Here is a 50,870-nt window from a genome sequence, read left to right on the forward strand (position 1 = left end):
GACATGTCGTTCTCCTTCACCGAGGAACTCCTAATCTGATCGCTTTTCTGTGCTGGCCGGCCCGCCACGGCACGGCGCTGCAATGCGATTGACATCTTTCTGCGTTGCCGCAAAAATGGCAAGATCGTTTTGCAGTGCAGCGGAGGTTATGATATTTCCGTTGCAGGCCGCAAGGGGGCAATTTAATGTCTCCAAAATTAATCAGGGTGGAATTTTATTATGAGCGCGGACGGCATGACCACCAAATCGGAACAACCCTCTCTTCGCACTAGCAAAAAGACGGAAAAGCCGTGGCTGTTCCGAACCTATTCCGGGCATAGCTCGGCGCGGGCCTCAAACGAGCTGTACCGCACCAATCTGGGGCGCGGCCAGACCGGTCTGAGCGTGGCTTTCGACCTGCCGACCCAGACCGGCTACGACTCGGACCATGTGCTGGCGCGCGGCGAGGTTGGCAAGGTGGGAGTGCCGGTGGCGCATCTCGGCGACATGCGGGTGCTGTTTGACCAGATTCCGCTGGGCCAGATGAATACCTCGATGACCATCAATGCCCCGGCCGCCTGGCTGCTGGCGCTTTATATCGCCGTGGCCGAGGAGCAGGGCACCAGCCGCGCCGATCTGAACGGCACGGTGCAGAACGACATCATCAAGGAATATCTTTCGCGCGGCACCTATATCTTCCCGCCGGCAGCCTCGATGCGGCTGATCACCGATGTGATCGCCTTCACCTATCGCGAGTTGCCAAAGTGGAACCCGACCAATGTGTGCAGCTACCATTTGCAGGAGGCCGGGGCCACGCCGGTGCAGGAACTGGCCTATGCCCTGGCCACCGGCATCGCCGTGCTGGATGCGGTGAAGGCTTCGGGCCAGGTGCCGCCGGAGGATTTTGCCCAGGCTTTTGGCCGCATCAGCTTTTTCGTCAATGCCGGCATCCGCTTTGTCACCGAAATCTGCAAGATGCGCGCCTTTGTTGATCTCTGGGAGGAGATCGGTCGTGAGCGCTATGGTGTCACCGACGAGAAGGCTTTGCTGTTCCGCTATGGCGTGCAGGTCAACAGCCTTGGCCTGACCGAGCCGCAGCCGGAGAATAATGTCTACCGCATCCTGTTGGAAATGCTGGCGGTGGTGCTATCCAAAAAAGCCCGCGCCCGCGCCGTGCAATTGCCGGCCTGGAATGAGGCTTTGGGCCTGCCGCGGCCGTGGGATCAGCAATGGTCGCTGCGTTTGCAGCAGATTGTGGCCTATGAAACCGACCTGCTGGAATACGGCGACCTGTTTGACGGCAATCCGGCGATTGAAGCCAAGGTGAATGAATTGAAGCTTGCAGCAAAGGCTGAGCTGGAACGCATCGATGCCATGGGCGGTGCGATCCAGGCGGTGGAGAGCGGCTATCTCAAGCAGGCGCTGGTGGAGAGCAATACCGGCCGCGTGCGCGGCATTGAAACCGGCGAGATCACCGTGGTGGGGGTCAACAAATTCACCGAAAGCGCGCCATCGCCGCTGGTGGCCAGCGAAGGCAGCGCCATCATGACCGTGGATGCGGCGGCGGAATCCGAGCAGATCGAGCGTTTGCAGCAATGGCGCGCCCAGCGCGATGCCGGCGCGGTGAAGGCGGCGTTGGCTGAGTTGGAAGCCGCTGCGCGCGAAGGCCGCAATATCATGGAGCCGAGCATCGCGGCGGCCAAGGCGGGCGTCACCACCGGCGAATGGGCCGGCTGCCTGCGCGGCGTGTTCGGCGAATACCGGGCGCCGACTGGCGTGGCGGCAGCAGCCAATGCCACTGCTGATGACGGTATGGATGACTTACGCGCCGAGGTGGCCGCTGTGGCGCGCCGCCTGGGCCGCCCGATCAAACTTCTGGTGGGCAAGCCGGGGCTGGATGGCCATTCCAATGGCGCAGAGCAGATTGCCGTAAAGGCGCGTGATTGCGGTATGGAAGTGGTTTACGAAGGCATTCGCCTCACGCCGGAGCAGATTGTTTCAGCGGCCCTGGAAGAAGGCGTGCATCTGGTCGGCCTCTCCATCCTCTCCGGCAGCCATGTGGAACTGGCAACTGATGTGATCGAGCGCATGCGGGCCGAAGGCATCGGCGAAGTGCCGGTGGTGGTGGGCGGCATCATCCCGCCGGAGGATGAGCGCAAACTGCGTGCTGCCGGCATAGCCGGTGTGTTCACACCAAAGGATTTCAACCTGACCCAGATCATGCGGGCCATCGCGCAATTGGTTGATTCCGCTTACTCAAAGGCGGCATGACAGGGCTGGTATAAAAAAACCAATAAACCAAAATTTAAGTGATAGCGGAGGGGTGTAGGCTGCTTGTTCCGTTAAAACAGTCGCCTAGTTTGCACCCCTGATGGCGTCTCATATGCTCAAAATGTGCGTCGCCGCTAGAGCTAGCCTTATGACTGCGAACAGGCCCATGGCACTCTGTGCATCGGATTTTTTCTCGATTGGCAGGCGTTTTTTCTCGATTGGCAAGTGCATCGTGAATTGAGATTAAAATCCAATTGTATCCACGCTTTACTTCGGCTTGCTGAGATCTGGGCAAGGCTCCCTCCGCGCTTACTAAAAGCTGTTTAATCCGAAGTTAAACATCACTTATGGGCGATGATTTTGCGTAAATTATATCTATTTTTTTTGCAACAGAAAGAAATTACTTTAGTTTGCGGCTTAAAAACAAACTGACAAATAATTCGTCGAATAAAAAAAGCCTCCGCCCGGATGTGCCGGGGGGAGGCTTTATCGTTTCAGCCGAAAGCGCCGATTAGGCGGCCTTCTTGGCCTTCTTCGCCGGCTTGGCGGCAGAGGTCTTCTTGGCCTTCTTTTCAGTCGGCTTCTTGGCTTCGGCCTTCTTCGCCTTGGCGGCCGGCTTGGCCGGGGTTGCCGGAGTGGCCTGCGCCTGGGCGTTGCTGGCGATGGCGGGCGCCATGGCGCCGGTCAGGAAGCCAGCGACGATGAAAGCGGCAGCGATCGTCTTGATACGGGTGAACATCGGTGTGATCCCTAGGATTGAGGCTGCATTTCCCGCGTCATGGTTGTTATGGCGGCGGGCTGCATCGGCATCATCTCGTGTATGGCTTGCAGTCGCTGTCAAGCGGCAGTGCCAAAGCCGCGCCAATTGCGGCGATTCGTCATCGTATTAACAAATGATTCGCCGGTATTTTATGGCTTTTTTATCGCGATTCGCCCCGATTCGCTGCGAATCAGCCGGCGCGCTGCCATTCGCGACGATGGCGGGCCACATCGGGCCGCGCCGCCAGCCGTTCGGCCAGGGTGGGGCGTATTGCCGCATAGGCACCCGCGCGCCAGCCGGCCTCCAGCCAGAGCCAATGAAACAGGTCGCGCTGGGCATGGCTGCCGCCAATCCGGTGCAGCCCGGCAAGCCCGGCGCCAAGGTGGCGAAACGCCTCGGCCCATTGCTCGCGGCCATAGGCCACAATGCCACGCCCAAGCGGCAGGGCGGTTTCGCGCCAGCTCGGCTCCTGCGGCCGGCTATGGCTGTATTCGGCCATGCTGGTGAGCAATTCACTGGCGCTGGCATCATAGCCGGCGCGGGCCAGGCCGAGCAGGTAATGCAGGTCCAGGAAGGGGTCGACATGCTCATGCAGGCGGCCTTCCAGATATTGCGCCAGGTCTTGCCACCGCGCCCCGGCATCCAGGCCGACAAATTCCAGCCGTGCCAGCAAGGCCACGGCATTGACCTGATCCTGGCTGTATTCCTTCCACACGCCCCAGACCCGCTGGTCATACAGCGCCAGTGCCTGATCCGGACGGTCGCTGTCGATGGCAAACAATGCCGCATGCCACCAGTTATGCGTCAGCATGAAGCTGTTGCACTCGGCCCAGCAATCGCTCAGTTCGGTCAGGGTGGTCAGGCCTTCTTCAACGCGACCTTGCGCTTCCATCACATGTGCCAGGGCATGATGCGCCCAGGGTTCGGCGCGTTGCAGCGCAATGGCATGACGAGCCGCGGCTTCGGCTTCGTTCAGCCGATGGCTCTCCTCCAAAGCGAAGGCCAGCATGCCATGCAGATACGGGTTCTCGGCATTGGCTGGCGCGGCAGCTTCGGCGATACGCAGCATGCCGGCGGCATCGCCGATATGAAACATATGGCCCTGGCCCAGTTTCATCGCCGCCAGATCGCGCGGATACAGCCGCACGATCTCCTCATGCAATGCGATGGCGCGCGGTATGTCGTTATCAGCCCAGGCTTGCACCGCCTTTAGCCACAGCTGCTCGCGTGGCAGAGCCTTGTCCAGAGATGCGGCGCCGGCAGCCAGGAAAGGCGCCGCCTTGGCGGCGGCATCGCCGGTCTGCATAAAAAGCTGCAAAGCGGCTGCCTTGGCATTGGCCAGAACCTGATCCGGCTGTTGCTGCGCGGCGGCCAGCACCAGGCCGGCAGTTTTGCCATAGCGCAGGAAGCTGGCATCAAAACCATCCAGCCCGACCAATACCGCCGGGTTGTCGCTGCTGATTTCCAGCCCCTGGGCGTCGCGCAAAGTCATGCCGGTTCAGGGCCAGTCATTCAGCCGGTCAAACGGATACAGCGGCTTGCGCAGGCGCTTGTAGTCCAGCTTGCTGTTATCCGAGGTGGTAACGCCAATGCCATCCAGCGTATAGGTGGCGCGAGCCAGCGGCGCAAAGCCGGCGCGATAATGAATGCGCGATTTCAGCAGCAGATAACGCTTCGAGAGCGGATCGATGCCCATCGAGGTGAACACGCCAGTATCCCAGGGTTCGTGATGGTTCGACACCACCACAATCTGCATGCCGGCAGTCTCGAACACCGCCGATGGCCCCATCTTCACCACATAGCCGGTATACATCGGGCCACGCACCACCCATTCGCCATCGGTGATCGTGCGCACCCGGCCGGTCAGTTCCAGCGGCCGGCCCGGCTCATGGATCGCCGGCATGTCGGTCTTGCCGCCAAGCTTCAGCGTGATCGTGGCGCCCACGCCGGCCGCCTGCATCTGGCGCACCGCCTCGGGGTCCCATACCGCGCCCACCGCCACATCCTGGAGGCCCTGGCGCAGCACTTCGGCAATCACCGTCATCACATCCTGGGTGCCGCCCGAGCCGCAATTGTCAGCATGGTCCAAAAGCACAATCGGGCCATCCACGCTGGCGGCTTTCTGCTTCGCCTCGGCCACCGTCTCCTGCAAGTCGCGGTGCTGATAGAGAAAGATATCGCGCTGCTGCCAGGCCAGTTGCGCGATGCGTGCGGCGGCGGCATCGGCCTGGGCAAAATCATCGCCGATGCAGATCACGCTAGTGCCGGCATCAGGAATATCGGCCAGGGCAAAGCCGCCAAACACCGTAGCGGCGGGCAGGCCGGCGGCTTCCTCGGCCAGGCAGGCGGCAATCAGGCCCTTCATCGGCTCGTCGGCAGTGCCTTGCGCCAGGGTTTGCGATAGCAGCGGCAATTGCCGCCAGGCCATGGCCGGCTTCGGCCGCTCGCCCTTGAGCCAGCCCAGCAGGATGGCGCCAACCTGTTCCGCCACCACATCCATATCCACATGCGGATAGGTCTTATAGCCGATCAGCGCATCGCAATTGTCGATCATGCGCTGGGTCAGGTTGCAATGCAGGTCCAGGGTCACGGCAATCGGCAGGTCGGGCGCAATCTGGCGGATACGCTCCAGCAAGGTGCCTTCGCCGTCATCGGTATCCTCGGTCACCATGGCGCCATGCAGGTCCAGCAGGCAGCCGTCGCAACCGGCGCGCACCGCCGCCAGGATCGGCTCGCACAAGGCCGCATAGGCTTCCCGCGTCACCTTGCCGCCCGGCATCGCCTCGGCGGCAATCGGCAGCACCACTTCAGCGCCGATGGCGCGGGCCTGCTTCAGATACACGCCCAGCGGCATGTTGGTCTTGGCGTAGGCTTCAATTGCCGCGTGATCGCGATACAGCCCCCAGGCCTCGAACCGGGCCATGTCGGTAACAATGGGCGAGAAGGTGTTGGTCTCATGCTTCATCATGGCGAGCACAAGCTTTTTCGGCGATTGCGGCATCGGGGGCGGCGACTCCATTTTGTTTGTAGGCATATGGAAGCATAGGTGGCGGGCGGGGAAAAGAAAAAATCCGCCATTGGCGTGGCGCGGCATCAGAACAGATGCAGCAGTCTCCGGCCATGCAAGACCGCCAGGATCAGCACGCCGTCTGCCTCAATCTCATAGAGAATGACATGGCGGGCATGTTCATGGCGCCTCAGGCCCGGCGCGATGATATCTGCGGGCCGGCCGAGGCAAGGGTTTTCGGCTAATAGATCGAAACAGCGTGTCAGGTCAATTTGGTAGCTTTCTGCCTGCACCAGACCGAAAGTTTTTATGCCGTAACGGAAAATATCGAACAGGTCTTGGTCGGCGCGCAGCGAAAGGCGATAGTGAGCCAAGATTTCGGCCTTTCAGGCGCTTCTGCTGTCGGAACTGGCGGCGGCGAAAATTTCTGCCGGGCTGCGCTGGCTGACCCCGCCGATCTTTGCCTCGGCGACGAGCCGGCGGGCTTCCTCCAGGCTCAGTGGCTGCTCGGTTGTGCCTACCGAACGAGTCTTGCCGGTTTGCATCTCCTGATCCCGGCGCACCAAATCCCTCAGGTAATCGCCAGCATCAGCATATTGCCCTTGGCTAATCTGCTGCTCAATCCACGCTTTAAGCGGATCTGGCAGGGAAACAGTCAGGGTGGCCATCGGTCGGCTCCAGTGAAAAGGATGCGATAGATTATCATAAATTCCATACTGCAACAAAAAAACCCCAGCAGCGTTGCCGCTGCCGGGGTTCCCTGGAGGGGGCTGCTGGCCCCTAGAACCAGTTTGTCTAGTGGATCACTCGTTCTTCTGGCCGAACAGGTTGAGCATGGCCAGGAAGATGTTGACGAAGTTCACATAGAGCGACACGGCACCAAAGATCGCCTGCTTGCTCTGGATGTCGGCGGCATCGCCTTCATTGAACTCGCTCTTGATGCGCTGGGTGTCATAGGCGGTCAGGCCGGTGAAAACCAGCACGGTGATCGCCGAGATCGCCATCTGGACAATGCTGGAGCCAAGGAAGATGTTGACGATACCGGCAATGAACAGGCCGATCACGCCCATGAACAGGAACGAACCCATCCCGGTCAGGTCACGCTTGGTGGTGTAGCCCCACAGGCTCACCGCGCCGAACATGCCGGCCGTGATCAGGAAGACACGGGTGACGCTTTCGCCGGTATAGCGCATCGCGACCGCAGACAGCGACACGCCCATGGTGGCGACAAAGCCCCAATAGAGCGCCTGCACGGCCGGGGCCGACAACTTGTTGATGCCAAAGCTCATCACCAGCAACAGGCCGATCGGCACCAGTGAAACGAGGATGCCGAGGCCGGAGCCGAACAGAGTCTGCATCAGGGCGGGGCTCTGGGCCACGGCAATGGCAACGATGCCGGAAAGCGCCAGGCCCGAACCCATCAGATTGTAGACGCGCAGCATGTAGGACCGCAGCGCCTGATCGATGGTCGCCTGGTCCAACGTGCCGGCGCGATAGCCATAGCGCGTCTGGTTGAACGGGGTGGACATGGTGGTTTGCCTCCTGGTTTGCACACAGCGCATTTTGACGTGCCGGCCATCCGGCGGGCGTTTATGCACTGTTTATGTCGACTTGATATTTGGGGATTTCGGCCGCGATTTCAAGCCCCTATCGCGATCATCCCGAGGCCGTGATAGTCCCATGAAAAGCGTTCATTTACCAGGGATTTCGGTGTAAGAGGAGGGTAAGAGCCCGCGATCAACGCGGGCCGGAGCCTCCCATGACCCCTGTTTCCCCCGCGCCTGTCTCGCTGGCGCGATTAACTCTTATTCTTGGTTCGCTGACCGCCTTCACCCCGCTGGCAGTGGATATGTACCTGCCGGCCTTGCCCGGTTTGGCGCGGGAATTTGCCGCCCCGGATGGCCGTATCGAGCTCACCTTGTCGGCCTTTTTTGTCGGCCTGGCGCTCGGCCAGTTGGTCACCGGGCCGCTTTCCGACCGATTCGGCCGGCTCAAGCCGCTGTTTGGCGCCAGCGTGATCTTCGTGCTGGCCTCCATCGCCTGTGCCTTTGCCACTAGTGCCGAGATGCTGATCGCGCTGCGTTTCGTGCAGGCCCTGGGCTGCTGCGGTGGCCTGGTGATCGGCCGTGCCATGGTGCGTGATCTCTATCCGCCACAGGAAATGGCGCGGGTTTTCTCGCTGCTGATGCTGGTGCTGGGCGTGGCACCGATCCTGGCGCCGCTGCTGGGCGGCTACATGCTGATCTGGTTCGGCTGGCCGGCGATTTTTGGCTTCCTGGCGGTGGTTGGCAGCATCGTGCTGCTGGCGGCCTGGCGCCTGCTGCCGGAAAGCCATCCCGGCCCGTATCGGCCGCTATCGCTGCTGGGGTCGTTGAAGGATTATGCCGGCTTCTTCGCTGACCGCCGCTTCATGGGCTACACGCTGGCTTCGGCTTTGCCTTCGGGCGGCATGTTCGCCTATATCGCGGGCTCACCCTTTGTGTTCATCGAACTGCATGGCATGGCGCCGCATCATTATGCCTGGGTGTTTGGCGGCGGTGCCTTCGGGCTGATCGGCGCTTCGCAGCTCAATCGCGTGCTGCTGCGCCGCTTCACTTCGGCCGAGGTGCTGGCTGTGGCGGGCGGTTTCGCAGCCTTGGCCAGCCTTGGCTTGCTGCTGGTGGCCTGGGCCGAATTGCCGCTGCCCTTCCTGATCGCGGCGGTGATTATCTGCCTGGCGCCGATGGGCATGGTGATGCCCAATGCTGGTGCGGCCGCGATGGCAGCGGTGCAGGGGCCGCGCGCCGGCACGGCGGCAGCCTTGATGGGCATCCTGCAATTTGGCTGCGGCGGCGCTTCCAGCGCCCTGGTTGGCACGCTGCATACAGGAACAGCGGTGCCAATGGCCGGCCTGATCGCATTTCTGATGGTGAGCGGCTTTGTGGTGCGCAGCGTTCTGGTGCGTGACTGAAACTGGGCGTCAGGAAGCCGGTGTCACTTTTGGCACCGGCTGGCGCCGCTTGTAGATCACGTAACGATCAAATTCCATGAGCTGGTCATAGTCTTCCAGCCGCTTGGCAAAAAGCGGATTGCGCGAGAAATAGTCGAGATAGTTGAAAGTCTCATCCTGGCAGCGCGGAATGCCGGCCACCTTGTCGACGATGAGCAGCGCCGGCTTTTTCTTATAGAAATCCTCGGCCACCGAACGGAACACAAAGGCCTCACCCCGGCTCATTGCTTCCGGCGGGTTATACAGCGGCGCCAATTCATTGCAATCGGCATAAACCCCCTGCAGCACCCACATGCTCTCAAACCGCATGGTCATGCGCATGTCGGCATAGTTGATGATCGGGAAATGTGGGTAGATGCCGGGCGACAGCACCAGGATACGCTTGTTATAGGCTTCCTGGCGGATGATATGCAGCAGGCGCGGCACTTCCGAATTGGCATATTCAAGCTGCTTGAAGAACGGCCGCGTATGCAGCCCTTCCTGATAAAAAACCAGCAGCATCAGCGCGGCGGCAAACAGGCGCGGCCCCTGCTGGCGCGGCTGGCCGCCCGTGATGGTGCGGCGCGGCCAGACCTGGTGATCCATGACATGGGCAATGATCACGGCGGCCAGCAGCAGGGTGAGAGCCTGGGCCGGCATCGACTGGTAGGGCCAGCCCTTGCCCTGGGCATAGGCCGAGAAGAGCGCGCCGAAACCGGCCAGCGAGACGATGCGGGCCAGATCTGAGCGGATCGCCAGCCAGGCCGGAATGCAGAGTAAAGGCAGGATCACGCTGGGCGGACCAAGATGCGGCCCGGTGATCAGGTCGAGCCAGTCAGTATCGGAAACCGCTGTGTAGAATTCACGCGCAATCGGCAGGGCGATACTGAAATATTCCGGCGTTACCAGCACGGCAAACAGGGCGTGGCCCACACCTACCGCCAGCATGCACCATGGCACCACATCGGCCAGCATGGCGCGCCAGCCGCGCTGGCTCAGAATGTAAAGCTCCACCAGGGCCGGTATGGCGATGAAATAGGGTTTGATGCAGAAGCCAAGGCCGGCCAGCAGACCGGTGATGATGCGCAGCCGGCGGCTCAGCACCTCGCGCTGGGCGCGGCCCGAGGCAACCAGCAGGTAGGGCATCGCCAGCACCAGCATGATATGCTCACGCTGGCCGAAGGTCTGGTTCGGAAACACGATCAGCAGAAACAGCAGCAGCAGCGGCAGCAGCGCATCAGCGGTGGCATGGGCCGGATCCAGGCTGCCGGCCAGTACCCAGCGGCAGGTGGTGTAGGAAGCGGCGATGCCGGCTGCCAGGCAAAGGATCAGCATCGTGGTGCCGGGCAGGCCGGTCAGCTTGGCCAGCGCCTCGGGCAGCAGGTGCAGCACAAACACCAGCGGCGTGTTCATGTCGATGGCATCGACATACAGCTTGCCGCCTTCAAGCCAGACCTTGGAGATATACAGCAACACCGACGTGTCGTGATTAAGCGGCGGGAAGAAGTAGCCAATGATCCAGGCCGAGCAGAGCAGCAGCATGAAGCCATAAAGCAGCCGCGACCAATCGAGCCGCACCAGCCATTTGCGCGTGGCGGTGGTCTCTGGCTGGTCGATGGGTGAAATCTGGGTCATGCCGTGGGGTCGATTGAGCCGATCATGGGGTGCAACTGACGGGTTGGAAAGTATACGCCGCCTTGGTAAATCATTCACTTACGCTGGAATCAATGGGTTTGTTGGTGGATTTCGGTTTGAATGCGGGGGGGTCCGCATATCGGGCCAATTTCCGACACCGGTCTGCCATGGCGCCGCCGCAATCCGGGCCGACTATTGGAACTAGCGGCCGTTTCCTCTAATCCTGCTGCATTGGCCGTTGCCTGCGGGAAAATCATGACTGAAGCCACGCCCCTCTTTGCGCTTTCCATTGTTGTGCCGGTCTATAACGGCGCCGCCAGTGTACCCAGTCTGGTGGAAGCTCTCGCCAGGCTGGAAATTCCCGGCAGGCTGGAAATTGTGCTGGTCAATGATTGCAGCCCGGATAATTCGCTGGACGTGTGCCGCGAGCTATGCCGCGCCAACAACGTGGCGCTCAGCGTGGTCAACTTGTCGCGTAATTACGGCGAGCATAATGCGGTGATGGCCGGGCTCAGCCATGCCCGCGGCGCCTATATCATCACCATGGACGACGATTTGCAGAATCCGCCCGAAGAGGTGGTGCGGCTGTGGCGCCATGCCAGCGATAACGATTATGACGTGGTCTACACCTATTATGCCGAGAAGAAACACGAAGCCTGGCGCAATCTCGGCAGCCGCTTCACCAACTGGTGCGCCGACCACCTGCTCGATAAACCGAAGGGCCTGTATCTTTCCAGCTTCCGCTGCATGAGCGCCTTCCTCGCGCGCCAGGTGGTGGCGCATGACGGGCCGTTTCCCTATGTCGATGGTCTGATCATGCAGATCACGCAGCGTATTGGCCGCTTGCAGGTGAGCCATCTGCCGCGGGCCGAAGGCCGCAGCAACTATACGCTGGCGCGGTTGCTGCGCCTGTTCCTGTCGATGTTCCTGAATTTCTCGGTCATCCCGCTGCGTGTCGGCACCCTGGTTGGTGTCGCCATGGCGGGTTTGGGGATTTTTGGCTTTGTGTTTGTGCTGATCGAGGCATTGCTCTCGGAAGGCGCGCCGCAGGGCTGGGCCTCGCTGATGGCGGCAGTGCTGCTGCTGGCCGGTGTGCAGCTTATCATGCTGGGGCTGGTTGGCGAATATCTCGGCCGCATGTTCCTTACCATCAACAAGCGGCCACAATTTGTGGTGCGCGATGTGCTGCGTAATGAAAAGGCGCGGGCCGGGGAGCAGATTGCCGTCGAGGTGCCGACGCCATGATGCCGTATTATCTGATCCTGGCGCTGGGTGTGCTGATCGGCGTGGCCGGTCAGATGCTGCTCAAATCCGGCGCCGATGCCGGCAGCGACAGTGTTGTCAGCCAGTTGCTGGCGCCGCAATCCATCATTGGTCTTGGCCTCTATTTCCTCGCCGCGCTCTGCTACATGTATGCCTTGCGCAAGCTGCCGGTTTCGGTCGCCTTCCCGATGGTGTCGCTATCCTATGTGGTGGTGGCGCTGGCTGCCTATTGGCTTTATGGCGAGCAGATCGGGCCGGCCAAGCTGGCCGGCATCGCGCTGATCTGCGGCGGTGTTTTCCTGATCAGCCGCCAGGCCTGAGCCTCATAAAGCGGCTCTGACGGCTGCAATCACGGCATCGGCCTGGGCATCGCTCAGTTGCGGAAACATCGGCAGGCTGAGGATGGAGAGCGCGGCGCGTTCGGTGCGCGCCAGCCCGCCCTGGCCCAGCATCACGCGGCCCTGATAGGCCGGCTGCAAATGCACCGGCACCGGATAATGCACCAGATTGCCGATGCCGGCCTCGGTCAGCTTGGCGCGCAGGCCGTCGCGGCGTTCGGGGCCAACATCGATCACGTATTGATGGTAGACTTGCTCAGAACCGACACGGCTCACGGGCAAGGCGAGACCGGCAATGCCGGACAAGCCGGCATCATAACGCCTGGCGATGGCCTGGCGTTGCGCGGTATCCTGTGCCAGCCGGGTCAGCTTGACACGCAGAATCGCCGCCTGGATCGGATCGAGCCGGCTGTTCATGCCCGCAATGGCACTGACATAGCGCTCGCGCCAGCCATATTCGCGCAATTCCTTCAGCCGTTGGGTCAGGCCGGCATCATTGCTGGTGATGATGCCGCCATCGCCGATGGCGCCGAGATTCTTGGTTGGATAGAGGCTGTAGGCAGTCAGTGCACCCCAATGGCCGATGCCGATGCCGCCGAGCCGCGCGCCATGCGCCTGGCTGCCATCCTCGATGATGGCAAGATCGTATTTGGCGGCGATGGCGGCGATGGCCGGCATGTCGGCGGCCTGGCCATAAAGATGCACCGGAATGATCGCCCGCGGCTTGGCGGCAGCATCGGCCGGCCATTGCGCCAGGGTGGCTTCAAGCTGCGCCACGTCCAGGCCGTAATAACCATCCACATCCAGCAATACCGGCGTGGCGCCGGTCAGCTCGATGGCCGCCACAGTGGCCACAGCGGTATGAGACACGGTGAACACCGCATCGCCGGGGCCGATTTCCAGGGCGCGCAAGGCCAGGATCAGCGCGTCAGTGCCGCTGGCACAGGCAATGCCATGGGCGGCACCGGCATAGGCGGCGAATTCGGCCTCGAAGCCGCTCACTTCATCACCCAGGATGTAGCGGCCGCCGTCCAGCACGCGGCGGATTGCGGCGTCGATCTCGGTCTGTTGCGCCAGATAGCCGGCCTTCGGGTCGGTTTGCGGAATCATGCGGAAAGCCTCACAGGTAGAAATGTTTGTTGGCGCGGTAATAGGCCAGGGTGCGGCGCAGGCCCTCGGCCATGTCGAAACGCGGCTGCCAGTTGGCGGCGGCGCGGAAAGCGCTGTCGTCGCAATAATAATCGCCGATATCGATCTTCTTGCGCTCGGCGGGGAATTCCTTGCGGATGAAACTGCCGCTGCCGCCCACCTGCACCAGCAGCTCGGCCAGTTCATCCAGGGTCAGCGAAGGATGGCCGCCGATATTATAAACATGGCCGATGGTGGCATCCGCCATGGCGGTGCGCAAAGCGGCTTCCACCAGATCTTCCACATAGCTGAAATCGCGCCGCTGGGTGCCGCCCCAGACTTCAAAGGCGCTATCTTCGATCACATGCCGCACCCAGATGCCGAGGAAGGTCTGCTTGGCATCGCGGATACGCATGCGCGGGCCATACACATTGGTCAGGCGCAAGGCGGTGACCCGCATGCCGTAAACCCGGGCATAGAGCATGTGATATTGCTCGGCAGCCAGTTTGTGGATGCCATTGATATCGGGCGGGTTGAGCGGGTGTTTCTCATCCACCGGCAGATATTGCGGCGGGCCGTAGAATTGCCGGGTGCTGGAAAATACCAGCCGGGCGCCGGGATTGACCCGTCGCACCAGTTCGATGAAACGTAGATTGGCGATCTGGTTCAGCGCCATGTCTTCCAGCGGCTGCTGCATCGAATCCATATGCGATGTCTGGCCGGCGAAATTGAAGATGGTATGGGCGCCGGTCACCGCATCAGTGATCGCATTTTCGGCGCCGATATCGGATTCCAGCAAGCTGATCGGATTGGCCGGCAGGGCCAGATTGAACATGTTGGCGCCATAGCCGGCCAGCATGCGGTCGATCACCGTCACCTGGGCGCCCAACTCGGCCAGGCGGCGGGCCAGGTTCGATCCGATGAAGCCGGCGCCGCCGGTCACCACCACGGGGCGGTCGCGCCATACGGAAAAATCGTCACTCATTGCCTGCATCATCCGGTTGCTTGGGGGCGGTGTCGAAAATCATTAAAGCGCCGGATTATGCTCAAATCATGGCCGCCCGCGCCAGAGTTTGCCGGTTGCCGCCGATGCCTTGCCAAGTGCCGGCCGGCACGGCAAAGTGCCGGCCATGCCGCAGCCTTGCCGTCCTCTCCGCCTGCCCCAGCGTCTCGCCGGTCTTGTACTGGGCCTGGGGCTGCTGGCTGGCTGTGGTGGCGGGCAGCTCACCGAGCCATATTTCATCGTGGTGCCGAATCAGGTTTTGGACCCCACCACCACGCTGCCGTTATTCTCGGTCTGCTATAATGCCACGCTGCACAAGCCGGAAAGTGTGCGTAAGCTGGTGACCCAGCATTGCGCAAATGCCACGCCGATCGCCAATGGCGGCGATCTGAAATATTGCTCGCTCTCGGCGCCGGTGCGCGTCACCTATACCTGTTCGGCGCTCAGCCGCACGGCATCGGAAGCCCGGCCCAGGTTGCCAATCGACAACCTGCCCGGCACAAGCGTGGCTTTCTGATTTCAGGCGCCGATGCGGGCGCCGCTGGCCTTGTCGAACAAATGAAGCTGCGTGGTGTCGATCAGCAGGCTGGGCGTGCTGGCATCATGATAGCCGGCATTGCTCGGCACACGGGCCACCACTTCCTCAGTTCCCACCTTGCCATGCAGCAAAGTGTCGGCGCCAAGTTCCTCGGCCACATCCACGTTGAGGGCAAGATGGCCGGTTTCGCCGGCCAGAACGGGGCGCATATGCTCCGGCCGGATGCCCAGCGTATAGCTGCCGGCGGCAGCGCCGGCATAGGCGGCAGGCAGCGGCAACAAGGTGCCGTCGGGCAGGCGAGCCTGGCCGCCAGCCACTTCGCAGCTCAGGAAATTCATCGGCGGGCTGCCGATGAAGCCACCTACATAGGTGGTGGCCGGGGTGGAATAAACCTGGGCCGGGGTGCCGATCTGTTCGGCGCGGCCCTGGTTCATCACGATCAGCCGGTCGGCCAGGGTCATCGCCTCCACCTGGTCATGCGTCACATAAACCGAGGTGACGCCGAGTTGCTGGTGCAGCCGCTTGATCTCCAGCCGCATCTGCACACGCAGCTTGGCATCCAGGTTGGAAAGCGGTTCGTCAAACAGGAACACGCTCGGTTCGCGCACGATGGCGCGGCCCATTGCCACACGCTGGCGCTGGCCACCGGAAAGTTCACGCGGGCGGCGTTGCAGATAGGGCTGCAATTGCAGGATATCAGCGGCGCGTGACACGCGCTTGGCGATCTCGTCCTTGCTCATGCCGCGGATGCGCAGGCCGTAGGACATATTCTCGTACACGCTCATATGCGGATAGAGCGCGTAATTCTGAAACACCATGGCAATGTCGCGGTCGCGCGGCTCGATGTTGTTCACCACCCGCTCGCCGATGGCGATGGTGCCATCGGTAATCGCCTCAAGCCCGGCGATCATGCGCAACAGGGTGGATTTGCCGCAGCCCGAGGGGCCGACGATGACGATGAACTCGCCATCCTTGATCTCCATGTCAACGCCATGGATAACCCGGATGGGGCCGTAATTCTTTTTAACGCTGCTGAGCGTCACCTTTGCCATGGCGGCTTACTTCTCCGTTTCCACGAGACCTTTGACAAACCAGCGCTGCATCAGCACCACAACAAAAACCGGCGGCAGCAGGGCCAGCACGGCCATGCCCATGATCACCGGCCATTCCAGATAGGCATCGGGCGCGCGCACCAGGCGGCCGATGGAGAGCACGATGGTCTGGTATTTCGGATCGGATGCAATCAGCAGCGGCCAGAGATATTGATTCCAGCCATAGATGAACTGGATCACAAACATCGCCGCGATGCTGGTGCGGGCCAGCGGCACCAGCACATCCCAGAAGAAGCGCATCGGGCCGGCGCCATCGATACGCGCCGCTTCCACCAGTTCATCCGGCACGGTCATGAAGAACTGCCGGAACAGGAAAGTGGCGGTGGCCGAGGCGATCAGCGGCAGCACCAGGCCGGTATAGGTATCCAGCAGGCCGAGATCGGCAACAATCTTGTAGGTGGGGATGATGCGTACTTCCACCGGCAGCATCAGGGTGATGAAAATCATCCAGAAGAAAAAGTTGCGCAGCGGGAAGCGGAAATAAACGATGGCAAAGGCCGAGAGCAGCGAGATCACGATCTTGCCGACCGCAATCGACACCGCCATGATCAGGCTGTTCACCATCAACAGCAAAGCCGGCGTGCCGCCTGAAACACCAACAAGCTGCGGGCCGTCGAACAGCGCCTGGGCAGTGTTCTTGAAGAATTCGGCGCCCGGCAGCATCGGCATCGGCGATTGCGCTAGATCCGGAATCGTGTGCGACGCGGCAATCACCGCCAGATAGATCGGGAAGGCGACGATACAGGCCGCCAGGATCAGGGTGGAATGGCCGATGAAATCGGCGATGGGGCGGCGCTCAATCATGGTCAGTAATGCACCTTGCGCTCGATATAGCGGAATTGCAGCACGGTGAGGCCGATCACGATCAGCATCAGTACCACCGACTGGGCCGACGAGCCGCCCAGATCCTGCGCCTCGAAACCGTCATACCACACCTTGTAAACCAGAATTTCGGTCGCCTTGGCCGGGCCGCCACGGGTGGTGGCATGCACCACGCCAAAGGTCTCGAAGAAGGCGTAGACCACATTCACCACCATAAGGAAGAACAGGGTGGGGGAAAGCAGCGGGAAGATGATGGTCCAGAAACGCCGGGTCGGACCGGCGCCGTCAATCGAGGCAGCCTCGATCAGCGATTTCGGAATCGCCTGAAGGCCGGCCAGGAAAAACAGGAAATTGTAGCTGATCTGCTTCCAGGTGGCGGCGATCACCACCACGGTCATGGCCTGATTCGGATTGAGCAGATAATTCCAGTCGATGCCGATCTGCTTCAGGCCATAGGCCAGGATGCCCTGGCCGGGCAGGAATACAAAGCTCCACAGCGCGCCGGCCACGGCCGGGGCCACGGCATAGGGCCAGATCAGCAGGGTTTTGTAGGCCATGGCGCCGCGAATGATGCGGTCGGCAATCACCGCCAGCAGCAGCGACAGGCTGAGGCCGATGCTGGTTACCAGCAGGCTGAACACTGCCGTGACCTTGAAAGAATTCAGGTAATATTCGTCTTCCAGCAGGTAGAGAAAATTCTCCATCCCGACGAACTGGCTGGAGGTGCCAAAGGCATCTTCGCGCAACACCGACTGCACCACCGCCTGGCCGGCTGGCCAGAAGAAGAAAACAATAGTGATGGCAATCTGCGGCGCCAGCAGCATGTAGGGCAGCAGCTTGTTCTGAAAGACGACGCGCTTTTCCATGCCGGATGTGTCTCTGACGGGCTAATCGCTAAAGGAGCGCCAAGAAAAGGCCCGCGCCTGACAAAGTCAAGACGCGGGCCGATACTTCATTTACTCAACAGCTCAGGAGCGCTTGTTGTCGCGCTCGAACTGCCGCAGCAGGCGATTGCCACGCTCCACGGCGGTGTCCAGAGCTTCCTTCGGAGTCTTCTTGCCCGACCAGACGGCTTCCAGCTCTTCGTCCATCACGTCGCGGATCTGCACGAAGTTGCCCAGGCGCAGGCCCTTCGAGTTGCTGGTCGGCGCCTTCAGGGTCATCTGCTGCACCGAGATGTCAGTGCCCGGATTGGCTAGGTAGAAACCCTGGGCCTTGGTGGTTTCGTAGGACATCGGGGTGATCGGCAGATAGCCGGTCGCCTTATGCCACCAAGCCTGATTCTCGGTCGAGGACAGGTAATCGAAGAACTGGGCTATGCCCTTGTATTCCTCGGCCTTGTGCTTCGCCAGCACCCAAAGCGAGGCACCGCCGATGATCGAATTCTGCGGCGCGCCCTGCACATCGCTGTAATAGGGCAGCATCGAGATGCCCCACTTGAACTTGGCGCCGCGGGCGAAGGTGGCGTAGCCGGCCGAGCTTTCCATATGGATGGCGCATTCGCCAGACACGAACTTGGCATTCGCCTCGTTCTTGCGGCCGCCATACACGAACAGGCCTTCCTTCTGCCAGGTCGAGAGCTGGGTGATATGGCGCACATGCAGCGGGCTGTTGAACTTCAGCTCGGTGTCAAAGCCATCAAAGCCGTTCGACTTGGTGGCGAAGGGCACGTTATGCAGCGCCGAGAAATTCTCCAGCTGGATCCAGGTCTGCCAGTTGGACTGGAACGGGCAGGCGACGCCGCTGGCCTTCAGCTTGCGCACCACGCCGTCCATTTCCTGCCAGGTCTTCGGCGGCTGGTTCGGATTCAGGCCGGCCTTCTCGAAGGCGTCCTTGTTGTAATACATCACCGGCGTGGAGGAATTGAACGGATAGGACAGCATCTTGCCGTCGCTGGTGGAATAGTAGCCGGTGACCGCGGAGAGATAGCTGCCCGGATCGAACTTGTAGCCGTTCTGCGCCATCAATTCGTAGACCGGCTTGATCGCAGCGCGCGAGGCCATCATGGTGCCGGTGCCAACTTCGAAAACCTGCACGATATGCGGGCCCTTGCCGGCGCGATAGGCGGCCATGGCGGCGGTCAGCGTTTCCGGATAGCTGCCCTTGTTCACGGCAACGATCTTGTACTTGTCCTGGCCTTTGTTGAAGCCATCGGCGACTTCATTGACGCGCTCGTTCAGCGCACCGGTCATCGCATGCCACCATTGCAGCTCAATGCGGTTGTCCTTGGCCTGGGCCAGAACCGCCGACGAGGTGGCGACCATGGCGGTGCCGCCGAGCAGAGCCAGCGCCAGGCGCCCGAAAGTGCCTTTGATTTTCATTATTCCGTCTCCAATGCTAAAATTCCCACCCTGGTCGGGGGAAGCCCGACTTTATAGTTGTCATGCCGCGACGGTTCCGCGTCAGCATGGTTACAGTTATATGACAGGCCCCCCGTTGTGACCAAGGCTTATTCACACAAAATCGATTGGCAACCCGACCGGGTGATTGTGGACGGGCAGCCGTTTCCCTTCATATTGCGCCGCGATGCACGCGCTCGTCGCATGTTGCTGCGCGTCATGCCGCGCGATGGCACAGTGGTTCTGGTGCTGCCGAAACGCGCCGGCCTGGCTGCCGGGCAGGCTTTTATGCAGGAACAGGCCGGCTGGATTCTGGCCCGTCAGGCAGAGCGGCCGCAGGCCGAACCCTGGCAGGATGGCAGCCATTTGCCACTGCTGGGCGAAAAGCTGCTGATTCGGCACCGGCCGGAAGCGCGTGAACGTGGCGCTGTCTGGCTTGAAGATGGCGCCGTGCATGTTGCCGGCCGAGCCGAGCATGTGCAGCGCCGCCTGCGCGATTGGCTCAAGCAGCGCGCCCGGACGGAATTTTCCAGCCAGGCGCGGCAGATGGCCGAGGCCGAAGGGCTGACCTTGCGGAAGGTGACGATCCGCGACACCCAGAGCCGCTGGGGCAGTTGCTCGGCCGGCGGGAACCTGTCTTTCTCCTGGCGCGTGATCATGGCGCCGCCCGCGATCCTGCGCTATCTGGTGGCGCATGAAGTGGCGCACCTGCGCCATATGGATCATTCCGATGCCTTCTGGGGTCTGGTGGCCCGGCTGGTTGGTGGCGAAGTTGAGCTGCGCGCGGCGCGCGGCTGGCTCAAGCGCCATGGCACCGATCTGCATCTACATGGCTGAGTTTGGGCATGGTCGAAGGGGCGGGTAACGGCATATGGCGAAACTGAACCGCGACTCCCTGGCCCTGGTGGTGCTGCTGGGCTGCATCACCGCGCTCGGTCCGCTTTCCACCGATATGTATCTCGCCTCGCTGCCCAGTCTGGCGCAGCTTTACCGCACCGATGCGGCCACGGTGCAACTCACGCTCTCGGCATTTCTGGCCGGCTTCGCCGCCACGCAGCTGGTTTATGGTCCGCTCTCGGATCGTTTCGGGCGCAAGCCGGTCTTGCTGGTCGGGGTGATGATCTTTGTGCTGGCCAGTATCGGCTGCGCCCTGGCGCCAAGCATCGAGGCCTTGATCGGCTGGCGTTTTGTGCAAGCCTTGGGCGCCTGTTCCGGCGTGGTGCTGGGCCGCGCCATGGTGCGTGATCTGTTCGAGCGCGAACGCGCCGCGCGCATGATGTCGATGATTGCCATGGCGCTGGGTCTGACCCCGGCAGTGGCGCCGGTGCTCGGCGGTTATCTGCATGCGCATCTCGGCTGGCAGGCGAATTTTGTCGCCATGGCGCTGATCGGCCTGGCGCTGTGGCTTTCCATTGCGCTGCTGCTGGCGGAAAGCAATCAGCGCCGCGATCCCGCCGCCACCCGTATCGGGCCGATGCTGCATAATTTCGCCACGCTGATCCGGCATCAGCGCTTTCGCGGTTATGTCGCCTGCATCGCCTTTTGCTACGGCGGCCTGTTCAGCTTCATCTCAGGCTCGTCCTTTGTGCTGATGGAAGTGTTCGGTATTTCCGAAACCGCTTTTGGCTACTGCTTCGGCCTGGTGGTGATCGGCTATATCGGCGGCGCCATGATCGGCGCCCGCTTCACCGTGCGGCTGGGTGTCGATCGCATGCTGCAACTGGGTGTGGGCTGCTGCGCCCTGGGCGGTGTGCTGATGGCGGTGCTGGCATTGACGGCAGACCAGTTTGGCCAATCCTGGCACTGGTTTTCGCTGGTCGGGCCGATGCTGATCTACACCGCCGGTGTTGGCCTCACCATGCCGCAGGCCCAGGCCGGCGGCTTGCAGCCTTTTCCGCAGATGGCCGGCTCGGCCGCCTCGCTGATGGGCTTCACGCAGATGACGGTGGCGGCATTGGTCGGCATCGGCGTTGGCCATGCGCTGAACCAGACGGCCCTGCCGCTGGCCTTCGCCATCGCGGCGATGGGGCTGCTTACCGCTGCATCCTACTGGCTGATTGTGCGCCGCGCCGCCTGATGCGGCTTATTTGATTGCCAGATTGGGCCTGAGCCATTCGGTCAGGGCGCGCAACATTTCCTCGCCCACCGGGCCGGCAATATCGGTTTCCGGCTCCTGGCTGCTGACTTTGAAATTGTGGCTGAGCTGCGGGAAGATGCGCAATGTATGCTTGGCGCCGCCGCGATCCGCCAGGGCATTGTCCAGGGTAGGCGCGTCGCGTTCCGGCGAAACCTGGTTATCGGCCTGGCCCTGCAACACCAGCACTGGGCCGCGATAGTCGCGCGCCAGGGCTGCCGGATCGAGCCGGAATAGTGATTGCAGAAAGCCGCCGGCATAATGCGGATAAAGCGGCACCAGGCCGCGCGGCACATCGCCCGGCACCTGGCCGTTGGCGACAATGGTTTCCATGATGCGCTTGTTGGCATTGAGCAGGGCGCGGCTCTGGTTGGCCGGTGCCTGCTGCTCGGCCAGCAGCCGTTCAAGCTGGCTGGTGATCACCGCATCCAGTTTGCGGCCGGGCGTTGCCGCCAGCACCAGGGCGGCAGGCACCACATTGCCGGTCTGGTGCAATTGCTCGGCTGCGGCCAGCGCGATCAGGCCGCCCTCGGAATGACCCAGAATGCCGGTGCGCTGGGCATCCACGCCGGGATGGTCGGTCAGGAAGCGGAACACCGCCGTGGCATCGCCAACAAAATTCTCCCAGCGGAAGAAATCGGCATAGGCGGCGGCATCGGTGGGCAGGCTGGCATTATTGGCATGCATGCCGCGCTTGTCGTAGCGCAGGGTGGCGATACCTTGCGCAGCAAGATGTTCGGCAATCTGGCGCAGCAGGTCGGTGCGTAATTGCGGCGGCTGGTTGCCGTCGCGGTCGGTCGGGCCGCTGCCCTGGATCAGCAGCAGCGCCGGCCAGCCTTTTTCCGGCGGCTGCTGGCCGCTGGGCAATACCAGGGTCACCGCCAGCGGCGTGTTGCCGGCGCCCTGGGCGATGCCTTGATTCACACTGGCGGTTTCCGCTCTGGCAGGGTTCGGCCCCAGCATGGCGATGGCAAGGGCGGCTGAGCCCAGCAGCAGGGCAGAGAGGCGGCGGCGGGATAGGGGCATCATCTTCATGGTGTCACACACTATTATCTTACCGGCTGCGGGCCAACCTGCCAGTTAAGCTGCGGTTCGCTGGCTTGCGGCAGGGGAGTTTGCGTCGGTGGTGTCGGCAGGGGCTGGTTTGCGGGCTGTGGCGCATTGCCGCCGCCGAACTGGCTGACGATCCGGTCCCACAGCGAGGGCAGGTTGAGGGCTGGGGCAGCCGGGCGTTCCGGTAATGGGCGCGGCTGGCTGCCCTTCACGGCTTCCTGCATGAAGGCACGCCAGATCTGTGCCGGCATGCCGCCGCCGGAAACCTTGTTCATCGGCGCGTTGTTGTCGTTCCCCACCCACACGCCGGCGATGATATCGGGCGTGTAGCCGATGAACCAGGCATCGCGATAATCCGAGGTGGTGCCGGTCTTGCCCGCTGCCGGGCGGCCGATGCGGGCGGCGCGGCCGGTGCCGTGGTCGATCACGCCTTGCAGCAATTGATTGAGTTCCGCCAGCGGCTCGGGATCGATCATATGCGCCATCACACTCTGGCCGTCGCGCCGGAACAGGATGTTGCCCTGCCCGTCGCGCACTTCCAGCACGCCATAGGCCAGCACGGTATAGCCGCCATTTGCAAAGGCGGCATAGGCATTGGTCAGTTCCAGCAGCCCGGTCTCGAATGCGCCCAGCGCAAGCGAAGGATGCGGCTTCAGCTCGCTGACAATCCCCAGCCGCCGCGCTGTGTCGATCACGCGCTGGCGCCCAACTCGTTCCGATATCTGCACCGCCACGGTGTTGGTGGAGCGCGCCGCCGCCTCGGCAAAACTGGTGTTGCCGGCGTATTTGCCGTCATAATTACGCGGCGTCCACTTATCCACGGTGATCGGGCCATCCACAAAACCGTCCTCGGGATGGATACCGTTTTCCAGCGCGGTCAGGAACAGGATCGGCTTGAAGGCGCTGCCCGGCTGGCGCCGCGCCTGGGTGGCACGGTTGAAGCTGCTATCCAGATAATCCCGGCCGCCCACCATGGCGCGCACTGCGCCATCGGGCGATAGCGCCACCAAGGCAGCCTGTTCCACATCCAGTTTTTCACCGTCGCGAGCCAGCGCGGCTTCGGCGGCGCGTTCGGCGGCCTGCTGCATGCGTGCATCCAGGCTGGTCCACACAACAAGGTCGGCATAATTGCGCCCGACCAGCTGATAAACCTCGTCCACCACCCAATCGGCGAAATAGCGCGCATTCGGCATCGGCAGCCGCGAGCGCGCCAGCTGCGCCGGCTTGGCCAGGGCCGCCTTGGCGGCAGCGGCATCCAGCTTGCCGGCGGCCACCATGTTATCCAGCACCTGGGCGGCGCGGCTTTGGGCCGATTTGATATTGCCGGTGGGCGCCAGCCGTGACGGGGCCTTCAACAGCCCCACCAGCATGGCGCTTTCGGTCAGGCTAAGCTGGGTTGCCGGCTTGTCGAAATAGCGCTGCGCGGCCGCTTCCACGCCATGCGCGCCGGCGCCGAAATAGACCCGGTTGAGATACATTTCCAGGATCTGGTTCTTGGTGAAATTACGCTCCAGCCAGAAAGCCAGCAGCAATTCCTGCGCCTTGCGCTTCATGGTGCGGCTCTGGTCCAGGAACACATTCTTGGCCAACTGCTGGGTCAGGGTTGATCCGCCCTGCACCACGCGGCCGGCGCGCAGATTGATCCAGGTGGCGCGCGCCAGGCCAATCGGATCGATGCCAAAATGGCTGTGGAAGCGGCGATCCTCGGTGGCGATCAGCGCATCCGGCAGATGCTTGGGCAATTCCGCCAGGTTGCGGTGTTCACCATAGAGGTCGCCGAAGGTGGCCAGCATGCTGCCATCGGCGGCGCGCAGCGACATCGAGTTGCGGCGCTCAACCACATAAAGCTCGTTGAAATCCGGCAGGTCATAGGCGAAATAGGCCAGCAAACCGCCCAGCATGATCAGCCCCCAGATGCCGAGCAGCACCAGCCCGGCCAGCAGGCTGCGCAACAGGCCGCCCCGGTTTGGCGCTTTGGCGCCGGATTTCTTTTTTCTGGTTTTCTGGCCGGTGGGTTTTTCAGACTTGGTCGGCATGTCCAGGCTTATACGGGTATTCGGGCGGGCTGCACAGGTTGCCGCCCTGAATGGCCCTGGAATGTGTCGGCTTTAGGGCGAATCGGGCGGCAAGTTACTTGACCCTGGGCGGATATTCCGTATGTTATATAATAACATTCAGGCAATCCTCCATGTCCGATCATCATCACGGCCACGATCATTCGCGCCATCACCAGACCCATGCTCATCATCATGCGCAGGCTGTCGGCCTGCCGGTGATGGTCCTGGTGGCGGGGCTGGGCAGCCGCTTGCTGGCTTTGCTGCCGCTGCTGGCCGGGCTGTGGGCGTTGATCGCCTGGGCCATTCTGAGCGAGGCATGAGGCGGCGATGACCCGGGATATTGCCTGCCGCGATGTCACCGTCGCCTATGATCGCCACCCGGCGGTGCATCATCTGACCGGCGCCTTCAAGGCTGGCTCGCTTACCGCCGTGGTGGGGCCGAATGGCGCCGGCAAAAGCAGCCTGCTCAAGGCCATTGCTGGCATGCTGCCGCTGGCCGAGGGCAGCATTGAGCGCGGCGGCCTGCGCCAGAATGCCATTGCCTATCTGCCGCAGCAGGCCAGCCTGGATCGTGGCTTCCCGATTTCGGTGCTGGAACTGGTTTTGCTGGGCCATTGGCAGCGCGCCGGTGCCTTTGGCCGCATCGGCAAGCGGGATATCGCCAATGCGCGGGAAGCGCTGGCGGCGGTGGGTCTGGAAGGTTTTGAACAGCGCAGCCTTGGCACACTTTCCGGTGGCCAGGCGCAGCGAGCGCTATTTGCCCGCGTGCTGGTGCAGGATGCCCAGCTTATCCTGCTCGACGAACCGTTTAATGCCCTGGATGCGCGCACCGTGAACGATCTGGTGCTGCTGTTGCAGCGCTGGCATGGTGAAGCGCGCACCGTGGTGGCGGTGCTGCATGATGTGGAACTGGTGCGCAGCCGTTTCCCCGAGGTGCTGTTTCTGGCGCGCGAGCCGGTGGCCTGGGGCCGCACCGAGGATGTGCTGACGGCCGAAAACCAGTTGCGCGCCCGCCGCATGGCCGAATCCTGGCCCGAACATGCCGCGATCTGCCATACCGGCAAGGCAGCCTGAGCAGATCATGCTGTTTGAGTTTTTTATCGCGCCGTTTGCCGAATTCGCTTTCATGAAGCGGGCTTTGGTGGCCTGTCTCGCCTTGGCACTCGGCTCGGCGCCCATCGGCGTGATCCTGATGCTGCGGCGCATGAGCCTGTTTGGCGAAGCGATGAGCCATGCCATCCTGCCCGGCGCGGCGGTTGGCTTCATGATTGCCGGCTTCTCGCTGCCGGCGATTTCCATCGGCGGCGTGATTGCCGGCCTGGTGGTGGTGCTGGCGGCCGGTGCCGCCACCCGCGCCACCGATGGGCGCGAGGATGCCTCGGTGGCTGCCTTTTACCTGATCGCGCTGGCGCTGGGCGTGACGCTGATTTCCACGCGCGGTTCCAGCGTGGATGTGATGCATATCCTGTTCGGCACCGTGCTGGCGGTGGATGAGGCCGCTTTGCTGCTGCTCGGCGCGGTCAGCAGTGTCAGCCTGCTGTTGCTGGCAGCTTTGTATCGGCCGCTTTTGCTGGATGGTTTTGATCCGGAATTTCTGCGCAGCCTGCGCGGCCCGGGCGGCGGCGCGGTGTATCACCTGATCTTCCTTGGTCTGGTGGTGGTCAATCTGGTGGCGGCTTTCCAGGCCATGGGCAGCCTGATGGCGGTGGGGCTGATGATGCTGCCGGCCGTGGCGGTGCGCTTCTGGGCGCGCTCATTGCCGGGCATGATGATCGGCGCCGCCGCGATTGCCGCCGTGGCGGGCTATGCCGGGCTGCTGCTGTCATTCCACGCCAACCTGCCCTCGGGGCCGGCCATCGTGCTGGCCTGTGGCGCGATCTATCTGGTGTCGCTGCTGTTTGGCCGTGTTCAGGGCCTGGCCCTGCGGCTGCTCCGCGCGCCACATCTGGAGGCCTGACCATGCGTATTCTGCTGCTTGCCCTGCTGCTTGCTTTTGCCGCCCTGCCGGCCCAGGCGCAGGAAAAGCTTAAAGTGATTGCCAGTTTCTCGATCCTGGCCGATATCGTGCAGCAGGTTGGCGGCGAGCGGGTAACTGTAGCCACCCTGGTGCCGGCCGGTGGCGATGGCCATGTCTACCAGCCCAGCCCGGCCGATGCGCGGGCCGTGGCCGGTGCCGATATCCTGGTATCGAACGGCCTGAATTTTGAAACCTGGCTTGATCGTCTGGTGGCGGCTTCCGGCTTCAAGGGGCCGCGCATTGTTGCCAGCCAGGGCATCAAGCCGCGCCGGCTGGATGGTAATGATCACGGCCACAGTCATGGTCATAGCCATGGCAAAGCCGGGGCGCAGGATGATCCGCATGTCTGGCATGATCTGCAACGTATGCAGGCCTATGTGAACACCATTGCTGCCGGTCTGGCGGCGGCCGATCCGGCCCATGCCGAGGGCTATCGCCAGCGCGGTGCCGCCTATGCCGCCGAACTGAAAAGCCTGGATGCCTGGGCGGCGCTGCAATTTGACAGCCTGCCGCGCGCCCATCGCAAGGCGATCACCCAGCATGATGCCTTCGGCTACCTGGCGGATCGTTACCTGATCGACTTCATGGCGCCACAGGGCATGAACACCGAATCCGAAGCCTCGGCCGAAGCCGTGGCCAAGTTGCTCCGCCAGATCAAGCGCCAGCGGGTGCAGGCATTGTTTTTCGAGAATGTGGTCAACCCGCGCCTGATCGAGCAGATCGCCAAGGAAGCCAAGGTGACGGTGGGTGGCCGGCTTTATTCCGACGCCCTCGGCGCCCCCGGTTCGGAAGCCGATAGTTTCATCAAGCTCTACCGGCTGAATGTGGAGCGACTGGTGGCTGCCATGCGGCGCGAAAGCTGAAATTTCCCGCACTGGTTCGGATTGCGGCTCTGCGCTAACCTCAGATAGAGGCTGGTGTGGGGGCTGAGGTTGAGCGACGGGCCAAAACCGGAAAATGAAGCGGCGCCAAGCGTGGCCTTGCGCCCGGCTTTGGGCATCGGAAAGCTGATATTTGGCGGCTTTCTGGCGTTGGTTGGGGTGATTCTGATCTCCAACGGCATCGGGCTTGCCACCATGCGCGAAATTGAGCGCAAGGCGCTGGCTTTTGCCGATCAGGCGGCCCTGGCGGGGCTGGCCGCAGATGTAGAGCGCAACACTGCCGAATTGCGCCTGGCGATCTTTGCCTATGCCACCGGCCGACGCAGTGAGCAGCGGATTGAGGTGGCGGAACGTACCGCACAATTGACCCGCGCTGTGGCCGAGGCGGAAGGCCGCTTCGGCGCCACCAGGGCCGCCGGCTGGCTCAAGGATATGCGGCGCGAACTTGGCGGCTTTGTTGACCAGTTCAATTTTCTGGTCCAGGTGCAGGAGCGCCGCGAACAGGCACGCCGCGAGTGGATAACGAAGCTGGAGCATGTGCTGGTGGCTCTGGACGATCTGGGTGGGCAGGCGCTGGCGGAAGGCGACCTGGCGGCGGCACGCAAGGCCGGTGAAATCCGCCAGGGTATGATCCAGGCCCAGGCCCGCGCTTTGGAAATCCTGCTCACTGGCACCCGCGCCCCTTTGCTTGAAACCCACCAGCAGCTCAACCTGCTGCGCCAGGATCTGCCCGACCTGGAAGAAACCCTGCGCAATGAAGCCGCACGGCGCATCGTGCAGGAATTGCTGGCCGAGCATGGCGATGTGGAAAGCCGCTTCGGCGAATTGATTGAACTGGATGACGAGTTGCTGCGCCTTGGCGGTTATCTGGCCGAGCGTGGCCGAGGCATCGGCAGTCTGGCCGGCGACCTGCGCCAGCAGGCGGCTAGCGCCGAACAGCGGCTGGCCGGCGGCCTGCTGGCCGATCTGCATAGTGGCGCGGTGTTTTCACTGATCGTCGGCGCCTTCTGCCTGTTGCTGGGTATTGCCTGCGCCCTGCTGGTGGTGCGCCGCACAGTGCGGCCGCTGGCGGCGATGACGGCGGCGATGCGCGCCCTGGCGGCCGGTCGGCTGGATACAGCGATCCCGCATCTGGCCGAGGGCAATGAGATTGGCCAGATGGCGCGCGCCACCGATGTGTTCAAGGCGGCCTTGCTGGATGTATCGGCAGCGCGGCAACACAGCGAAGCCGCCCTGGCCGAATTGCGCCAGGCACAGCAGGCGCTGGCCGATAAGTCGCAGGTGATTGATACCGCGCTGGAAGCGATGGGCCAGGGCTTGGTGATCTTCGATCCGCAGCGCCGTGTGGTGGTGGCCAATGCCCGCTTCAGCCAGCTTATGGGGCTGCCGCCGGGGCGGCCGGAAATTGGCGAAAGCGCGGAAAGCCTGCTGGATTATCAGGCCGCGCGGCGTTTCAGCGATCCCGAAGCGGTGCGGCAATATCTGCGCCAGGCGGTTGGCCTGCTGGTGGATGGCAAGCCGCATGAGGGCGAAATCCTGCGTGCCGATGGCACCATTCTGCGCACCGAGGCGTTTCCGCGCCCCGATGGCGGCTCGGTCTGCATCGTCAGCGACATCACCGAGGCACGGCAGAATGCCGCCCTGCTGGAGGAAAGCCGTCGCCTCTTGCAGAGTGTGCTCGATGAAGTGCCGATAGCCATCCATGTCAAGGACCGCCAGCATAACTACACCCTGGTGAACCGCCATTTCACCGAGGTGGTAGGGCGTCCGGCCGGCGAATTGCTCGGTCAAAAGGCTGCGGATGTGGTGGGGCCGCATGGCCCGAGCAATGTGGCGGCGCTGGATGCGCGGGTCTTTGCCACCGGGCGGCCAACCGGCTTTGTCGAAACCAGCTTTCCGGATGCTTCAGGACGTGAGCGCGCCTGGATCATCAACAAGGTGCCGATGCGCAACGTCGCCGGCGCGGTGAATCAGATTCTGACCGTGGTATTCGATATCACCGACCAGAAACGGGCGCAGCGCGAGATCGAGCAGGCCCGCCGCACTTTGCAAACCGTGCTGGATGAATTGCCGGTGGCGGTCAGCCTGAAGGATGAGCAACTGCGCTTTGTGCTGGTGAACCGCCAGTTTGCCGGTTTCGCCGGCCAGAGTCCGGAACGCATGATTGGCAAGCGGATGGAGGAAATCGCTGCCCATGTGCCGCAGGGCGAGGCGATTGCTGATCGTACGCTGGAGCAGGACCGGCAGTTGCTGGTGCATGGCGTGGCCACCGGCTTTGTGGATATGGAGCGCCATTGGGAAGCCACTGGCGAAACCCAGTATCTGCTCTACAACAAGCTGCCATTGCGCGGCGAGGATGGCCGCATCTCGCAGATTCTGACCGTGACTTTGGATGTGACGCGGCAGAAGCTGGCCGAGCGCGCCACCGAAGAAAGTCGCCGCCTGCTGCGGGCGGTGCTGGATGGCCTGCCGGTGATCGTCAGTGTGAAAGACCGCGACCTGCGCTACCGGCTGGTGAATCGCTATTTCAGCGAGATCAATGGGGTCAGCGCCGAGCGTGCGCTGGGCCAAAGCGCCGAACATCTGTTCCAAGCATTGCCGAGCAAGCTGGCCACGGCACAGGACCAGGCGGTGATCCAAAGCGGCACCGAGACCGGTTTCTTTGAGCAGAGTTTCCCCGATGCCGAGGGCCGCATGCGCGACTGGCAGACCAACAAGCTGCCGCTGCCCGGGGCGGATGGCGCTGTCGAGGGTGTGTTGTCGCTGTCCTACGATGTCACCGAGCGCAAGCAGGCCGAGCGGCTGATCGAACTGAGCCGCCGCACCTTGCAAACAGTCATGGATGCGTTGCCGGTGGCAATCCATCTCAAGGGGCTGGATCTGCGCTATCTGCTGGTGAACCGCTATTTCGCCGATGAACTGGTGGGCTTGCCGAAGGAACAGATGCTGGGCCGGCAGGCGCATGAAGTGTTTGGCGAACGCGGCCCTGGCTTCAGCCATGATTACGAGCAGCAGGTGCTGGCTTCCGGGCGCGAAACCGGCTTTGTCGAAGTGCGCCATGCCGATGCCCAGGGCCGCATGCGGGTATGGCTCTACAACAAGCTGCCGATCCGCGACCGTGACGACACGATCCGGCAAATTCTTACTGTGGCGCTGGATATTTCCGAACTGACCGCAGCCAAGGAAGCGGCGGAACAGGCGGCGCGGGCCAAGGCGGAATTCCTGGCGGTGATGAGCCATGAAATCCGCACGCCGATGAATGGCGTGCTGGGCATGACCCGGCTGCTGTTGCGCAGCGGCTTGAGTGACGAGCAGCGCAGCCAGGTTGAAACCGTGCTGTCTTCCGGCCGCGCCCTGCTTGCCATCCTCGATAACATCCTGGATTTCTCCAAGCTGGAAGCTGGCCGGGTTGATGTTGAGCGGATCGACTTCTCGCTGGAGGAGCTTTGCAGTTCCGTGTTGTCGATGCTGGCGCCGCGTGCGGGTGAAAAGCCGGCGCTGCGGCTGTTGGCTGAAATCGATCCTTCGCTGGCGCCCTGGCATCGTGGTGATCCCACCCGGCTGCGCCAGATTCTGCTCAATCTGGTAGGCAATGCACTGAAATTCACCGAGGCCGGCTCGGTGGTGCTGGCTTTGCGCCGGCTTGCGGGCGACGGCATGCAGGAGCGCGTGCGTCTGGAAGTGCGCGATACCGGCATCGGCATCGCGCCGGAGCAGCGCGAACGGCTGTTTGCCGCATTCAGCCAGGCGGATTCCTCGATCACCCGGCGTTATGGCGGCACCGGGCTTGGTCTCAGCATTTCCAAGAAGCTGGTGGAATTGCTCGGCGGCCAGATCGATGTGGCCAGCGCTCCCGGCTCGGGTTCCACTTTCTGGTTCGATCTTGATTTGCCGCTAGGTAATGCGCCGCTGCCCGAGGCTGCCGATGCGGCCAGCATGTTGCCGCCGCAGCGCCTGCTGCTGGTGGAGGATAATCTGGTTAACCAGCGCATAGCCGCCACACTGCTGCGCCAGGATGGCCATCAGGTGATGGTGGCGAATGATGGCTTTGAAGCGATAACGATGGCGCGCAGCCAACCGTTTGACGCCATCCTGATGGATATGCAGATGCCGGGAATGGACGGTTTGGAAGCAACCCGGCGGTTGCGCGCGCTGGGCCGGGAACGTGGCGGCCGGCTGGCGTTATTGCCGATCATCGCCATGACCGCCAATACCCAGCCCGAGGATATTGAAGCCTGCCGCGCCGCCGGCATGAACGACCATCTTGGCAAGCCATTCGAGCCGCAGGCGCTGTATCGCCTGCTGGCGCGGCATCTTGGCCTGGAGGCTGGCGCGGCGGCGGCGCCTGCTGCCGAGCTTATTGAGCCGACGCGGCTGCAACGGCTGGAAAGCCGCATGGGGCTAACCGAGACAGCGGCTTTGCTGCGCGATTTCCTGGCCGATTTCACGGCTCAGTTCGAGGCGGCGCGGCAAGCCGGGCAGGCCGCCACCCTGGCAGCCTTTGCCCATACCCTGAAAGGCTCGGCTGCTACACTGGGGCTGAATGGATTGGCCGAGGCTGCCGCGCTGCTGGATCAGGCCTGCCGGGGCAATGCTGCGCTGGAAGCGCCTTTGGCCGGCGTGGAACAGGCCATGGCAGCAGTGGCCGCCGAATTGGCGGCGCGCTATGGCGCGGCTGTTTGAAGCAGACGCGGAACCGGCTGCCGTCGCGCTTGCAAGGCGCGGGTCCCCGGAGGAGTGGGACGCAACGGCAGCCGGACTGCTAATATAAGGACTACTGCAAATTACAGCGCGTCGTCGTCAGTCTCGCCGGTGCGGATGCGCAGGGCCTTTTCCAGGTCGAGCACAAAAATCTTGCCGTCGCCGATCTGGCCGGTCTTGGCGGCCGACTGGATCGCCTCCACCACGCGGTCGGCCAGGGCCGACTTGACCGCTACTTCGATCTTTACCTTGGGCAGGAAGCTGACGGCATATTCGGCGCCGCGGTAAATCTCGGTATGGCCCTTCTGCCGACCGAAGCCTTTGACCTCGGTGACGGTGAGGCCTTCGACACCGAGGCTGGTAAGCGCCTCGCGCACCTCGTCGAGCTTGAATGGCTTGATGACAGCCGTGACCAGTTTCATGTCTCGCACTCCTCAACGTTTTTCGCCGGCCCGCCCCGGCTGCCGGGAAGGGCAGAAAACGGGCTCGGGCGTTTTTCGCCCCACATTCCCTTCAAGAACCGTGCCGCGACGGGCCGGAAGTTGCAAGCCCGAGTCGTAGCGCCTTATTGGGTTGCTTTGTGGGGCAAGTGTGAGGCAGAAGCCGGCAGCCCGCTACCGGGCTGCCGACAAACTGGCCTGTGTGATTAAAAAGTAGACGTTTTTATTGTCGATCAGCCGCCGGCCATCAGGCGGTTGGCAGCCGAGGTGACCGCCTTGAGCGAAGCGGCAACAATATTGCGGTCGCAGCCAACCCCGAACAGGGTGGAGCCATCCGGCCGCTTCAATTCCACAAAGGCGGCGGCCTCGGTGGAACTGCCCTTGCCGATAGCATGCTCCCGGTAGTCAATCAGGTTCAGCACCAGGCCGGCATGGCGGCCGAGCGCATCGATATAGGCATCAATCGGCCCGGTGCCGGTGCCTTCCAGTGTCACCGTCTCGCCATTCACCAGCACTTCGGCGGTGAGGCTGCGGCGGTCAGACGCATGGGCATCAGGCAGGGTGCGGTGGTTCTTGAAACGATAGGCTGCCTCGGGCTGGCTGAGATATTCCGCCTCGAAGCTGTTCCAGATCAGTTCCGGCGAGATTTCCTTGCCGGTGGCATCGGCGATTTTCTGGATCACCTGGCTGAATTCGATTTGCAGCCGGCGCGGCAATTCGATGCCGTAATCCTGCTCCATCACATAGGCCACGCCGCCCTTGCCGGACTGGCTGTTGATGCGGATCACCGGTTCATAGGCGCGGCCAACATCGGCCGGGTCGATGGGCAGATAAGGCACTTCCCAGATACTGTCATTGCGCTGGCTTTGCGCCGCCATGCCCTTTTTGATCGCATCCTGATGCGAGCCGGAAAAGGCGGTGAAGGCCAGTTCGCCCACATAAGGGTGGCGCGGATGCACCGGCAGCTGGTTGCAGTATTCCGCCGTACGCGCCACCGTGGTGATGTCGCTGAAATCCAGCGTCGGGTCGACCCCTTGGGTGAACAGGTTCATCGCCAGGGTGACCACATCCACATTGCCGGTGCGTTCGCCATTGCCGAACAAGGTGCCTTCCACGCGGTCGGCGCCGGCCATCACACCCAGTTCGGCGGCGGCCACGCCGGTGCCGCGATCATTATGCGGATGCAGGCTGAGGATGATGCTGTCGCGGTTTTTCACCTTGCGCAGAAAATACTCGATCTGGTCGGCGTAGATATTCGGCGTGCTCATCTCCACCGTGGCCGGCAGGTTGAGGATCATCCGCTTCTGCGGCGTGGGCTGGAACACGTCCATCACCGCCTCGCAGATTTCCACGGCATAATCGATCTCGGTGCCAGTGAAGCTTTCCGGCGAATACTGGAAAATCCAGTCGGTTTCCGGGGCTGCATCGGCCAGCCGCTTCACCACCTTGGCGCCTTCCACGGCAATCTGGGTGATGCCGGCCTGATCCAGGCCAAACACCACGCGGCGCTGCAAGGTGGAGGTGGAATTGTAGAGATGCACGATGGCGCGGTGCACACCCTTCAGGCTCTCGAAGGTGCGAGTGATCAATTCCTCACGCGCCTGGGTCAGCACCTGGATGGTGACATCCTCCGGGATCAGCTTCTGCTCGATCAATTCACGCACGAAATCAAAATCGGTCTGCGAGGCAGCCGGGAAGCCAACCTCGATCTCCTTGAAGCCGAGCTGCACCAGGGTGTCGAACATGCGGCGCTTGCGCTCGGGGCCCATCGGCTCGATCAGTGCCTGGTTGCCGTCGCGCAGGTCAACACTGCACCAGGTCGGCGCCTTGGTGATAGTGCGGTTGGGCCAGGTGCGGTCGGGCAGGTTGATCGGCTGGAACGGGCGATATTTGTGGAACGGCATGGTTTTGGCGGTGCTCATCGGGCACTCCTGCGGCAATAGGGTCGGATAGCTGGAAGGATTGAGGGCCGTGCTACGGCCGCCGAGAGGCCCGGAAAGGCTCAGCGGCCGCCAATAAGTCGTAGCGCGCCCGGCAATTGGCTGCGGACGGCAAAATGGCGGCGAGTGGCGATATGAAACATGGAAGACGACCGGCGATGAAAGGAGAATGGGGGACTTGAACGCGAAGCTGCTGCTGCCCGACCCTGCTTACAGGATCGGGTTGATAAGGAGGAGCTGCGTTAGTCGCCGGTCGCGGGTCATGATGCAGGCAGTCTGCCGCTTTGCTAGGCGGTCGTCAAGCGGCTTGGAGCATACCTGAACGCTATGTCAGGTCGGGCATTGCCACTCCTCAGGGCAACAGCTAATGTCCGCCCGATCCACTCATACACAGTGAGGAACAGGGAGACATGGGCAAAGTTTACCCCAATGCGCATGCGGCGCTGGAAGGCCTGCTGCGCGACGACATGATGGTGATGTGCGGCGGCTTCGGCCTCTGCGGCATCCCCGAGAAGCTTTTGCTGGCGCTGCGCGATAGCGGCGTGAAAGGCATCACCGGTGTTTCCAACAATGCCGGCGTGGATGGCTTCGGCCTCGGCCTGCTGCTCGAAACCCGCCAGGTGAAAAAGATGATCTCGTCCTATGTCGGCGAGAACAAGATTTTCGCCAAGCAGTATCTGGCCGGCGAACTTGAACTTGAATTCAACCCGCAGGGTACGCTGGCCGAGCGCATCCGCGCCGGCGGCGCCGGCATTCCGGCCTTCTTCACCAAGACCGGCGTTGGCACGCTGATCGCCGAGGGCAAGGAAGAGCGCGTGTTCAATGGCGAGCGTTACATCATGGAGACCGGCCTGGTGGCCGATCTTTCGCTGGTGAAGGCGTGGAAGGCGGATACCGAGGGCAACCTGATCTACCGAAAGACCTCGCGCAACTTCAACCCGATGATGGCCACGGCCGGCCGCGTCACGGTGGCCGAGGTTGAAGAGATCGTTGAGCCGGGCTCGCTCGACCCCGACCATATCCACACCCCCGGCATCTATGTGCAGCGGCTGATCTGCGGCGCGCCCTATGAGAAGCGCATCGAGAACCGCACCACCCGCAAGCGCCCGGCCTGAGGAGAGCAGAACCATGGCATGGACCCGCGATGAAATGGCCGCCCGCGCAGCGCAAGAGCTGAAGGACGGCTACTACGTTAATCTCGGCATCGGCATCCCGACGCTGGTTTCCAACTACATCCCCGAAGGCATGCATGTGGTGCTGCAATCGGAGAATGGCATGCTGGGCATGGGGCCTTTCCCTTATGAGGGTGAGGAAGACCCCGACCTGGTGAATGCAGGCAAGCAGACCATCACCGAACTGCCCTATTCGAGCTATTTCTCCTCGGCTGACAGCTTCGCCATGATCCGCGGCGGCCATATCGATCTCTCGATTCTGGGCGCCATGCAGGTGGCCGAGAATGGCGATCTGGCCAACTGGATGATCCCGGGCAAGATGGTGAAGGGCATGGGCGGCGCCATGGATCTGGTGGCCGGCGTCAAGCGCGTGGTGGTGGTGATGGAGCATGCCGCCAAGGATGGCGAGAAGAAGCTGCTGCATCGCTGCAACCTGCCGCTCACCGGCGCAGGTGTGGTGGATCTGGTGGTGACCGATCTGGCGGTGTTCGAGGTGGATCGCAAGGGCAGCGGCATGACCCTGATCGAGCGCGCCCCGGGCGTCTCGTTGGAGGAAATCGCCGCCAAGACCGAAGCCAGCTACAAGATCGCTGACAGCGCCAAGTAATAGAGCCTTTTTGGAAATGCCCCGGCGGGAAACTGCCGGGGCGTTTTTTTATGCCGGATCGGTTTCCCGTGGTGCCGTTTCGGGGAAGGCATGTGGCGGCACGCAGAGCCAGTTTTCCGCTGCCGCCAGGCCACGTTCGCCGGCTTCCTGCGCCAGCCAGGCGGCAACGGCTGCCGCAACCACTGGCGCTGCCGCCTTGGCCACAAAAGGCGCCCCCAGGGCGCCCAGCGCCAGTTTTGAGCCGCCGGCCGCCAGGGTGGCGGCCATGCCGCTGCCGGCGCCGGTCATTGCCTCGCGGCTGGCGGATTTCACCGCCTGGGCCAGGCCCTGCTCACCGCGAGCATATTTATGGGCATTGAGCAAAGCGGCGATGCCGGCCGAAGTGGCGGCGCCGTTGAAAAAGCCATTTTGTGCCGCCTGGCCGAGTGAGGCGCCGGCCTGCACGGCGGCGTCTTTCAGATGGCCGCTCTGCTGCATGGCCAGCGTAGCCATCGCCACCGCTACATCGCCGGTGAAACGCACCAGTTTCAGCCGGTTGCCCTGTTCGACATAGGCTTGCAGCCTCGCTGCCGAATTTGACAGATGCTGCGCCGATTGCCGCAGCTGCTGCTGCAACGCATTGGTGTTGAAAGGAAAATATCGCAAGGCCATGCAAAATAGATGGGGATTGCGGGCGTGGCTTCAAGATTGGCCGCAAACAAGCCGCTCCCGAGCCACATTTGGGCCACGATCAGGGCGCGCTATGGCCTCGGGCGGCAGTGCTGGGGGGTAGCACACCAGCCCGGTGCGAAACAAACTAAACGAGGATAACAACCATGAGCGCCCTTCAGACCCTTCCCCATGTTACCGAGCGAACCAACACCAAGCCGCGTCGGCGCATTCTGCTCGCCATGTTGGCCCTTGGCGTGGCCGTGCCGCTGGCCGCCTGCGCCGGCGGTGCACAGGAATCTGTTTCCGGCACTATCACCACCCGCGAACGCGTGGTGATGCCGCCGGATGCCGTGTTGGTGGTGCGCCTGCTGGATGCCACGCGCGGCGATATGGCGGCTTACACCATGGTCGAGCAGCGCCTGGTAGCCAATCCGCTGCCCGCGCGTTTCGAACTGCGCTACCGCTATGGCGACATCAATCCGAGCGGCACCTATTATGTGCAGGCGCAGATTGAGCAGGGCGGCCGCGTGCTCTACATCAACGACCAGAATTATTCGGTGCTGACGCGCAACTCGCCCTACCGCAATGTGCTGGTCAACCTGATCCCGGCCGCCGGCACCATGATGGTGCCGAGCAGCAGCATGGCGCCCGCCACCAGCACCACCACCACCACGGTGATCCAGACCACGCCATCGGCCCCGGTGCCGCCGACCACCATCATCCTGCCGGGTGGCTCGGTGGTTACGCCGCGCTAAGCCAGCATTGTTGAAAGCTTTGTGAACAGGGCGATGCCGTTAAAAAAACGGCATCGCCCTTATCATATCCGGGGTTATATTGAAGGCCTGCCGAATGGAGTTGCCATCATGCCGCATTATCGCCGCCCGCTCATCGCCGCCAGCTTTGCCATCTGCCTCGCCGCCCTGCCGGTGCAGGCGCATCATGGCTGGGGTTCCTATGATGCCGCCACGGTCCTGACGCTCGATGGCGTGGCCGAAATGGTGAACCCGGATAACCCGCATGGCGAATTGCAGCTCAAAACGGCCGACAAAAGCTGGACTGTAACTCTCTCGCCGCCCTCGCGCATGGCGGCGCGCGGCAAGCCGATCAGCGAGATCAAGGTGGGTGATCGTCTGGTGGCGGTGGGTTATCCCAGCCGTAGCCGGCGCAATGAGATGCGCGCCGAGCGCATCACGCATAACGGCTTCACCGTCGAATTGCGCTGAGCCGCGCGGTTATGGGGGCGCATGAAGCAATCCGCCATCCCTGGCTGGTGGCGCTGGAACAATCCGGCCTCGGCGCCAGCATGCGCGAATCGATGCTGCTCTATCCGTTGGTGGAAGTGCTGCATATTCTCGGCTTCATCACGCTGTTTGCCGGTATTGCGGTGTTTGATCTGCGCGTGCTCGGCTTTGGCCGTAACCTGATGCCGGCGCATCTGGCGCGATTCTGCATTCCGCTGGCCGGGGCCGGGCTTGGCCTTGCCATCGCCATGGGGCTGCTGCTGTTCAGCACCGAGGCGACCCACTTGGCCGCCAACCCAGCCTTTCAGTTCAAGCTCGGGCTGATCGGCCTTGGCCTGCTGAATGTGGTGATTTTCCACAGCGTCAAATGGGGCAATGCCGCAAGTTGGGGCGCCGTGCCACCCTGGCCGGCGCGCTTCTCCGCCGCCCTGTCGCTGCTGGCCTGGACCGGGGCGGTGGTCTTCGGCCGCCTTATTGCCTATCTCTGACCGCTGCCTATCTTAGCGGAGCCAAGCATTTTCCCCAGCTACAGGAATTATCATGACTGATCTGTTTTCGCCGCTGCGCCTCGGCCGCTATGACTTGAAAAATCGCATCGCCATGGCGCCGCTGACCCGCAATCGCGCCGGGGCCGGCAATGTGCCGACCGATCTGATGGCCGAATATTATGGCCAGCGCGCCGAAGCCGGGCTGATCATCGCCGAGGCCACCCAGATTGTGCCGGAAGGCCAGGGCTACCAGGATACGCCCGGCATCCACTCGCCGGAACAGGTCGCCGGCTGGCGCAAGGTGACCGATACGGTGCATGCCAAGGGCGGCCGCATCTTTTTGCAGCTCTGGCATGTTGGCCGGGTGAGCCATAATTCCTTGCAGCCGGGTGGCCAGGCGCCGGTGGCGCCCTCGGCGATCCGCGCCAAGACCAAGACCTTCGTCAATGGCGGCTTTGTCGACGTATCGGAGCCGCGTGCGCTGGATGCAGCGGAAATCCCGGCGATTATTGCTGCCTATGGCAAGGCGGCGGAGAATGCCATCGCGGCCGGGTTTGACGGCGTGGAGGCGCATGGCGCCAATGGCTATCTGCTCGACCAGTTCCTGCGCGATGGCAGCAATCACCGCAGCGACGAATATGGCGGCTCGATCCAGAACCGCGCCAAGGTGATGCTCGGCGCGATGCGTGCCATTGTCGATGCAGTGGGGCCGGATCGCAGCGCCATCCGTATTTCGCCGGTGACGCCGGCCAATGATGCTTCCGACAGCAACCCGCAGCCGGTTTTTGACTATGTGGTGGAAGAGCTGAACAAGCTGGCGCCGGCCTATATCCATGTGATTGAAGGCTCTACCGGTGCTGACCGCAATTTCGGCGCCGGCTTCGACTACCAGGCCCTGCGCAAGCGCTATAACGGCGTCTGGATCGCCAATAACGGCTATGATCTGGCCATGGCCCAGGCGGCATTGCAGGAGGGCAGCGCCGATATGATTGCCTTCGGCCGGCCGTTCATTTCCAATCCGGATCTGGTGCAGCGCCTGCGCCAGAATGCGCCGCTCAATGCGCTGGAGCGCGCCACGCTTTATGGCGGCGGCGCCAAGGGCTACACCGATTATCCGACCCTGGCCCAGGCGGCGGAATAAACCGAGCCGGCAGATATAAGGCCCGGGATGGCAACATTCCGGGCCTTTTTGTCAGGCGCCCAACTTTTCAGGCGCCCAATTTTTCAGGCGCTCAGTGGTTCCATATGCTGGGCAATATGGAATGCCTGGAGTCGGGCATAATCCGCCGGTGCCACGGCACCATAGGCGAAATGCGGCATCAGCGGCGCGTTGCGGCTGACCGCTGCCTCGAAGGCATCAATACCGGCAAACAGCCGGGCAAAAGCGGCGGCCATGTCGCCGCTGGTTGGTATCTCCGGCGCGCCCGGGATCGGATCGGCCAGATCGTGGCTGAGCTGGCCGCGCCACAGGAAAACCTGCGCCGCCATTGGCCCGATGCTGGCGCGGAACCAGGCCGGCTTCATTTCAGGGAAGCCGCTCAGGCCATATTCCAGGCTCTGGGCGCAATGATGCAGCATCTGATGCAGGGTGACAGGCCCGGCCTGCGGATTGCTGTTTGGCGGATTGCCGCCCTGCTGCCAGCGTGTCAAAGCCGCCCGCGCTTCGGCCAGTGAGGCAAAACGGATTGTGCCGGCAGCCCTGGCCGTGTTGCTGGCCAGCAGCCAGGGCAGGGTCACGAAACCGGCAGTAAAGCCGCGTCGATTGATCATCGCCTTGCTCCTCAAGGGCAGGGTGCCTCGCGGAAGGAATATACCCGGTCATCGGCGGTGGTGATATCCGGCTTGCCCGAAGGGGCTTCGCTGCTCGGCATGCCGATCCATTCCGGCGCGATATGCATCTGGTAGATGAAGCAGGATGGCCGGCCATCGCGTTCGCGGGCGACATATTCCGCCTGCGCCACCAGGATGCGGCCGGGGCGGTAGACCCGGGTTTCGCCCTCGGCCACTTCCACGCTCCAGGTTTCATCACTGCCATCTTCAAAACGCACAATGGCATCGCCTGGAATCGGCTGGATCGTGGTTTGCCCGCCCAGCACATGGCCGCTGGCCAGCACGGTGCCTTCGGGCAGCATGATGCTGGGCGCCGCATGCAGTGGCGGCGGCGGTGGTGGCGGGCTTTGCGCCGGCAATTGGCTCGGCAGCAGGCCAAACAGAAACAGACCCGCCAGCAGCAGGGCCGGGCGGAAGCGGGGGAGGCTTTGCATGGCCGAGTCTATAGCACAGCCCGCCGGCCCAGACGATGCCCGCCGGGCATCTTGACCCCCACCCCGTGGAGACGGAAACTCCCCGGCGCAGAAAAAGCCAAACCAGGAGGAAGCCATGGCCCTGACACTGATTGATGTGCCGCTCTCGCCCTTTGCGCAGAAGGTGAAACTTGCGCTGCGCGAGAAGAATATCCCGTTTGAAATCCGCAACACCAACCTCACCGAGGCCGATGGGGCGCGGCTGAAGGCCAATCCGCGCGGCGAAATCCCGGCCCTGCTGGATGGCGATGCGGCGGTGTGGGATTCCACCATCATCCTAGAATATATCGAGGAAAAGTGGCCCGAACCGGCCTTGTGGCCCAAGGATCCGCTGGCCCGCGCCCGCGCCCGCCAGATTGAGGAAATCTGCGACGGGCCGTTTGAGGCGGTGATCTTCTGCACCTCCGAAGTGACCGCCTTCCGCCGTGCCGAGGGCGAATTGCAGGCCGCCATCCTGGGCGCCGCGAAGCAGACCATCCAGCAGCTTTTTGCCTATCTGGAAGAGCAGCTTGGCGATGCGCCGTATTTCAATGGTGCCAGTTTCGGCCGTGCCGATTGCGCGGTTTTCCCGCATGTGATGAATGCCAAGGCGCAGCGCACGCCGCCGGCCGAGGGCAGCAAGCTGGCCGCCTGGCTCGCCCGGGCGCTGGAACGGCCGAGCGTGCAGCAGACCCTGGCCGAAGCCAAGGCGGGCCTGGGCGAATTCAAGGCCATGGCGGAAGCCTATGGCAGCGCGCGCGCCAAGCGGCAATATCGCGATTTCCGCCTGGAATGGATGCTACAGGCCGGCGGCCTGCCGGTGATCCAGGATGGCCTGGCCAAGGGCAATATCCGCTTCGGCGGCCTGGTCTGAGGGCTGCTTATTCCGCTCTGGCCGAAGCCGCTTTGGCTTTGGTCAGGGCGGCCTGGGCGCGTTGCTGGTGCTCCGGCGTGATATGGCTTTGCACGGCTTTCACCGCCGCCAGCAAAACCGCCAGATCGTCGCCATAACCCAGCGCGCCAAACAGATCGGGGATGGCATCCAGCGGCAGGATGAAATAGCCGATGGCACCCAGCAGAATGGTTTTAGGCCATAGCGGGGTGTTGCGGTCGGTGGCGCAGAAATACGCCGCCAGCAGGGTGTCGGCCCAGGGAATATAGGTCAGGGCAGCCTTGAATTTGGCCCAGAAGCGGGTGGGCTGGGGGTCTGTCATGGCCTCGATATGGGGATTTACCCGGCTATCGCCAAGGGCGCCGGGTTTCGGCTATAAGCCCGGCATTGTTATGTAACGGTAGTGAACAATCAGGAGGAAGATCATGGATCTCAAGGGTGTAGGCGCGATTGTCACCGGTGGCGCTTCGGGTCTGGGCGCGGCCACCGCGCGCGAGCTGGCCAAGGCCGGCGCCAAGGTGGCGCTGTTTGACATGAATCTGGAAGCTGCCGAGGCCGTTGCCAAGGAAATCGGCGGCGTGGCGATCAAATGCGACGTGGCCGATGCGGCCGGCGGCGAGGCGGCGGTGAACGAGGCGGCCGAGAAGGTCGGCCCGCTGCGTGTGCTGGTGAATTGCGCCGGTGTCGGCACGCCGATGAAGGCGGTGGGCAAGGATGGCCCGGTGGCGCTGGAGAAGTTCACCCGCGTGGTGCAGATCAACCTGATCGGCAGCTTCAACATGATCCGTCTGGTGGCGCATAAGATGCAGCAGCAGGCCGAGATGGAAGGCAAGGAGCGCGGCTGCATTATCAACACCGCGTCGGTTGCCGCTTTTGACGGCCAGATCGGCCAGCCGGCCTATGGCGCCTCCAAGGCCGGCGTGCATGGCATGACCCTGCCGCTGGCGCGTGAATTCGCCAGCTTCGGCATCCGCGTCTGCACCATCGCGCCGGGCCTGTTCGGCACCCCGATGATGTTTGCCTTGCCGCCGGAAGCGCAGGAAAGCCTGGGCCGCTCGGTGCCGTTCCCCTCGCGCCTTGGCAAGCCCGAGGAATATGCCAGCCTGGCCCGCCATATCTGCGAGAACCAGATGCTGAACGGCGAGACCATCCGCCTCGACGGCGCCATCCGCATGGCGCCGAAGTAAGCCGCTATCGGCATTTTACCCGGTAAATTCGGGAGCGCGGGCCTTGCCGGCCCGCGCTTTTCCCGCTACCCCTAGGCCCGGTTTTTCCCTAGGCAATTTCCGGAGGTTTTCCCCATGGCGCGCAAAAAGATCGCCCTTGTCGGCGGCGGCAATATTGGTGGCACGCTGGCCCTGCTGGCCGGCCTGAAGGAACTCGGCGACATCACCATCTTCGACGTGGTCGAAGGTCTGCCGCAGGGCAAGGCGCTCGACATGGCCCAGGCCGGCGCGGTGGAAGGCTTCGATGCCAAGCTGCGCGGTACCCAGGATTATGCCGATATCGCCGGCTCGGATGTCATCATCGTCACCGCCGGCGTGGCCCGCAAGCCGGGCATGAGCCGCGACGACCTGCTTGGCATCAACATCAAGGTGATGCAGGCGGTTGGCGCCGGCATCAAGGCGCATGCGCCGGATGCCTTTGTGATCTGCATCACCAACCCGCTGGATGCCATGGTGTGGGTGCTGCGCGAAGTTTGCGGCCTGCCGCATAACAAGGTGATCGGCATGGCCGGCGTGCTCGACAGCGCCCGCTTCCGCCATTTCCTGGCCGAGGAATTCAATGTCTCGGTCAACGATGTCACCGCCTTTGTGCTGGGTGGCCATGGCGATACCATGGTGCCGCTGATCCGTTATTCCACCGTGGCCGGCATCCCGGTGCCCGATCTGATCAAGATGGGCTGGTCCAGCCAGGAGAAGATCGACAAGATCATCCAGCGCACCCGCGATGGCGGCGCCGAGATCGTCGCCCTGCTCAAGACCGGCTCGGCCTTCTACGCGCCGGCTTCCTCGGCCATCGAGATGGCGGAAAGCTACCTCAAGGACAAGCGCCGCGTGCTGCCCTGCGCCGCCTGGCTGGATAACGGCAAGTATGGCCAGTCCGGCATGTATGTTGGTGTGCCGGTGGTGATCGGCGCCAATGGCGTGGAGAAGATCGTCGAGATCGAACTGAATGCCGACGAGCAGAAGATGTTCGAGCATTCCGCCAATGCCGTGAAGGGCCTGGTGGAAGCCTGCAAGGCGATTGATCCGAGCCTCGGCAAGTAAGCGTCATTCCGATGACCATCGCGGCGCGCCCGGCATGGTTGGGCGCGCCGTTTGTTTTGGCGCTGCTGTTTGCTGCGCTGTACATGCTGCTGCCGCTGCTTGCGGTGCCGCATTGGCTGGTGGTGTTAAGCAAGGGCCTGGTCTGCCCGCTGCTGGCGTTGCAGGCCTGGCGCTGGCGGGCGCAGATCGGCGAGGCGGCGGCCCGTCTGCTTGTTGCGGCCTTGCTGTTTTCCGCGGCCGGCGATGTGTTTCTGGCGCTGGACCGGGTGAGGCTGTTTGTGCCCGGCCTGGCCAGTTTCCTGCTGGCGCATCTGGCCTATCTTGCGCTGTTCTACCGTAACCGCGCGCGGCCCTTCCGGCTGCGGCTTTGGCAGACCTGCGCCATTGCGGCGTTGCTCGGCTATGCCGCGCTGATGCTGGCCTGGCTCACCCCGGCGCTCGGGCCGTTGCTGCTGCCGGTCTGTTTTTACATTGCCGCCATCATGGCGATGGGGGTGGCCGCGCTGGCCTTGCCCCAGATCAGGCTGGGCGGGTATTTCTGGGTCGGCCTGGGTGCCATCAGCTTCATCTTTTCCGATTCGCTGATTGCCATCGATAAATTCCTGCTGCCGCTGGCCTGGGCCGGGCCGGCGATCTGGCTCAGTTATGTGGCCGCGCAAGTGGCGATCCTGCTGGGCTGGCGCTGCAATGCCGATTGCGGATAAACTTGGCGTAACACCCTCGCTGCAAGGAGCCTGCGATGCGTCTGCTGATTGCCATTTTCCTGCCTTGGCTGATGTTTTTCACCATTGGCCGGCCGATTGCCGGGATCGTCTGCCTGATCCTGCAAATCACCCTGATCGGCTGGATTCCGGCTGCGCTCTGGGCTGTATACGCGCTTAGCCAATACAATACGGATCGCAAGATCGAGGAAGCGAGCCGGCGCAATTGAACGATCTGCCCAGCCTGCCGCCGGAGCCATCCGACGATGCGAATAATCGGAAACGCTGGCGTGTGCAGGGTCTGCCGGCCTCGCCGGCCGTGCGGTTTCTGATTGCGCTGGTTCTGGCGCCGCCTATCGGCTTGTTTGTTGCTCATGCGCCGATGCTGCTGCTGGTAGTGGCCGGGCCGCTCGGCTGGTCGCTGATGGCGGCCGGTTTTGCCCTGGCGCTCGGCGCGGCGGCGGTGATGTATGGCGCCATGTTTCTGCTTGGTCTGCCGCTGCTGGTGCTGCTGGCCTGGCGCCGGGTGCATCGGATTGGGCCTTATGGCCTCGCCGGGGCGCTGTCCGGCCTGCTCACCGGCCTGTGGCTGGCCGATTGGGTGGGGGCGCCCGGCAGCGATCCGGGCGGCATCGGCGCGGCTTTGCTTGGCATCGGCCTCGGCTTTTACGGCGCCTGGCTCGGCCTCTGCATGGGCTTGGTCGCCGGCTTCATCCTACTCGCCTATGAATTGCAGCAGCGCGCCCAAGCCGCGCATGGCGTAGTAATCATCGAGCGGGAGTAATGGCCCGGCATAGCTGCGCAAGTAATTTTTTTCTCAATTTCAGGTGCTTGAAACCCTGGCGGCAGCCCTCCTAGACTTAGGGCGTAGCTGCTTAGCGGGGGGTGTTTTTATGCGGCGGGTTCTTTTGGCGTTTTTGGCTGTTCTGGTTCTGGCTGCCTGCACCACTCGGGCACACCAGATCACCACAACCCTGAATCGCGATGCCGGCAAGCAGCCGACGATTGTCCTGATGCCGCTGGATGTGGAGTTGTCGATCCTGTCTGCTGCCGGCATGCCCGAGGTGCGGGCCGATTGGACCTCTGCCGCCAACTCGTTGCTGCTGGATGCGATCCGCGCCCAGAAGGATAGCCTCAACATCCGCATGGCGGTGTTTGAGGATGGTAAAGCCGATGCCGAGAAGCAGGACCTTGCGCATCAGCTTATCAAGCTGCATGGCGCGGTCGGCAATTCGATCCTGATCCATCAATACAATCCGCAATTCAGCCTACCGAGCAAGGGCAGTCAGTTCGATTGGAGCTTGGGGCCTTCCGCCAAGGTGCTGAAGGAAACCTATGATGCCGATTATGCGTTGTTTGTCTGGATGCGTGACAGCTATGCCGGCCCGGGCCGCGTCGCCTTGATGGTGGTGGGCGCTGCTTTTGGCATCGGCATTCCCGGCGGTGCGCAGGTCGGGTTTGCCTCGCTGGTTGATTTGTCGAGCGGCAATGTTGCTTGGTTTAACCTGCTGGCGCGTGGTTATGGCGATTTGCGCAGCCCGGAGGGGGCGACAAATGTTGCGACCACGCTAATGGCGCAGATGCCGAAATGACTCTGCTGCATCGGCGCAATCTGCTGACCGGCCTGTGCGGCTGCGCCATGCTGGGTTTGTCCGGCTGTGTCACCACGATGGCGCAAGACGGCCCGATGCAGGTTGGTTACAAGCCGGCAGAGAATACCGACGAAGGCGGCCTTTGGCACATTGTGAACAAGGCTGAAGCCGATACCAGACGTTCACGCCACCTGATGCGTGACAAGGAATGGAATGAGTATCTGGTTGGCATCGTCAACCGGCTAGCCGGCGAACATGCCAAGGATATTCGGGTTTACCTGCTGCGTACCGCCCATTTCAATGCCACCATGGCGCCCAATGGCATGATGCAGGTGTGGAGCGGCCTGCTGGTGCGGGTAGACGACGAAGCGCAGCTTGCCGCCGTGATCGGCCATGAAATTGGTCATTATATTCAGCGCCACTCGCTGGCACGGCTTCGCGCGGTGCGATCACGAGCTGATCTGGGTGTGTTCCTTAGCATGGGTTTCGGGCTGGCAGGCAGTGTTGCCGGCATGATGCTGATGGCGGATGCTTATGCCTTCACCCGCGATCAGGAACGTGAGGCCGATGCCATTGGCGTGGAATTGATGCAACGGGCCGGTTATACGCCGCTCGCTGCTTCCGAGGTCTGGCAGAATATCATTGCTGAAAATAGCGCGGACCCGAACAGAAAAGATGGCAACATATTGTTTGCCAGCCATCCGGGCAGCGAGGAGCGCAAGGACACATTGCGCAAGATGGCGGCAGACGCGCCCGCCGGTGAGCGGCATGCGGCGCGATATGCCGACGCCATGCGTTCGATCCGTGGCATGCTGCTGGAAGATGAAATCCGGCTGCGCCAGCCCGAACGCTCGCTGGTGGTGCTGGAGCGTTTGCTGAAAGCGGCGCCAGAGGATGGCGAATTGCATTTCTTCGTTGGTGAAGTGTATCGCTTGCGTGATGCTGATAAGGACCGTGACCTAGCAATGGCGGCGTATGACAAGGCTGCCGCAGGCGAAAGGCCGCCGCCAGCCTTGTACCGGTCTATCGGCATGGTGGAGCAAAAACGCGGTAATGCTGGCGCCGCCAAGGTCGCTTTCAACCGGTATCTCGAATTGCAGCCGCAGGCTGAAGACCGCCTTCTGATTCAGAGACTCATGGAGCCGTTATCATGACGCTGACCGCGTTTTCACGTCCGCTTGCAGTAATGGTCCTTTTGCTGGGGCTGGCCGGTTGCGCCGCCTATTCCCTGGTATCGCCGGCCAAGGTGGCGGTGGCTGGCATGCAGGTGGATGTCGAACAGCCCTGGAACAAGGTCAATCAGCTTACGGTGACCAGTTCGGGCGCGATTGAGGTTTGGACGGCCGATGGCCCTGCCCTCAACACAATTATGTTCATCGGCGGCGCCCGGGATGGCGAGGTCGCGGTCAAGTCGAACAATCCCAATGCCAGCGGGACTGCGATTTTCCGCGCCTCCATGTCGCCGGGCGAGATTGTCGAATTATGGGAAACCGTAATTGTGCAGCAGACCGGCACCACAATCGCGAAAGGCAGCAATATCAAGCCGGTCAAGCATGGTGGTGTTGATGGCTTTACCTTCGATTTTGCCTATACCGGCAAAAACGAGGTGGAGCAGCAGGGCCTGGGCTATGCCGCTATCAAGGACAAACGGCTCTACATGATTTTCTTCAGTGGCACCAAGTTGCACCATTTTGGCAGCCGCCGCGCCAGCGTGGAAAAAATGATCGAGACGGTGCGTATCGCTGGCTGAGCTGGGGCAGGCAGGTTGCTGCTTGCTTTCCACCCCGGATCGCATACATCCTGCTCGGCATAGTCTTACCCCGGAGCCATGCCATGACCCTTTCCCCCGCCGCTCTTGGCTGGCGCACGCCGCTGGTTGTTATCCTGGCCGGCTGCACTATCGCGCTGCTGAATTTTGGTGTCCGCTCCGGCTTCGGCCTGTTCATGGAGCCGATCAGCAGCGCCAATGGCTGGGGGCGTGAGGTCTTTGCGCTGGCGATTGCCGTGCAGACCGTGTTGTGGGGCTTCGGCCAGCCTTTTGCCGGCGCCTTTGCTGATCGTTATGGCTCGGGCCGCGTCTTGACCATAGGCGCCTTGTTCTACGCCCTGGGCGTGGCGCTGAGCTCGGTTTCCAGCACGCCGGGTGTGCTTAATCTCACCATGGGCGTTCTGGTTGGCATTGGCCTGGCCGGCACCTCCTTCACCGTGGCCCTGGCCGCCATTGCCCGCATGGTCAGCCCCGAGCGGCGCTCCTGGGCTTTGGGCCTGGGCACGGCAGCGGGTTCGCTGGGCCAATTCCTGATGGTGCCGCTGGGCGAGGCCTTCATTGCCGCTTATGGCTGGGCCTTTGCGCTGATCCTGCTCAGCCTGTTTGCCCTGGCGATCATCCCGCTTTCCACCGCCCTGGCCGGCAAGGCACCGGAAGGCACCGGCCCGAAACAATCCATGGGCGAAGCCCTGCGCGAGGCCGGCAGCGCGCGCAGCTACTGGCTGCTGATCGCCGGCTTCTTCGTTTGCGGTTTCCATGTTTCCTTCATCCAGACCCATCTGCCGGCTTATGTGGTGGATCGTGGCCTTGATCCGCGCACCGGTGCCTGGGCGCTGGCCCTGGTTGGCCTGGCCAATGTGATCGGCTCCTACACTGCCGGTGTGCTGGGCGGCAAGCGCAGCAAGAAATACCTGCTCAGCTTCATCTATTTCGCCCGCGCCATCGTCATCACAGTGTTTGTGCTGATGCCGATGACCCAGATCAGCGTGTTGATCTTCGCCTTCTGCATGGGGCTGTTGTGGCTCTCCACCGTGCCGCTTACCTCCGGCCTGGTGGCGCAGATTTTTGGTCCGCGCTACATGGCTACCCTGTTCGGCATTGTGTTTTTCAGCCACCAGGTTGGCGGCTTCCTGGGCGTCTGGCTTGGCGGCCTGCTGTTTGATCTCACCGGCTCGTATAATATCGTGTGGTGGATCAGCGCCGGGCTTGGCATCTTTTCGGCCATTGTGCATTTCCCGATTGACGAGCGCCCGCTGGTGCGTGTGGCGCCGGCTTCGGCCTAGGCGGCAAGCCGGCCATGCGGTGGCATCTGCTTGCGGGCGGTTTTTTGCTGCTGGTGTTGCTGGCTTGGGGCTTCGGCCTGCGCGGCACACTGAGCCATGCCGAACTGCCCGATGAGGCCAGTGGCCGGCTGGTGGCGGTGTTTCCGCTACGCTATTCCGGCCAGGCCAGCTTCATCGCCGCCAGCAGCAGCGGCGGCGCTATCGCCCGCGAAGTCTGGCTGCCGAACATGCTGATTGTGCAGGATGCCGCGCCCGGCCTGGCGGCGCGGCTGCGGGCGGCCGGCGCCGTGGCGGTATATCCGGCGGCGCCGTTTGAGAGCTTTTCGCTCGCAGGCTGTACCGGTATGCCGCCAAAATCATTCCGACTGAACCGTTTAGGCTGAGTAGCCCCGCCTTGCATGCCGAGGCGTCGGGCGCTACGGTTGCAGGCAAGGGAAGGGAACCGGGGCAGCCGTGGCAGACGCGCCACTTACCATCATCGTAGCAGACGATCATCCGCTGGTGCGTGAAGCACTGGCTGGTGCACTGCGTCAGGCGCTCAGCGGCGCCCAGGTGATCGGTGCCGCCAACCTGCACGAAGCCCGGGCCGAACTGGAGCGGCGCGATACTGTTGATCTGCTGATCCTTGATCTGGACATGCCCGGCATGGATGGCTTTGCCGGCCTGGCCGGGGTGCGTGCCAGCCATCCGGCGATTCCGGTGGCGATTGTGTCTTCCACCCGCGATCCGGCGGTGATGCGGCGGGCGATGGAGTTCGGCGCAGCCGCCTTTGTGCCGAAATCGGCGGCATTGGACACTATTTCATCGGCTCTGCAAGCGGTGCTGGATGGCGAGGTATGGCTGCCGGCGGAAGCCGAGGAAGTCGGCGCACCAGGGGATGATTTTGCCCGCCGCGTGGCCGAGTTGACGCCGCAGCAATTACGCGTGCTGGGCCTGCTGTCGCAAGGCAAGCTCAACAAGCAGATTGCGCATGAATTGTCGGTTGGCGAGGCCACAATCAAGGCGCATGTCACGGCAATTCTGAAAAAACTCGGTGTGCGCAGCCGTACTCAGGCGGTGATCCTGTCGCGGCGCTTCTCTGCCAGCGGCGAATAAGCCGTTTAGTCCCCGGTCGCATCGAGCTTGGTGGTCGGGTCGAGCGGCGGGCGCCAGCGCTGGCTGATCAGGGCGCGCAGCGCGGCCGGGCGCACCGGCTTGTGCAGCAGGTCGATATTGGCGGCCTGGCAGCGTCGGCGCAGGTCTTGCGCCCGGTCGGCAGTGATCAGCACCGCCGGGATCGGCCGGCCCCAATCCTGGCGCAGCCGGGCAATCACTTCCAGCCCGTCCTGGCCATCGGGGCGGTCTTCCATGCCATCGCCAAGATGCAGGTCAGCCAGGATCATGTCTGGTCCGCGGCCACGTTGTGCAGCGGCCAGCCGGGCATTATCCAGGCTGTCCACCGCCGCCACATCGCAGCCCCAGCCTTGCATCAGGGTTTGCATCGCCTCGCGCACGCCGGCTTCATTGTCAACGCAGAGCAGGAAACAGCCCTCCAGGC

At 62.6% G+C, this 50,870-nt stretch carries 52 protein-coding genes; 30 read left to right on the forward strand and 22 right to left on the reverse strand.

Annotation, left to right across the window (positions count from 1 at the left end; genetic code table 11):
- Nucleotides 1-234: 234 nt before the first annotated feature.
- Nucleotides 235-2,250, forward strand: a complete 2,016-nt coding sequence (locus tag KBB36_RS12075) for a protein meaA (protein ID WP_290981011.1) — start codon at nucleotides 235-237, stop codon at nucleotides 2,248-2,250.
- 511 nt (nucleotides 2,251-2,761) lie between these two features.
- Here KBB36_RS12075 and KBB36_RS12080 read toward each other — a convergent pair.
- The 6 genes from KBB36_RS12080 to KBB36_RS12105 all read right to left on the reverse strand — a co-directional run bounded on the left by KBB36_RS12080 (nucleotide 2,762) and on the right by KBB36_RS12105 (nucleotide 7,546).
- Nucleotides 2,762-2,989, reverse strand: coding sequence for a hypothetical protein (locus tag KBB36_RS12080; protein WP_290980825.1), 228 nt, complete (start codon nucleotides 2,987-2,989; stop codon nucleotides 2,762-2,764).
- A gap of 211 nt (nucleotides 2,990-3,200) precedes the next feature.
- Nucleotides 3,201-4,502 carry a tetratricopeptide repeat protein gene (locus KBB36_RS12085; RefSeq protein ID WP_290980828.1) on the reverse strand — a complete coding sequence of 434 codons (1,302 nt, stop codon included), beginning with the start codon at nucleotides 4,500-4,502 and terminating at the stop codon, nucleotides 3,201-3,203.
- Nucleotides 4,503-4,508: 6 nt separating this feature from the next.
- The gene (locus KBB36_RS12090) at nucleotides 4,509-6,029 is read right to left on the reverse strand and encodes a M81 family metallopeptidase (protein ID WP_290980831.1); all 1,521 of its coding nucleotides are present in this window, start codon (nucleotides 6,027-6,029) and stop codon (nucleotides 4,509-4,511) included.
- 74 nt (nucleotides 6,030-6,103) lie between these two features.
- The gene (locus tag KBB36_RS12095) at nucleotides 6,104-6,391 is read right to left on the reverse strand and encodes a type II toxin-antitoxin system RelE/ParE family toxin (protein ID WP_290980834.1); all 288 of its coding nucleotides are present in this window, start codon (nucleotides 6,389-6,391) and stop codon (nucleotides 6,104-6,106) included.
- Between the two features lie 12 nt (nucleotides 6,392-6,403).
- The gene (locus KBB36_RS12100; protein WP_290980837.1) at nucleotides 6,404-6,685 is read right to left on the reverse strand and encodes a type II toxin-antitoxin system ParD family antitoxin; all 282 of its coding nucleotides are present in this window, start codon (nucleotides 6,683-6,685) and stop codon (nucleotides 6,404-6,406) included.
- Nucleotides 6,686-6,820: 135 nt separating this feature from the next.
- Nucleotides 6,821-7,546, reverse strand: coding sequence for a Bax inhibitor-1/YccA family protein (locus KBB36_RS12105; protein ID WP_290980840.1), 726 nt, complete (start codon nucleotides 7,544-7,546; stop codon nucleotides 6,821-6,823).
- A gap of 230 nt (nucleotides 7,547-7,776) precedes the next feature.
- Between KBB36_RS12105 and KBB36_RS12110 the strand changes: the two genes are divergently transcribed.
- Nucleotides 7,777-8,967 (forward strand): multidrug effflux MFS transporter, encoded by a 1,191-nt coding sequence (locus KBB36_RS12110; protein ID WP_290980843.1) that lies wholly within the window; start codon nucleotides 7,777-7,779, stop codon nucleotides 8,965-8,967.
- Nucleotides 8,968-8,976: 9 nt separating this feature from the next.
- Here the strand turns inward: KBB36_RS12110 and KBB36_RS12115 are convergent, their stop codons facing one another.
- Nucleotides 8,977-10,620: a hypothetical protein gene (locus KBB36_RS12115; RefSeq protein ID WP_290980846.1), complete on the reverse strand. Its 1,644-nt coding sequence runs from the start codon at nucleotides 10,618-10,620 to the stop codon at nucleotides 8,977-8,979.
- A 255-nt stretch (nucleotides 10,621-10,875) separates the two neighbouring features.
- Here KBB36_RS12115 and KBB36_RS12120 point away from each other — a divergent pair, with 255 nt between their 5' ends.
- The gene (locus tag KBB36_RS12120; RefSeq protein WP_290980849.1) at nucleotides 10,876-11,865 is read left to right on the forward strand and encodes a glycosyltransferase family 2 protein; all 990 of its coding nucleotides are present in this window, start codon (nucleotides 10,876-10,878) and stop codon (nucleotides 11,863-11,865) included.
- Nucleotides 11,862-12,203 carry an EamA family transporter gene (locus tag KBB36_RS12125; RefSeq protein ID WP_290980852.1) on the forward strand — a complete coding sequence of 114 codons (342 nt, stop codon included), beginning with the start codon at nucleotides 11,862-11,864 and terminating at the stop codon, nucleotides 12,201-12,203. The genes KBB36_RS12120 and KBB36_RS12125 overlap by 4 nt, the downstream gene beginning before the upstream one ends.
- Nucleotides 12,204-12,206: 3 nt before the next feature.
- Here KBB36_RS12125 and KBB36_RS12130 read toward each other — a convergent pair whose 3' ends face one another.
- Entirely contained in the window at nucleotides 12,207-13,331 is a 1,125-nt protein-coding gene (locus tag KBB36_RS12130; protein WP_290980855.1) for a DegT/DnrJ/EryC1/StrS aminotransferase family protein, read from the reverse strand.
- Between the two features lie 10 nt (nucleotides 13,332-13,341).
- Complete coding sequence (locus KBB36_RS12135; RefSeq protein WP_290980858.1) at nucleotides 13,342-14,334, reverse strand: NAD(P)-dependent oxidoreductase; 993 nt, start codon at nucleotides 14,332-14,334, stop codon at nucleotides 13,342-13,344.
- Between the two features lie 145 nt (nucleotides 14,335-14,479).
- Here KBB36_RS12135 and KBB36_RS12140 point away from each other — a divergent pair, with 145 nt between their 5' ends.
- On the forward strand, nucleotides 14,480-14,869 hold the full coding sequence (locus KBB36_RS12140; RefSeq protein ID WP_290980861.1) for a hypothetical protein: 390 nt from the start codon (nucleotides 14,480-14,482) through the stop codon (nucleotides 14,867-14,869).
- A 2-nt stretch (nucleotides 14,870-14,871) separates the two neighbouring features.
- On the opposite strand, the gene KBB36_RS12145 is transcribed toward KBB36_RS12140, so the two are convergent.
- The 4 genes from KBB36_RS12145 to ugpB form a co-directional block, all read right to left on the reverse strand.
- Nucleotides 14,872-15,942, reverse strand: a complete 1,071-nt coding sequence (locus KBB36_RS12145) for a sn-glycerol-3-phosphate import ATP-binding protein UgpC (protein WP_290980864.1) — start codon at nucleotides 15,940-15,942, stop codon at nucleotides 14,872-14,874.
- Between the two features lie 6 nt (nucleotides 15,943-15,948).
- Nucleotides 15,949-16,806, reverse strand: coding sequence for a sn-glycerol-3-phosphate ABC transporter permease UgpE (gene ugpE / locus KBB36_RS12150; RefSeq protein ID WP_290980867.1), 858 nt, complete (start codon nucleotides 16,804-16,806; stop codon nucleotides 15,949-15,951).
- 2 nt (nucleotides 16,807-16,808) lie between these two features.
- Entirely contained in the window at nucleotides 16,809-17,690 is an 882-nt protein-coding gene (gene ugpA / locus KBB36_RS12155) for a sn-glycerol-3-phosphate ABC transporter permease UgpA (protein ID WP_290980870.1), read from the reverse strand.
- Between the two features lie 102 nt (nucleotides 17,691-17,792).
- The gene (gene ugpB, locus KBB36_RS12160; protein ID WP_290980872.1) at nucleotides 17,793-19,145 is read right to left on the reverse strand and encodes a sn-glycerol-3-phosphate ABC transporter substrate-binding protein UgpB; all 1,353 of its coding nucleotides are present in this window, start codon (nucleotides 19,143-19,145) and stop codon (nucleotides 17,793-17,795) included.
- Between the two features lie 222 nt (nucleotides 19,146-19,367).
- Here ugpB and KBB36_RS12165 point away from each other — a divergent pair, with 222 nt between their 5' ends.
- Both KBB36_RS12165 and KBB36_RS12170 read left to right on the forward strand, forming a co-directional pair.
- Nucleotides 19,368-20,000 (forward strand): SprT family zinc-dependent metalloprotease, encoded by a 633-nt coding sequence (locus tag KBB36_RS12165; protein WP_290980875.1) that lies wholly within the window; start codon nucleotides 19,368-19,370, stop codon nucleotides 19,998-20,000.
- A gap of 34 nt (nucleotides 20,001-20,034) precedes the next feature.
- Entirely contained in the window at nucleotides 20,035-21,240 is a 1,206-nt protein-coding gene (locus KBB36_RS12170) for a multidrug effflux MFS transporter (protein ID WP_290980877.1), read from the forward strand.
- A 6-nt stretch (nucleotides 21,241-21,246) separates the two neighbouring features.
- On the opposite strand, the gene KBB36_RS12175 is transcribed toward KBB36_RS12170, so the two are convergent.
- Both KBB36_RS12175 and KBB36_RS12180 read right to left on the reverse strand, forming a co-directional pair.
- Nucleotides 21,247-22,332: an alpha/beta fold hydrolase gene (locus KBB36_RS12175; protein WP_290980880.1), complete on the reverse strand. Its 1,086-nt coding sequence runs from the start codon at nucleotides 22,330-22,332 to the stop codon at nucleotides 21,247-21,249.
- 14 nt (nucleotides 22,333-22,346) lie between these two features.
- On the reverse strand, nucleotides 22,347-24,386 hold the full coding sequence (locus tag KBB36_RS12180) for a transglycosylase domain-containing protein (protein WP_290980883.1): 2,040 nt from the start codon (nucleotides 24,384-24,386) through the stop codon (nucleotides 22,347-22,349).
- A gap of 152 nt (nucleotides 24,387-24,538) precedes the next feature.
- On the opposite strand from KBB36_RS12180, the gene KBB36_RS12185 reads away from it, so the two are divergent.
- The 5 genes from KBB36_RS12185 (at nucleotide 24,539) to KBB36_RS12205 (ending at nucleotide 31,988) form a co-directional block, all read left to right on the forward strand.
- A complete protein-coding gene (locus tag KBB36_RS12185) occupies nucleotides 24,539-24,727 on the forward strand; it encodes a hypothetical protein (RefSeq protein WP_290980886.1) in 189 nt (62 codons plus the stop codon).
- A gap of 7 nt (nucleotides 24,728-24,734) precedes the next feature.
- Nucleotides 24,735-25,481: a zinc ABC transporter ATP-binding protein AztA gene (aztA, locus tag KBB36_RS12190; protein ID WP_290980921.1), complete on the forward strand. Its 747-nt coding sequence runs from the start codon at nucleotides 24,735-24,737 to the stop codon at nucleotides 25,479-25,481.
- A gap of 7 nt (nucleotides 25,482-25,488) precedes the next feature.
- On the forward strand, nucleotides 25,489-26,364 hold the full coding sequence (locus KBB36_RS12195; RefSeq protein ID WP_290980924.1) for a metal ABC transporter permease: 876 nt from the start codon (nucleotides 25,489-25,491) through the stop codon (nucleotides 26,362-26,364).
- 2 nt (nucleotides 26,365-26,366) lie between these two features.
- Entirely contained in the window at nucleotides 26,367-27,287 is a 921-nt protein-coding gene (locus KBB36_RS12200) for a zinc ABC transporter substrate-binding protein (protein WP_290980927.1), read from the forward strand.
- A gap of 69 nt (nucleotides 27,288-27,356) precedes the next feature.
- Nucleotides 27,357-31,988 carry a PAS domain-containing protein gene (locus KBB36_RS12205; RefSeq protein WP_290980930.1) on the forward strand — a complete coding sequence of 1,544 codons (4,632 nt, stop codon included), beginning with the start codon at nucleotides 27,357-27,359 and terminating at the stop codon, nucleotides 31,986-31,988.
- Between the two features lie 101 nt (nucleotides 31,989-32,089).
- On the opposite strand, the gene KBB36_RS12210 is transcribed toward KBB36_RS12205, so the two are convergent.
- On the reverse strand, nucleotides 32,090-32,428 hold the full coding sequence (locus KBB36_RS12210; protein ID WP_290980933.1) for a P-II family nitrogen regulator: 339 nt from the start codon (nucleotides 32,426-32,428) through the stop codon (nucleotides 32,090-32,092).
- 251 nt (nucleotides 32,429-32,679) lie between these two features.
- A complete protein-coding gene (gene leuA, locus KBB36_RS12215) occupies nucleotides 32,680-34,368 on the reverse strand; it encodes a 2-isopropylmalate synthase (protein ID WP_290980936.1) in 1,689 nt (562 codons plus the stop codon).
- Nucleotides 34,369-34,796: 428 nt separating this feature from the next.
- Between leuA and KBB36_RS12220 the strand changes: the two genes are divergently transcribed.
- On the forward strand, nucleotides 34,797-35,501 hold the full coding sequence (locus KBB36_RS12220) for a CoA transferase subunit A (protein ID WP_290980939.1): 705 nt from the start codon (nucleotides 34,797-34,799) through the stop codon (nucleotides 35,499-35,501).
- 13 nt (nucleotides 35,502-35,514) lie between these two features.
- Nucleotides 35,515-36,165, forward strand: coding sequence for a CoA transferase subunit B (locus KBB36_RS12225; RefSeq protein WP_290980942.1), 651 nt, complete (start codon nucleotides 35,515-35,517; stop codon nucleotides 36,163-36,165).
- A gap of 48 nt (nucleotides 36,166-36,213) precedes the next feature.
- Here KBB36_RS12225 and KBB36_RS12230 read toward each other — a convergent pair whose 3' ends face one another.
- The gene (locus tag KBB36_RS12230; RefSeq protein ID WP_290980945.1) at nucleotides 36,214-36,816 is read right to left on the reverse strand and encodes a hypothetical protein; all 603 of its coding nucleotides are present in this window, start codon (nucleotides 36,814-36,816) and stop codon (nucleotides 36,214-36,216) included.
- A 164-nt stretch (nucleotides 36,817-36,980) separates the two neighbouring features.
- Here KBB36_RS12230 and KBB36_RS12235 point away from each other — a divergent pair, with 164 nt between their 5' ends.
- The 4 genes from KBB36_RS12235 to KBB36_RS12250 all read left to right on the forward strand — a co-directional run bounded on the left by KBB36_RS12235 (nucleotide 36,981) and on the right by KBB36_RS12250 (nucleotide 39,686).
- Nucleotides 36,981-37,571: a YbaY family lipoprotein gene (locus tag KBB36_RS12235; RefSeq protein WP_290980948.1), complete on the forward strand. Its 591-nt coding sequence runs from the start codon at nucleotides 36,981-36,983 to the stop codon at nucleotides 37,569-37,571.
- Between the two features lie 108 nt (nucleotides 37,572-37,679).
- Nucleotides 37,680-38,039 carry a DUF6152 family protein gene (locus KBB36_RS12240; protein ID WP_290980951.1) on the forward strand — a complete coding sequence of 120 codons (360 nt, stop codon included), beginning with the start codon at nucleotides 37,680-37,682 and terminating at the stop codon, nucleotides 38,037-38,039.
- A gap of 11 nt (nucleotides 38,040-38,050) precedes the next feature.
- Nucleotides 38,051-38,545: a hypothetical protein gene (locus KBB36_RS12245; RefSeq protein ID WP_290980954.1), complete on the forward strand. Its 495-nt coding sequence runs from the start codon at nucleotides 38,051-38,053 to the stop codon at nucleotides 38,543-38,545.
- A gap of 52 nt (nucleotides 38,546-38,597) precedes the next feature.
- Nucleotides 38,598-39,686 (forward strand): alkene reductase, encoded by a 1,089-nt coding sequence (locus tag KBB36_RS12250; RefSeq protein ID WP_290980957.1) that lies wholly within the window; start codon nucleotides 38,598-38,600, stop codon nucleotides 39,684-39,686.
- 83 nt (nucleotides 39,687-39,769) lie between these two features.
- Here the strand turns inward: KBB36_RS12250 and KBB36_RS12255 are convergent, their stop codons facing one another.
- Nucleotides 39,770-40,315 (reverse strand): DUF1569 domain-containing protein, encoded by a 546-nt coding sequence (locus KBB36_RS12255; RefSeq protein ID WP_290980960.1) that lies wholly within the window; start codon nucleotides 40,313-40,315, stop codon nucleotides 39,770-39,772.
- 11 nt (nucleotides 40,316-40,326) lie between these two features.
- Nucleotides 40,327-40,809, reverse strand: coding sequence for a hypothetical protein (locus tag KBB36_RS12260; protein WP_290980964.1), 483 nt, complete (start codon nucleotides 40,807-40,809; stop codon nucleotides 40,327-40,329).
- 115 nt (nucleotides 40,810-40,924) lie between these two features.
- On the opposite strand from KBB36_RS12260, the gene KBB36_RS12265 reads away from it, so the two are divergent.
- Nucleotides 40,925-41,701: a glutathione S-transferase family protein gene (locus tag KBB36_RS12265; RefSeq protein ID WP_290980967.1), complete on the forward strand. Its 777-nt coding sequence runs from the start codon at nucleotides 40,925-40,927 to the stop codon at nucleotides 41,699-41,701.
- 7 nt (nucleotides 41,702-41,708) lie between these two features.
- Here KBB36_RS12265 and KBB36_RS12270 read toward each other — a convergent pair whose 3' ends face one another.
- Nucleotides 41,709-42,041 (reverse strand): YkvA family protein, encoded by a 333-nt coding sequence (locus KBB36_RS12270; RefSeq protein WP_290980971.1) that lies wholly within the window; start codon nucleotides 42,039-42,041, stop codon nucleotides 41,709-41,711.
- 103 nt (nucleotides 42,042-42,144) lie between these two features.
- Here KBB36_RS12270 and KBB36_RS12275 point away from each other — a divergent pair, with 103 nt between their 5' ends.
- The 11 genes from KBB36_RS12275 to KBB36_RS12325 all read left to right on the forward strand — a co-directional run bounded on the left by KBB36_RS12275 (nucleotide 42,145) and on the right by KBB36_RS12325 (nucleotide 50,428).
- The gene (locus KBB36_RS12275) at nucleotides 42,145-42,906 is read left to right on the forward strand and encodes an SDR family NAD(P)-dependent oxidoreductase (protein WP_290980975.1); all 762 of its coding nucleotides are present in this window, start codon (nucleotides 42,145-42,147) and stop codon (nucleotides 42,904-42,906) included.
- A gap of 114 nt (nucleotides 42,907-43,020) precedes the next feature.
- A complete protein-coding gene (mdh, locus tag KBB36_RS12280) occupies nucleotides 43,021-43,989 on the forward strand; it encodes a malate dehydrogenase (protein ID WP_290980978.1) in 969 nt (322 codons plus the stop codon).
- An 11-nt stretch (nucleotides 43,990-44,000) separates the two neighbouring features.
- The gene (locus KBB36_RS12285) at nucleotides 44,001-44,693 is read left to right on the forward strand and encodes a lysoplasmalogenase (RefSeq protein WP_290980981.1); all 693 of its coding nucleotides are present in this window, start codon (nucleotides 44,001-44,003) and stop codon (nucleotides 44,691-44,693) included.
- Nucleotides 44,694-44,728: 35 nt separating this feature from the next.
- Nucleotides 44,729-44,920, forward strand: coding sequence for a YqaE/Pmp3 family membrane protein (locus KBB36_RS12290; protein WP_290980984.1), 192 nt, complete (start codon nucleotides 44,729-44,731; stop codon nucleotides 44,918-44,920).
- Nucleotides 44,917-45,474 (forward strand): hypothetical protein, encoded by a 558-nt coding sequence (locus tag KBB36_RS12295; protein WP_290980987.1) that lies wholly within the window; start codon nucleotides 44,917-44,919, stop codon nucleotides 45,472-45,474. Before KBB36_RS12290 ends, KBB36_RS12295 begins: the two co-directional genes overlap by 4 nt.
- Before the next feature lie 109 nt (nucleotides 45,475-45,583).
- Entirely contained in the window at nucleotides 45,584-46,282 is a 699-nt protein-coding gene (locus tag KBB36_RS12300; protein ID WP_290980990.1) for a lipoprotein, read from the forward strand.
- Nucleotides 46,279-47,436 (forward strand): M48 family metallopeptidase, encoded by a 1,158-nt coding sequence (locus KBB36_RS12305; RefSeq protein WP_290980993.1) that lies wholly within the window; start codon nucleotides 46,279-46,281, stop codon nucleotides 47,434-47,436. The genes KBB36_RS12300 and KBB36_RS12305 overlap by 4 nt, the downstream gene beginning before the upstream one ends.
- Nucleotides 47,433-48,032, forward strand: a complete 600-nt coding sequence (locus tag KBB36_RS12310) for a hypothetical protein (protein ID WP_290980996.1) — start codon at nucleotides 47,433-47,435, stop codon at nucleotides 48,030-48,032. Before KBB36_RS12305 ends, KBB36_RS12310 begins: the two co-directional genes overlap by 4 nt.
- Before the next feature lie 83 nt (nucleotides 48,033-48,115).
- Nucleotides 48,116-49,333: an MFS transporter gene (locus tag KBB36_RS12315; protein ID WP_290980999.1), complete on the forward strand. Its 1,218-nt coding sequence runs from the start codon at nucleotides 48,116-48,118 to the stop codon at nucleotides 49,331-49,333.
- Nucleotides 49,334-49,347: 14 nt separating this feature from the next.
- On the forward strand, nucleotides 49,348-49,716 hold the full coding sequence (locus KBB36_RS12320; protein ID WP_290981002.1) for a hypothetical protein: 369 nt from the start codon (nucleotides 49,348-49,350) through the stop codon (nucleotides 49,714-49,716).
- Nucleotides 49,717-49,786: 70 nt separating this feature from the next.
- Entirely contained in the window at nucleotides 49,787-50,428 is a 642-nt protein-coding gene (locus tag KBB36_RS12325; RefSeq protein ID WP_290981005.1) for a response regulator transcription factor, read from the forward strand.
- A gap of 5 nt (nucleotides 50,429-50,433) precedes the next feature.
- Here KBB36_RS12325 and KBB36_RS12330 read toward each other — a convergent pair.
- The coding region (locus tag KBB36_RS12330) for a response regulator (RefSeq protein WP_290981008.1) at nucleotides 50,434-50,870 on the reverse strand (437 nt) is incomplete at its 5' end.

The organism is Ferrovibrio sp. (assembly GCF_017994015.1).
Lineage (GTDB): Bacteria > Pseudomonadota > Alphaproteobacteria > Ferrovibrionales > Ferrovibrionaceae > Ferrovibrio.

Bases quoted from the DNA above. Each gene is read 5' to 3' on its own strand.
- KBB36_RS12135 (WP_290980858.1), bottom strand. From the start codon at position 14,334: ATGAGTGACGATTTTTCCGTATGGCGCGACCGCCCCGTGGTGGTGACC.
- KBB36_RS12145 (WP_290980864.1), bottom strand. From the start codon at position 15,942: ATGGCAAAGGTGACGCTCAGCAGCGTTAAAAAGAATTACGGCCCCATC.
- KBB36_RS12300 (WP_290980990.1), top strand. From the start codon at position 45,584: ATGCGGCGGGTTCTTTTGGCGTTTTTGGCTGTTCTGGTTCTGGCTGCC.
- KBB36_RS12230 (WP_290980945.1), bottom strand. From the start codon at position 36,816: ATGGCCTTGCGATATTTTCCTTTCAACACCAATGCGTTGCAGCAGCAG.
- KBB36_RS12235 (WP_290980948.1), top strand. From the start codon at position 36,981: ATGAGCGCCCTTCAGACCCTTCCCCATGTTACCGAGCGAACCAACACC.
- KBB36_RS12100 (WP_290980837.1), bottom strand. From the start codon at position 6,685: ATGGCCACCCTGACTGTTTCCCTGCCAGATCCGCTTAAAGCGTGGATT.
- mdh (WP_290980978.1), top strand. From the start codon at position 43,021: ATGGCGCGCAAAAAGATCGCCCTTGTCGGCGGCGGCAATATTGGTGGC.
- KBB36_RS12085 (WP_290980828.1), bottom strand. From the start codon at position 4,502: ATGACTTTGCGCGACGCCCAGGGGCTGGAAATCAGCAGCGACAACCCG.
- KBB36_RS12210 (WP_290980933.1), bottom strand. From the start codon at position 32,428: ATGAAACTGGTCACGGCTGTCATCAAGCCATTCAAGCTCGACGAGGTG.
- KBB36_RS12255 (WP_290980960.1), bottom strand. From the start codon at position 40,315: ATGATCAATCGACGCGGCTTTACTGCCGGTTTCGTGACCCTGCCCTGG.
- KBB36_RS12185 (WP_290980886.1), top strand. From the start codon at position 24,539: ATGTCCGATCATCATCACGGCCACGATCATTCGCGCCATCACCAGACC.
- KBB36_RS12140 (WP_290980861.1), top strand. From the start codon at position 14,480: ATGCCGCAGCCTTGCCGTCCTCTCCGCCTGCCCCAGCGTCTCGCCGGT.
- KBB36_RS12175 (WP_290980880.1), bottom strand. From the start codon at position 22,332: ATGAAGATGATGCCCCTATCCCGCCGCCGCCTCTCTGCCCTGCTGCTG.
- KBB36_RS12110 (WP_290980843.1), top strand. From the start codon at position 7,777: ATGACCCCTGTTTCCCCCGCGCCTGTCTCGCTGGCGCGATTAACTCTT.
- KBB36_RS12290 (WP_290980984.1), top strand. From the start codon at position 44,729: ATGCGTCTGCTGATTGCCATTTTCCTGCCTTGGCTGATGTTTTTCACC.
- KBB36_RS12305 (WP_290980993.1), top strand. From the start codon at position 46,279: ATGACTCTGCTGCATCGGCGCAATCTGCTGACCGGCCTGTGCGGCTGC.
- KBB36_RS12265 (WP_290980967.1), top strand. From the start codon at position 40,925: ATGGCCCTGACACTGATTGATGTGCCGCTCTCGCCCTTTGCGCAGAAG.
- KBB36_RS12075 (WP_290981011.1), top strand. From the start codon at position 235: ATGACCACCAAATCGGAACAACCCTCTCTTCGCACTAGCAAAAAGACG.
- KBB36_RS12130 (WP_290980855.1), bottom strand. From the start codon at position 13,331: ATGATTCCGCAAACCGACCCGAAGGCCGGCTATCTGGCGCAACAGACC.
- KBB36_RS12120 (WP_290980849.1), top strand. From the start codon at position 10,876: ATGACTGAAGCCACGCCCCTCTTTGCGCTTTCCATTGTTGTGCCGGTC.
- KBB36_RS12195 (WP_290980924.1), top strand. From the start codon at position 25,489: ATGCTGTTTGAGTTTTTTATCGCGCCGTTTGCCGAATTCGCTTTCATG.
- KBB36_RS12310 (WP_290980996.1), top strand. From the start codon at position 47,433: ATGACGCTGACCGCGTTTTCACGTCCGCTTGCAGTAATGGTCCTTTTG.
- KBB36_RS12225 (WP_290980942.1), top strand. From the start codon at position 35,515: ATGGCATGGACCCGCGATGAAATGGCCGCCCGCGCAGCGCAAGAGCTG.
- KBB36_RS12320 (WP_290981002.1), top strand. From the start codon at position 49,348: ATGCGGTGGCATCTGCTTGCGGGCGGTTTTTTGCTGCTGGTGTTGCTG.
- KBB36_RS12245 (WP_290980954.1), top strand. From the start codon at position 38,051: ATGGGGGCGCATGAAGCAATCCGCCATCCCTGGCTGGTGGCGCTGGAA.
- KBB36_RS12105 (WP_290980840.1), bottom strand. From the start codon at position 7,546: ATGTCCACCCCGTTCAACCAGACGCGCTATGGCTATCGCGCCGGCACG.
- KBB36_RS12165 (WP_290980875.1), top strand. From the start codon at position 19,368: ATGTTGCTGCGCGTCATGCCGCGCGATGGCACAGTGGTTCTGGTGCTG.
- ugpB (WP_290980872.1), bottom strand. From the start codon at position 19,145: ATGAAAATCAAAGGCACTTTCGGGCGCCTGGCGCTGGCTCTGCTCGGC.
- KBB36_RS12260 (WP_290980964.1), bottom strand. From the start codon at position 40,809: ATGCAAAGCCTCCCCCGCTTCCGCCCGGCCCTGCTGCTGGCGGGTCTG.
- KBB36_RS12080 (WP_290980825.1), bottom strand. From the start codon at position 2,989: ATGTTCACCCGTATCAAGACGATCGCTGCCGCTTTCATCGTCGCTGGC.
- KBB36_RS12250 (WP_290980957.1), top strand. From the start codon at position 38,598: ATGACTGATCTGTTTTCGCCGCTGCGCCTCGGCCGCTATGACTTGAAA.
- KBB36_RS12275 (WP_290980975.1), top strand. From the start codon at position 42,145: ATGGATCTCAAGGGTGTAGGCGCGATTGTCACCGGTGGCGCTTCGGGT.
- KBB36_RS12200 (WP_290980927.1), top strand. From the start codon at position 26,367: ATGCGTATTCTGCTGCTTGCCCTGCTGCTTGCTTTTGCCGCCCTGCCG.
- KBB36_RS12270 (WP_290980971.1), bottom strand. From the start codon at position 42,041: ATGACAGACCCCCAGCCCACCCGCTTCTGGGCCAAATTCAAGGCTGCC.
- KBB36_RS12240 (WP_290980951.1), top strand. From the start codon at position 37,680: ATGCCGCATTATCGCCGCCCGCTCATCGCCGCCAGCTTTGCCATCTGC.
- leuA (WP_290980936.1), bottom strand. From the start codon at position 34,368: ATGAGCACCGCCAAAACCATGCCGTTCCACAAATATCGCCCGTTCCAG.
- ugpA (WP_290980870.1), bottom strand. From the start codon at position 17,690: ATGGAAAAGCGCGTCGTCTTTCAGAACAAGCTGCTGCCCTACATGCTG.
- KBB36_RS12090 (WP_290980831.1), bottom strand. From the start codon at position 6,029: ATGGAGTCGCCGCCCCCGATGCCGCAATCGCCGAAAAAGCTTGTGCTC.
- KBB36_RS12180 (WP_290980883.1), bottom strand. From the start codon at position 24,386: ATGCCGACCAAGTCTGAAAAACCCACCGGCCAGAAAACCAGAAAAAAG.
- KBB36_RS12315 (WP_290980999.1), top strand. From the start codon at position 48,116: ATGACCCTTTCCCCCGCCGCTCTTGGCTGGCGCACGCCGCTGGTTGTT.
- KBB36_RS12285 (WP_290980981.1), top strand. From the start codon at position 44,001: ATGACCATCGCGGCGCGCCCGGCATGGTTGGGCGCGCCGTTTGTTTTG.
- aztA (WP_290980921.1), top strand. From the start codon at position 24,735: ATGACCCGGGATATTGCCTGCCGCGATGTCACCGTCGCCTATGATCGC.
- KBB36_RS12115 (WP_290980846.1), bottom strand. From the start codon at position 10,620: ATGACCCAGATTTCACCCATCGACCAGCCAGAGACCACCGCCACGCGC.
- KBB36_RS12220 (WP_290980939.1), top strand. From the start codon at position 34,797: ATGGGCAAAGTTTACCCCAATGCGCATGCGGCGCTGGAAGGCCTGCTG.
- KBB36_RS12125 (WP_290980852.1), top strand. From the start codon at position 11,862: ATGATGCCGTATTATCTGATCCTGGCGCTGGGTGTGCTGATCGGCGTG.
- ugpE (WP_290980867.1), bottom strand. From the start codon at position 16,806: ATGATTGAGCGCCGCCCCATCGCCGATTTCATCGGCCATTCCACCCTG.
- KBB36_RS12170 (WP_290980877.1), top strand. From the start codon at position 20,035: ATGGCGAAACTGAACCGCGACTCCCTGGCCCTGGTGGTGCTGCTGGGC.